Here is a 57,671-nt window from a genome sequence, read left to right on the forward strand (position 1 = left end):
GCCGCCCACTCCATCAACGCAAGATGTCGTCCCGAGTATTCGAGGATCAGCGCCTCGTGGATCATCGTCAACTCGAGGTGGGTGGTCGGATTATCGACGGGCAATCTCGCGTTTTCGGCGAGCGACACCATCGTAAACGCGATGCCGGCGAAGGCCAGGCTCGGGTAAATCACGAGCTCGCTACGACCCAGCGTCGCGACGATTCGCGTCAGCAGCGTCGACTGCGTAATCAGCGAGGCAGAGAGCAGAACCATCAGCAGCGCCGGCTCAGCGAGGAAGCCGATCAGCATTTCGCGACGTGCACCCAGCGTGCCGAACGCAGTGCCGACGTCCATCGCCGCGAGCGAGAGCGCAAAGCGCGCAAGTGCGAACAGGCCGACCAGCGCGATCGCGTCCGCGGCGGGCGCCAGCGGCAACTCGGTGGATAGTGTCGGCACGATCGCGCACGCGAGTGTCATCGCGGCCCAGACGACGTAGGGGGCACCGCGAAAGACCGGGCTCGCGCCATACGCGATGACCGATTCCTTGTTGAACAGCTTGTGGAGCATCCGGTACGGCTGCCAGATGGCTGGCGCGCGCCGGTTCTGCAGCCACGCGCGGCATTGGTTGACCCAACCGGTGAGCAGCGGCGCGGCCGCAAGCGCGACGACGATTTCGAGGGTCTGCGATATCACGCCGGATAGGGTTACCATCGTCTCACCACCATCAACAACAGAATCAGCACGACGAAACTGTAGGTCAGATAGACGGCGATCTTGCCGGTCTGCAAGCGGCTTGCCCAATCGGCGACACGTAGCGTGAGCACGGCAATACGCTCGTAGAGCGCGGACCAGGTGCGATCGGTGACCGACACCCGGTAGCTCGGCTGTGTGTCGAATGGGGACGGCAATTGCCGTTCGATGCGCAGTAGCGGCGCGAAGATCTCGCGGATCGGCTGCCCGAACCCTTCGGCCGTATCCTGCATTCGCGCGTTCGTGAACGGGAAGCCGCAACTCCATGGCGCAGAGCGCCGCAGGCGGCCGTGGTAAAGGCGCCGCACGAGCACCCACGCAAGCGTGCAGCACGCCATGAAGAACAGCATGAATACGGCAGGCATGTAGCTCGCGCGTGCCGTCGAAACCGGAACGAACAGCAACCATCCATGATTGGCGGCGCCGATGCCGTCGCCTACCAGGGTGCGCGTGACCCGGTCCAACAATTTGACGAACTGCGCGGGCATCAGTCCAAGCACGACGCTGGCGGTCGCGAACCAGCAGAACCCGAGCCGTTCCCACCCGTTCGCATCGCGCGCGCGGTTCAGTGCTGCCTCTCGCGGTTGCCCGAGGAACACGATGCCGAAGAATTTGACCATGGTGTAGCCGGCCAAGGCGGCGGTCATGGCAATCAACGCGGCCACTATAGGCACCGTCATGGCTAGCATCGAATCCGGCAAATCCGGTGCGAATAGAAAGCTCTGCAGCAGCAGCCATTCCGCGACGAAACCACTCAGCGGCGGTAAGCCCGCGCTCGCCGCTACGCCCACGAGCACCGCCCACGCCGTCCACGGCATGAAGCGAATCAGCCCGCCGAGCTTGCCGAGGTTGCGCTCGCCCGTTGCGTGGAGCACGGCGCCCGTGCCCAGGAACAGCAAACTCTTGAACGCCGCATGCACGACTATCTGATAAAGCATCGCGGTCAGTGCGAGCGCGCACAGGCTCGTCATCCCGTACGCGCGAAACAGCACGGCGAGTCCGAGCGCGACGATCATCAAGCCGACGTTGTCGATCGACGAATACGCGAGCAGGCGCTTCATGTCGGTCTGTATCGTGCTGAACACGACACCGAGCAGCGCAGTGCCGACGCCGAGCACGAGCAGCAGCACGCCCCACCACGCGATCTGCACGTGCAGCAGGTCGAACACGATGCGCAGCAGGCCGTACAGGCCGACTTTCAACACAAATCCGCTGAGAAGGGCCGACACGGGCGACGGAGCGGCGGGATGAGCTTCCGGCAGCCACACGTGCAATGGGAAGATACCCGCCTTCGCGCCAAATCCGACGAGTGCGAACAAGAACGCGAGCGATGCCCAGAATGTGTCGAGCGACTGCGCGCGCAAGTTCGCGAACGTGTAGTCGCCGGTGCGGGCCTGCAGGATGCCGAAACAGAGCAACAGCGCGAGCGCGCCGACGTGAGAAATCAGGAAATACAGGTAGGCTGCACGGCGGATTTCGCCGATCCGGTGGTTGGTCATCACGAGGAAGGTCGCCGACAGCGTCAGCGTTTCCCAGGCGACCATGAACACGTATGCATCGTCCGCGACGAGCACCAGTGCGATGCTCGAGATGCAAACGTGGTACTCGAAGCAGATGAGCCCGGGCGCCGCCCCTTCGCCCTTGCGGAAATAGCCGGCTGAGAACGCCCCGATCCCCGTGCTGACGATGCCAAGCACGAACAGGAAGTAGCCGGACAAGCGATCGACACGCAGATGAAATGGCAGACCGGGTAACCCGATCGGCAGCACCGCCGTGGAGGGCTCGGCAAAGATGCCCGCGAGTCCCGCCGCGCTCAGAAGCAATCCGCCCAGCGCGCCGAGCGGAAACAGCCCGTGCGCCACGAGCCGCGTGCGATGCAGAACCGCGAGGCCCAGCGTACCCGCCACGAGCCAGGCCGCTACGTCAAGCAGGACCAGATTGACGACAGATACAGATGCCATCCGGAATGTCTCCAGTACGCTCGACTTGGACGAGGTGAATGGATAGCTGCGGATTCAACGGCGAAATCCCGTTCGCATTATGACATCGAAAGATCAATCGAGATAACAATGCATGATAATGACGTTATCATACGAACCTCATGTCCCCCGAAAGCCGGCGCACACCGCAATGGCTCGCCTCGCCGCTGAGTTCGGCGCCGATCGCCACGTCCTTGCCCCTATCCGTGCGAATAGATGAAGCGCCTGCGCACGGAAAATCCATTCCGTCGTGCGATCGAGGGCTGACGCATTAGAATTGCATTAACATAGTTGCAGACTCTTCCTCGCGATGGAAACGAAAACCGCACGCCTGACCATCCTGATCGATCCCGCCAAGAAAGAGGCGTTCGAAATGCTCTGCGCGGCGCAAGATCTGACGTCGTCACAAGTGGTACGACAGCTGATCCGCGAGTATCTCGAGCGGCACGGTGTGAGCTACAAGACAAAAAGCCCGCTCGGCAAGCGCGTCAGGTGAAGCGTGGGCTGAGTCGACACTGTCCTCCGCGCGTTTGATCGCGAGCACACCCGCGTCGGTCGGGCGCTCACGGACTGACCAAGAGACGCACTTCGTCTTCGCGCCTGACGAAGAAGGAGTTGGTGTTTACCTATCGAACACAGGCACGTCAATCTTGATATCGAGCCCCGATGGTCGCCGCTGGTATATATCATATTGTGATATATACTTAACTTCTTGATCTACCGCAATGTTCTCCCATTCCGTCAAGGTAAGGTAAGTACGCCGATCGAGCGCGGTCGGTGCCGGCAATTGATCGACGCGCTTGCGCAGGCAAGCTTGTGCCGCCGATGCCGCGCATTACGGCGTCGTCGAAGGCAAGACAGTGCGGGTGTCGGGCCACTACGGCACGGCGATTCTGCCGGTCCACATCCGTCCATGCAGGCCGGCGAGCTATTGAGCACCCTTCACCGCCCCGACCTGTTTGTCAAGCGGTTGACCTCGTCAGTGCGCGACCGCCTGGTGCGCACGCCGGAATACAAGGTCGCCGTGCGGCACGGATGGAAAAGCTGGCCGGCTAGCCGATGAAGGAGGTTCAAATGCAGGCGGTGACTCAGGACTCTTGGAAGGAACGGGTAATCCGCATCAATGCCTTTCCCGTTCGCCGCATCACCACGCGCGACGCAGTGCCCGACGGTTACATTGCAATAATCAGGATCGAGAGAGGCAGTGAGGTACTGGCCGATTGGCATCTGCCATTCTTCGCTGAGCGTTGGTTGTCCGAGGGCGAGGCACGACGGGATGCATTGGAATATGCCGTGAAGCTGATCGATAGCGGCGTGCTGGACGAACCGCAAGCGTTGAGCGATCGCGCCCCTGATGGAGACATGAAGCAGCCGATCAACAGGTGAAACTTTCGCGGACCCTTCAACTTCGACATGGACACGCATGCAGTGGATGTTTCGGCCGCTGCGCCCGGCTGGCCTGGGATTGCCCCGACCTGGACCTCGAGCGCGAAGGACCTCGTAACGACCGCGCTTGGCCGTAGCCGCGTGTGGGCATCCATCGGCCATGGCATCATCAACGAGGTCTACTGGCCATCGGCCGGCGAGCCCCAAGTGCGAGACCTGGGCTTCATCGTTGCCGGTCCGGACGGCTGGCACGAACTCAAGCGAGTCGGTCGGTACCGGCTTTCACTCCCGAGCCCTTTCATTCCGCTGCCACGGATTGTGCATGAGGGTGACGGGTATCGACTCGAGCTCGATCTGTCGCCAGACCCGATTCGCGACGTGATGCTCGTCGCCTTCCGGCTCATTGGAAACGACGTCAAGCTCTACACCCTGCTCGCCCCCCATCTGGGCGGCAGTGGTCTACATAACAATGCGCGGGTAGCAGATAGCCTAGTGGCATGGAAGGACAGCGTCGCCCTTCAGCTTGCCGCCGATTGCGGCTTCTCACGTGCAAGTGCAGGATACGTCGGGTATTCGGACGGTTGGCAAGACTTCGCCCATCATGCGAGCATGGACTGGACGTTTGCGGAGGCATTGAACGGCAACGTTGCCCTGATGGGGGAACTCGCGGCCTCTACGGGCGTGCTTGCGCTCAGCTTTGCCGAGACGCCCGAGGGTGCCCATACGCTTGCGCGATCGAGCCTTTCCGAAGGCTTCGATACCGTGCGGCGTTCGTGCGCCGCAGGCTGGCAAGCTTGGGCCGCCAAAATCGCGATTCCGGAAACGTCGGAGCCGGTTCGACACGAGGCCTGCCTTTCCGCGATGGTGCTGAAAGCCCACGAGGGACGAACCTATCCCGGTGCGCTGATCGCCAGCCTGAGCATTCCATGGGGTAATACGAGCGACAGTACCGGCGGGTATCACCTCGTCTGGACGCGCGACGCCGTCGAAGCCGCCCTCGCGCTACTAGCGATCGGCTGCGTGGAAGATACCCTGCACACACTTCAGTACCTGATTGCAACGCAACGAGCGGACGGAACTTGGAGTCAGAACAGTTACCCCGACGGACGGCCGTTCTGGACCGGTGTCCAACTCGATGAAGTGAGTTTTCCGGTACTCCTTGCAGCCAGGCTCTCCGAGGGTAGCGCGATGGGCGCACCGACAGGCGCGACCGAAATGATTGCACGCGCCATTGGCTACGTCGCGCGCGATGGTCCTGGCAGCCAGCAGGACCGATGGGAAGAAAACGCCGGCATTTCGCCGTTCACGCTCGGCATCGAGATCGCGGCACTGGTCTGCGCCGCCGAACATTTGCCGGACGACGAGAACGCCTACGCCCTCTCGCTCGCCGACTATTGGAACGAACGGCTCGAAGACTGGACTTACGTCGAGAACGGAACGTTTTCCAAGACCTTTGGCATCGACGGCTATTACGTTCGAATTGCGGCGCCGCTATGCGAGGGCGGATTGCGAGGTCGAATCGACATTGCCAATCGGGCCGACAGCACCGCGCCCGCTGTCGCACTCATCGGTATGGAATGCCTCTATCTGGCTCGTCTCGGATTGAGGGATGCATGCGATCGACGCATCCTGAACACAGTAAAAATCATCGACGGCATACTGGGTGTCCGGACGCCGCGCGGCATCGCTTACCGACGTTATAACGGCGACGGCTACGGCGAACACGAAAACGGCGCACCTTTCGATGGTACGGGCGTCGGACGCTTGTGGCCTCTGCTGACGGGCGAGCGAGCACATCTCGATCTGATGCTGGGAATCGATCCGTTGCCCTCTCTCGAGATGATGACGCGGATGACCGGAGCAAGCGGCCTGATTCCGGAACAGGTCTGGGACACCGATCCGATACCCGAGCGCGGCCTCGAGCCTGGCGAACCAACTGGCAGCGCTATGCCGCTCGTGTGGGCACATGCCGAATTTCTCAAGTTGCTGATCGCGCGGCATCAAGGGCGCCCGATCGAACTGCTCTCGAGTGTTGAGCGACGCTACCACGCCCAGCGGCCTGAAGCGGCGACCTGGCATTGGCGTCAAGTGCAGCCGTTCGATGCGCTGCCCGCAGGCCGAGCGCTTCTCATCGAAAATCTGGAGCCCTTCTGGCTGCACTATGGGTTCGATGGCTGGCATGACGTGGTTGACAGATCTTCGCGGGTGCAAGCCTTTTCCATACACGGCGTCCGGCTCGACAGCGCCGACGTTGCTGGCCATTCAGTCCTCGATTTCACTTTCTATTTCCCGCAGTCGCAACGCTGGGCCGGCACCGACTTTCGCATTTTTTTGGGAGACGATCGAACATGAAGCACGCGGGCGATGGCGGACATGTGCATTTTCTCGTCGATCGCCTCTGGCCACGAGGCATCGAGAAGGAATCCGTGGAACTCGGCAGTTGGCTCCAACGTCGCCAGACGCAGTCAACCCTTCTCTTTTGCATCACCGATCATGAACTTCCGCAATTCAATTGAATTTAAACTATGTCACAACATGACCTATAGTGAAGCACACAGGAGCAACATGAAAATGTGCAGCTGAATGCACGGTAGTGCCCGCGCGTCCTCGCCTCAGTGCATTGCACGCCGTATCGAACGGAGGGCATCCATCATGACAATGAGATTTAAGGTTGGCGATCGCGTGACGTGGAATTCGGAGGCCGGCCACGTCAGCGGCAAGATCATCAAGGTGCATACGAGAGACACCGACTACAAGGGATATACCCATCACGCCAGCGTGGGCGATCCACAGTATGAGATCAGGAGTGACAAGACGGAGCATGTCGCCATGCACAAAGGTGGCGCGCTAAAAAAGATCGATTCCTGATCGATGTTGACTACCGGGTGGGGTCGAAGGACGGGAACAGCGACGCTGCCGCGGCTGTCCTGAGAAGTGGCAGGTTAGACCGTGATGCACATCGCCCACGTCAGGAGAATCGAATGAATGACCCTGCGAATAACCTCAGTGGACCCGACCTCGCCGGAGGCGTCTCGCTTTCCGAAATGACCGATGGCGCGATGCTGCTGGGGCACGCCCACGGCGAGCCGGTATTGCTCGTGCGGCGCGCGGACGAACTGTTCGCGATCGGCGCCGTCTGCACGCATTACGGCGCTCCGCTGGCCGACGGGCTGCTGGTCGACGACACGGTCCGCTGTCCCTGGCATCATGCCTGCTTCAGCCTACGCACTGGCGCAGCGCTGCGCGCACCGGCACTGGACGCGGTGGCCTGTTGGCGTGTCGAGCAGTTGGGCGGCAGCGCGTATGTTCGTGAAAGACTCATGCCTGTCGAACCGACGCCGTTGCCGGCAGCGGCCGGCACGCCGCGATCGATCGTTATCGTGGGCGGTGGCGCCGCGGGTCATGCCGCTGCCGAGACGCTCCGCATCGAAGGATATACGGGCAGCATCACCCTGCTGAGCGCCGATCCATCAAGACCCTGTGACCGGCCCAACCTGTCGAAAGGCTTCCTCGCGGGCACTGCGTCGGCTGCGTCAAATCCGCTGCGCCCACTCGCGTTCTACCAGACCCATCGCATCGACCTGAAGCTGGATGCGTCGGTCGCGATGCTCGACACGAGTAGCCGGCAGGTGCAGCTCGCGGACGGCACTCGCCTTGCCTACGATGCGCTGCTGCTCGCGACCGGCGCCGAGCCGGTTCGGCTCGACGTGCCAGGTGCGAATCTCCCGCATGTGCATTATCTGCGCACGCTCGCCGACAGCCGCACGATCGTCGCCAAGGCGCTCACGGCAAAGCGCGCGGTGGTGATCGGCGCGAGCTTCATCGGTCTCGAAGTGGCGGCATCGCTGCGAGCCCGCAATATCGAGGTGCATGTGGTTGCGCCAGATGCCGTTCCGATGGAGAAAATCCTTGGGCCCGAAGTCGGAAATTTCATTCGCGGGCTCCACGAACGCCACGGCGTCTCGTTCCACCTCGGCACCAGCTTGATGTCCATCGACCCGCAGAGCGTCCAACTCAAGAACGGCGTGAATCTGCCTGCCGATCTTGTCGTGATCGGTATCGGCGTACGGCCGGTGATCTCGTTCGCGGAGCAGGCGGGCCTGCTCATCGAGCGCGGCATCGTCGTCAACGCTTATCTCGAGACGAGTGTCCCGGGCATCTTCGCGGCCGGCGACATTGCGCGCTGGCCGGACCGGCTCACCGGCGAACGTATCCGCGTCGAGCACTGGGTGGTAGCCGAACGCCAGGGGCAGACCGCGGCGCGCAATCTACTTGGCCGACACGAGCCGTTCGACGCCGTACCGTTCTTCTGGACCGAACAGTACGATTTCGGTCTCGCTTATGTCGGCCATGCCGAGCACTGGGATGAGGCCACGATCGACGGCCAGCTCGGCGCCGAAACGCAAGACTGCACGATCACCTATCGACGCGCCGGCAGGAAGCTGGCCGTGGCTATCGTTCACCGCGATCTTGAAGGTCTGCGGGCGGAAGTCGAATTCGAGAGGGCGATTGCCGCCACGGACTGGCGACACCCGGATACAGCCGACTAAACGAAGCACGACACGTACGGGTAAAAGGCCGACGCCATACGCGCCTGATTTCTAACCCGTTGTCGTCGATGGGCACAGGCCCATCGACAAGATAGCGCGTGAGCGCTTCCCAGCGCTTGAGGCTGTAGTCGAGCGCCTTGGCGATCTCCGATCCCTCGGACACCAGTTTGCGCTGGGCGACGATCCGTTCGGGTCGCGACAAAGGCGTGGTTCTGGCAACCGCGGGGACGCTCGACAACGTCGTAATCCTGTCAGTCGTGCCTATCGCCGCGGCGGCTCTGGCGAGCAGGATGATCGCCAGGGCCACAGCGGTCTTTTCTTCGTGGGCTTGGGCATCGGGGCCGAGCCGACGCTATACGACGCGCTGGTTAGACGTCCCCTGAGCCGGCAAACACGCCCCAACCAGCTAAAAGCGATGCCGAATGCCGAGCACGATTTCGGCCTGACTCTCGGTGGTAGAAGCGGTCAGCCCGTTCAGGTTCGCAACCGCCTTTCCACCCGTCGAATCCGTGCCGGAAGCGTGCTGGTACACGGCATTGACATAAAGATCGGTGCGCTTCGATAGGATGTAATCCGCCCCCAGGGCGCCTTGATGGTAAGTGGCGCCATTGACGCCATATCCTTTCAAGTAGTTATAGCCGGCGCCGAGGAAGAGCGCGGGCGTGAGTTTATAGAGGACGTTGACTTCGATATCGTGGAATCGCGCATCGCCGCCCGCCCCTGTCGCCGGTAGGCCGGCCAACGTCCCGATATCATTGAACTGCGTATTGCTATAGTCCACCGCCACCGTCGCGGCGCCAATGACGTAAGCAGCACCCGCGGTGAATATCCGCTGTGTTTTGGCAGACGCGTAACCGGAATACACGCGGCTTCCCGCCATGTTCGATCCCGTCGTGCTCGATGCGGCGTTATTGCCGAAGTAGGAGAAGTTGGGATCCCGTGCGTCGGCGAATGCAGCCCCCAGCGTAAGCGGCCCTCGAACGTAGTTGGCGGCAACGGTCCAGATCTGATTTCGGTTGAAACTCCCAGCGATACCGCCGAAGCTGTAGGTACCCTCGAACGTGAATCCACGGTATGAGACGCTCGTGAATTTGATCGCGTTGTTGATATGGTTGCTGCCATCCGTGTTATCGACATCCCCAGGATGCGCGCTGGCGTATCCGGCCCATGTCTGAGCCGCCACGAACATATAGGTCAGGTCGGTAATCGCATCGTATTGACGACCGAACGTAACGGTACCGATGTTCGATGACGAAAGGCCAACATAGGCGTGGCGCCCGAACTCGTCGCCCCCTTGCCCTAGCCTTCCGTTCGCCACACTAAAACCGTTTTCCAAGACGAACAGCGCTTTCAGGCCGCCGCCGAGGTCTTCCGTACCTTTCAAGCCCCAGCGGTCGCCGGCTAGATTGCCTGCGCCCATCGAATACTGGCTGTGACCACCGATGTTGCTCGCATAGTTAATGCCGACGTCAATCAAGCCGTAAAGCGTCACGCTGCTCTGAGCATGCGCCGCGCAGGCGAATGAGGCCAATGAGACCGCTGCAATCAAAGACTTTTTCATAGGAATGTGGTGCGGGTAATAAAACATCTAAACGAGGTGCGTCCGGCGCATTCGGATAAGGCGAGAGCGCAGGCAAATACGGTTGGCCGCAACCAGCCGATCAAGGTCGATTACTCGGGCAGATGCGGCAGCACGAAAGACAGCGTGGCCTCATGCTCGTCGCTGCTCGACTTCGCGGGTTCCGAAGGCGGCGAGTCGAACTTCGCCACGACCACATTGAGGCCCTGGTTGCGAACCTTGATCGTCACCGCGCCGTCAGCCCCTGTCTTAAGCGGCTCCGAATCGGGATCATTGACAAGATCGAGCTGCACTTCGGCACCCGGTACTGGTTTACCGTTAAAGAGCACACGAACGGTGAGCGGTTGGCCCATGTGATCCGGCAATTGGTTGCCCACCGGCACGATTTGCAACCTCTGCTCCGGCAGGATGGGCATCGGCCCATGCAAAGGCTTGCGCAGATTTACCGCGTACTTGAACGTGTGCAAGCTGACCGTGGCGTTGGGCACCTCGTCCTTGCCCTTGTTGTACCAGTTGCCGTCCGGCGTCTTGCACCAAAGGCCGTTGTCCAATACCCCTGTGACGATTGCCGGCTGGCTGTCGGTATTCACCACGAGCAGCGGCCCGCTCGCCGTGAGTTGCGTGGGCACCTCCTTGCCATGCTCGTCGTAGGCCGTGACGCTCTTCACCTTTGGCTGGCGCTTGATCATGTCCAGATCGTCGGCGCCGAGGCCATAAATCAACGCTAGTTGGTTCGATCGCTGCGCGAACCAGATGCCATGCGCCTGCGCCAGGCTGGCGACGCCCATGCCCGCGACGAGGCTTGCCAAGACCGCGAGCTTTCCGGTGATCTTCATTTGTGTCTCCATTCAGTGCTTGTAAAGAAACGGTCGATTCCGGTCGCTACCGATGGCCGCGAAAGATGACGCATCGCGTAGTCGCCGTCGGGTGCGAGCCCTGCGCGTGCGCGCTGGACGAGCGGACGCACCCCGCCGGCGCTCATCTATCGCGCCGGCTGTTGCCTGGCTCATAGCTTCTATTTAGGGGATTGCCGACAGGGCCCGTCATCCGGTCTAAAGATCGAGGACCAAGGTCCGGCTATTTGCGCGCGAACAGCAAGGGGTGAAGCGATCGTTTCTTCTTCTCTCGTCATCCGAGAGACACAAGTCCCGATGTTGCGGCTCGCCCTCCAGTACGCGCGTCACACAAGTGCCGCAAACGCCTTGCTCACAAGAGGTCGCGATATGGATCCCGCTGTCAGCCAGCGCGGCCAAGACGGTCTTGTCTGCCGGTACGCGAATCGTCCTTCCTGTGCTTGCGATCGTGACGTCGAATTCGACATTGCCGCCGCGTTCGCGCGGCTCGGCGCTGAAGCACTCCCTGTGCATTTGGTCTTCGCGCCAACCCATCTCCAATGCAGTCTTGAGGACTGCATTCGTGAATGCCTCGCTGCCGCACACATATATGTGAGTTTCGGCGTCGGGCGTCCCCAGAAGCGCGGTCAGGCAAAGCCCTTGGTTTTGCTCGTCATGCGAGAAGTGGAAGCGAGCACGGTTGGCGAATGAAGAGCGCTTGATGCGATCGACAAAGGCTGCGCGCGCCGCCGAGCGCGCGAAGTAATGCAGATTGAAATCGGCTCCGGCGTCGGCCAAGCGTTCCGCCATGCAGATAATCGGCGTGATGCCGATACCGCCTGCGATAAGCAACGCTCGCTTCCCGGATTCTCCAAGCGGAAAGTGATTTTTCGGCGCGCTCACTTCAATCAAGTCGCCTTCGCAGACCTGCTCATGCATCGCCTTCGATCCGCCGCGCGTCGGTTCGGCCCGCATGACGGCGATCAGATATCGATTTCGCTCCGCTGCCGAATTGCACAACGAGTATTGCCGAACTTTCCCACCGGGTACGCGAACGTCGATGTGCGCGCCCGGCGTAAAACGCGGGAGCGGCCTTCCGGCAGGGTCGACAAGTTCGAAGGATTGAACGTTTTCTGCCTCGGCTGTTTTCCTCGCCACTTTCAACACGAATGTCGTTGGCGCAGACGCGGGCGCCGGCGCATGCCGTTTGCGTTTGCCGCGCAGAAAGCTGCCGATACCGAGGCAGGCCAACACCGGTACAGACAGCACGCCGAAGAGCTGCAGCACTTGCAAATACCCACCGCTCAGCCATCCGTAATGAAACGCGAGCGCGGTCAGGTAAATCCGGTGACCCAAGCTGTTCTGCGAATAGGGCGTAAAGCGCAACACTTTGCCGGTTCCGGTATCGATACTTGCATAGGAGAACGCATTGATGTGCGGCGCATCAGGCGCAACAAGATCGACCTTGAAAGGATCGCCAGGTTTGCCAGGGCAATGAATGCGTGCATATTTGGGCTGCGGCACCAATGCCTGTGCTCGTTGCCAAAGGGTCTCCATCGGCAAACTTGGCGTATTGGGCTGCACAATCGACTTCGGCGCGGGCGTCGGGGGCTTCGAGGCCGTCAGCGTGTACAGCGCGTCCCTCACGAATTGGAACGATTGCAGCGCGCCGGTCAACGCGCACGCTAGCACAACGACGCTCGCGTAACCGCCCAGCGTTTTATGCAGGTCGAGCCAGCGCGCGCGGCCCGTCAGCTTCGGCTTGCTAGTCCCGGCGCGCCGACGTTTGCGCAGCGTATCCGGAATCCACACAGCCAAGCCGCCACCGACCAGGACAATCGCGAACGTCAGCGCAAGCGTTCCTGCAACGGGGCTTCCGTTTTTCAAAAAATGGAAGCTGTGCAAAGAAGCCATCGCACCGAACAACCCGCCGTAACGATCCTCGCTTCCAAGCACCTCGCCCGTGCAAGGGTTGACGTAGTACCACCGGTTGTCGCTAAGAAGAATGCGCGTGCTCGCATCCGTCTCGGCGTAGAGGCGCAGTTGCGTTGGCCGGCCCGCGGCGGGATTGGATGCACGCGCATTGGCAATCAACGTATCGAGCGGCAGGCGCGCATCGCATGATTTAACGTTGAGCAGATGGCCGGAAACGATGGGCTCGAGCTGTGCGCGAAAGAGCATGCCTGCTCCCGTCAACGCGACCATGACGACGAAGAGACCAATGCTCAGACCTATCACGCGATGCAACTGAACAATAGGCTGACGTAGAGACACGCGCATAAGATCACCGATCAATGAAACGAGTTGACGTTGGTCTTGACAGTACGTGTTCCCGCAGGGAGTCTATAAGTCCAGTTCAAAAAGTTGGATAGGTCCAATGACTGATTCGTTGCTCGCCGATCTCCTGATCGGTCGCCTCTGTCGGAATGGGTCCGTCCCGCTGCAAGTGCAGATTGCGAACGGGATCCGCGATGCGATAGCCGACGGCACGTTGAAGGCTTCCACGCGCTTACCGTCTTCGCGAACGCTCGCTGCGGCATTAGAGGTTTCCCGAATCACTGTAGTCACCGCTTATGAGCGGCTGTCAGCGGACGGCTATCTCCGTTCGGATTCGACAAGCGGCACGCGTGTCTCCGACACACTGCCGCAATCGACGCAATCGTCGCCGCGGCAAGCAACGGCTCGAACACTGTCCGAGCGCGGGAAGGACCTGATCCGCGCGCCTGCCGGTATTCAGGAACGCAAGGGCGCGTTTGTGCCGGGCGTCTGCGATACCGCGTGCTTTCCTTATCAAACATGGAGGCGCATACAGAACCGCTATCTCGGGGAGCAACATGTCGACCTCATGGGCTACTCGAATCCTGGCGGATATCTGCCTTTACGCCGTGCGCTGTCCGAGTATTTGCGCGTATCGCGCGCCGTTCGAACTACGCCGGAACAGATCATCGTCACCATGGGCAGCAATCAGTCGCTCGACCTTTGCGCTCGTATTCTGGCCGATGCCGGTGAACTCGCTTACGTTGAAAACCCCTGCCACTGGGCGACGCCGATTTTGTTGCGCGCCAACGGGCTCGAAGTGGAGGCCATTGCTGTCGACAACAACGGTATGAAGCTCGAGCGATGCAAGCGCCATCCCCGCCTCATCGTGATGACCCCATCGCATCAGTTTCCGATGGGCGTCACGTTGTCGGATGACCGGCGAGCCCGGCTGCTAGAAGCTGCCGAGCGATGGGATGCGTTCGTTCTAGAAGACGATTACGACAGCGAGTTCCGATATGACCAGCGGCCGCTTCCGTCTCTTCAAGGCGTCGATGAAACCGGCCGCGTCATTCTGATGGGAACGTTCAGCAAGGTGATGTATCCCGGCATGAGGCTCAGCTACATCGTCGTACCGCCCGATCTGGTCGATTCGTTTGCAGCCGCATCATTGCGCTTGTACCGGCCAGGTCATCTGTCCTTGCAGGCGGCCATGGCGGACTTTATTGCGGATGGGCATTTCGCAAAGCACATCCGGCAGATGCGCGACATCTACGGCGCAAGGCAAGCGGAGATGCTCAGATGCCTCGATCAGTGCTTCGGCAATTCGCTCGAGACCTCGCGCAACGCAGCGGGCTTGCATATGACGGTCAGGATTCAGGATCTGCTCGACTTCGATACGACCATCTCGCGCTCGCTCGAACAGGGGATTTACCTTCGCCGGCTGCACACGTTCAACCAAGGCGATCCAAGATTTCGCGACGGTTTTTTGTTGGGGTTCGGTGCGCTCGATGTCGAGGCCATCCGCCCTTCCGTCGATACGTTCGCCCGCATCGTTGAGAGCGTCGTATCCCTGCAGGATTCGCGGCGTTAGGCCGGGCGGCAACGAAGGCAGTACGGATAAACCCGTTGGATGCCGAGTGCTGCCCCCGAGACGACCGTACGCTGTTCGGGGCCGCAACCACCGCGTTAACCAAACCTTAAGCTGGAAGTGCCATTCTGGTTTTAACGGCTGACCATCATTTCCTCTGCAGCCGTGACAGCAAGAGAGGTGCATATCATGAAAACCACACTCAAAGCTTGCGCAATTGCCGCTGTGCTTGCGGCGCCCGTCGTTTCGTTCGGTCAAGCGTCCAACGGCCCCCTCACCCGAGACCAGGTACGAACGCAATTGATTCAACTCGAACAAGCCGGCTACGACCCCGCCCGGGCCGAAGATCCCTACTACCCGAGCGACGTCCAAGCAGCCGAGGCGCGCATTCACGCGCAAGGCGCCGCCGCTGGTGCGCAAACGGACATTGGCGGAACGACGAGCCGCGCGCAGTCGGGTCGCATCATTGCCCCCACAGGCAGCCACGCCTGGCGCTCGATGTACGACCACCATTGACGGTTGGCGCGTCGCCGCTGCGCTTTTGCAGGCAAAACGAAGCAAAGGAGGAATCAGTCATGTCGAGTTGGCCGAACAAACTGCTGTTCATAACGGCGATTTCACTGGCTTCGTCGCTGGCGCTGGCGAGCGAGCCGACCCACGTCGTCGTCAAGCTCTCGGACGGAAACAATGGGCACATGTTGCTAACGCTCAGTCCGACGACCATTCCAGCCGGCCCCGTTGAATTTACCGTCAAGAACGAATCCAGCAGTACGGTGCATGAATTCTTATTCGCGAGATGGACGAGGCCCGCCGACGCGCTGCCGTATGATAAGAAAACACAACAGGTGCGAGAGGACGCCTTGAAGGGTTTGCAAGGTATCGAGGATCTTCGCCCACGCGACACCGTCACGGCTCAGTTCACCCTCGGCAAAGGCCGTTATGTCGTGTTTTGCAACGAACCGGGGCATTACCGGGACGGGATGGAAACTGATTTCGTCGTGGGTGCCGGGAAGGAGTAAATAGCGCGATTCGATCCGTTTGGGCAAGGTCTTGTCACGGCGGCCTCGCAGTGCGCCGGGTTTGCACCGCTTCGCTGACCGAGCGCTTTGGCCGCGTCAAGGCTACTTCGATTCGCCCTCGCACGCGACTGGCCGCCTCCGATCCACGAATCTACCCCAAGCGATGCTGCGATTATGGGTAGCTCCTGGAGGCGACAGGCAACATAAGACCGACAAAACGGCCGCCGGGTAAGGCTGAGAGGGACTTTATGGGAGCCGGCGAGGACCGCTGAGAAGCTTGACTGGCGGAGCGAGGATGAGATAAATGTTGGCCGGAAACCCGCGCCGGATATGGATTCGATCGAGGCGGGCGTGACCTACCCACAATCCCCGAATCGCCCAAGAGCGCATCATCGCGGCGCCTCGCCCTGTTCGCGACGCACCGATTAAAGTCGGCCAGGCAGCGTCGACAGGCAGAGACTTACCTTCTCCGCGCAATACGAGCGGTCACCATGTCGCTCCGTCCGCATCAGCCGTTCAGACCTCGTTCAATACACGCCCGAGATTGTTATACAGCATGGGCCGAGCATTCTTAAGCCAAACAGCGAAGATCGCCCCGGCAACACCGCTGCCGAGCGTCGCCCAGGGCACCACCGCCGACCAGATCGATTTGCTGCCGCTCAAGAGATCAACATGGACGATGATCTGCCACAGGCAAAGGAAGAGCCCGAGAGAAGCGAGCGCCGGTGCAATCGCTCGTTGCCAGAGCGAGACTCCGCGGGTGTCTTTTCTGAAGAAGCCGACAACCGATAAAGACGCAAACGCCTGCACAGCGACCATTCCGACTGCGGCGACAACGCTCGCCCAGGGCAGTAGGCCTTGCAAAGGATCCACGCCGTCGAGCCCCGACACGACAATGACAGTCAGACCCAGCAACGTTTGCACGATGCTCGCCACGAAGGGCGTCCCTTGCACCTTATGAATCTTCGCTAACCCAGGCCAGAGTATTCCCTCACGAGCCAAAGAGAAGAAATACCGGGAGATGGTGTTATGAAAACTGACCAACGCAGCCAAAAGACTAGTGATCATTAATACGCTCATGGCATCCGCGGCCCACTTCCCCACGAGCCTGGACGCCATGATGAACCACATGTTTCCCGGATCTTTGCTGGCGACAGTCAATGCCCCATTTTCCCCGTATGCGACGATGATCATCCAAACGGAAATGGCATACAGCACCATGATCGCGGTAATTGCGCAGTATGTCGCTCGCGGGATCGTCTTACGTGGATTTTTCGCCTCTTCGGAATAGATCGCCGTAGTTTCGAACCCCATATAGGAGCCCACCACAAAAACGAGCGAAGGTCCGAAGCCGCTCGTGAATACCGTGGAAGGCCTGAATGAGGCGAACGTGAAGCCAGACGGGCCGCCGCCGTGCAGCACTACAGCCGCATCGAAAACAACGATGATGGCGATTTCACACAGCATCAAGAACCCCAGGAACCGACCGCTGAATTCAACGTTGCGATAGCCAAAATAGTGGACCAACACGCCGATGCCAGCGGCGCTCACCCACCACGGCAACACGACCCCGATCTTGTCCATCAACTCCTGGCTGAGGAAGAAGCCCACCATGGCGTAGCATGCAAGTTGTATCGCGTTGTAGGCCAACAGCGCGAGGAAAGCTCCTCCAACGCCCGCTGGCCGGCCCAAGCCCGCCGCAATATAAGCGTAAAAAGCCCCCGCATTCCTGATATGTCGACTCATCGCCGCGTAGCCAACGCTGAACAACAGGTAGACGATCCCAGCGACGATGAACGAACCTGGGACCCCGATGCCGTTCCCCATCGAAATACTGACTGGGACCGCTCCGACGAGCGCGGTCAACGGCCCGTTAGTCGCAATCACCAGAAAAACGATCGAGAGCAACCCCAACGCGTTTTTGCGTAACGCTTGCTGCTCGTTTTGTATGCTCGTCATAGCCGCCGTCTCGCACCATAGGATTCGTCGCACACAACGCGCGATGAGTTATTTGACCTTGATTGTTGGCCGCTCAAAAAGACGCCTCAACCATCCTTTAGGCTGATTCTTCCTTTCAGCTGGCCTGCGTCTGAAGCCATTGATCATTTCATCAGACTATTAGAGGGCGCATCTGAAGCGAGTCAGGTCAGTCATCCACCGAAAGGTTGATGTGGCCGGAGACGATGCTATTTACGATGGGAGGCGAGAACCTACATGTGACATCCCCATGCTGTCAGATCAACAGACCTCCGATCTAATTTTCCTGCACGACGTCGAAGTCGAAGGCGAGGCGTTTTTCGACGAGATGCTTCGCCAAACTGCCAGGGCTACTGATCAGAGGTACAAACTCGCGCTGATGCTGCAAATCGAAACCGAAATGAAGGCACGTATCAGATCTTGCCTGATTAAACATCACGTCTTTCATGAGGTCGATCAGGGCGCACCCGATCGTGGACGCAAAAAGGCACAGTCCTTAGCCAGTATTCCGTGGGGGCACTTCATATGCGCGCTACGGCAGGAGGTATCTACTTACGAGCGCATCTGCATCGACATGCTCAGCCGCGGTGCGGCGAGCGTCAGGCCCACGCTGTCGACAGTCGTCGCGCACGAACACGCGTTCGCCATCTTTTGCACGCTCGAAGCGGCGGGTGACAGCGACAGCATGGCGCCGCTGATCCGCTGCTTACGATTTTCTCCGTACGACTGAGGTTTGGACCGCTTGACGATCAGAGTGTATTTTGTAAGTATACCGGCTAGCCGGTATACTTACAAAGGCACAAATGAAAGCATTGATCACGTCGATTCGACACATCGGTTCGGACCTGAAGCTCTTCACCATGGCTTCATGTGAACGCTCGCTGTTCCCCTCGTATGAACCGGGCGCTCACATCGACGTCCTGACGCCCGCAGGGGTGACCCGTCAATATTCGCTTTGCGGCGATCCACGCGATCGCAGTACACAGTCGATCCTCGTCAAGAGGCAAGCCGCCTCGCGCGGCGGGTCCACATCCATGCACTCGCTCACCAGCGGGCAAACACTGGAAATCGGGCGGGCACGAAATGCCTTTGCATTGCGTAACGATCCCGGGAAACACCTGCTTTTTTCGGCGGGCGTCGGCATCACACCGATCGTTTCGATGGCCCACGCGCTGACTGCCTCTGCCTGCGATTTCAGCTGGCATCACTTCGCGCGCTCCTCGGATTTCCCCGAACTCCACGAAGCGCTTTCACTCGATAAGTTCCACGCGGCGCTGACGGTGGGCATCGATCTGAGCCGCGGTCAGATCGCCAGGACAATTGCGTGCGCCTTATCGGCCAATATCGCATGCCGCTCTCTCTATGCTTGTGGTCCAGCAGGTTTCATGGCTGCCGTCGCCGAATACTCCGCGCAGATACTTCCCGACGCCACGGTCAGGGCCGAGGGATTCGCACCAGCGGCGGCCGATGCGGCCTCTCGTTCCTTCGCCGTTCACTTGGCGAGATCGAATAAGACGCTCAATGTCGGCCAACAGGAAACGTTGTTGGACGCCCTTCGTCGCAACGGTGTCGTGATCGCGAGCGGCTGCGAGCAAGGCGTATGTGGTGTATGCACGATCGAAGTGCTCGACGGTACGGTCTTGCACAACGACGAAGTGCTCTCCGACGAAGAACGCGATGGTCAACGTCTGATGTGCCCCTGCGTGTCCAGAGCACAAGGCCGCTTGATACTGGATCTCTGAACATCCCTTCCCCACGACCACTCCCCACGAGGAAATCATGTCGACCCCGGAACTTTCTTCCCCGAAGCCCGATTGGCGCAATGGCTTCTCCCTCCCCCAACATCTGTATTGCGATCCCGATGTGTTTGCGCGGGACATCGAGGCCCTAGCGAATAGCCAATGGTTACTCATTGACCATGAAAGTCGAATTGCGCCCCCCGGAGACTATTTCACGGCGGATGTAGGCGGCGAAAGTATTATCATCGTCCGCGATAAGAATCACGCCATCCACGCACACTACAATGTGTGCCGGCACCGAGGGTCGCGCATTTGCCTGGAAAAGCAAGGAAGCGTTCGCGCCCTGACCTGCCCTTATCACGCCTGGACCTACGAGCTCTCCGGCGAGCTCAAGTACGCACGCCACATGGCGCAAGACTTTGCCGCTGGGGACTACACCCTCAGGCCATGTCATGTGCGCACCTTTGCCGGGCTGATTTTCATCAATTTGGCGTCGAACGACGCCCCCTGCTTCGACACCTTCATCGCCAGGTTCCGACCGATGCTGGAGCGGTATGACCTTGTCAATGCAAAGGTCGCCGTTCGCCACGTTTTTCCAACCAATGCCAATTGGAAGCTCGTCGTCGAAAACTTCTTCGAGTGCTATCACTGCAAGCCGGCTCACCCAACGTATTGCTCCGTGCATGACGAAATGAAGATGCTCGCATTCGGCGCGGGTCCCGGATCCTCGGATGGACTTGCGTCTGCCTATTTGGAAACCTTCGCAGCCTGGGAACGCGCAGAGAAAGAGGCGGGACGGCAGACCGATATGTTCGCGGACGGCCCCGACTCGCCGCATTTCCAATCGGCCGGCAGGATGCCAATCGGTAAAGGCAATGTCACTGAGTCCCTGGATGGCAAAGCCGTTGCGCCGCTGATCGTCTCCGACGGCGAATACGATGGCGCTCAGACCGGTTGCGTATTCAATCCCGTGAGCGTTCTGCTTGCCAACAGTGATCATGCCATCGGCTTCCGCTTTAACCCTCGCGGCCCTCTCGCGACCGATGTCGAAGTGTTTTGGCTGGTGGCTCGCGACGCCGTCGAAGGCGTCGACTACGATACGGAGCAAGTTAAGGCCCTCTGGACCATCACTCTCCTCGAGGACAAGACCATCACCGAGAATAACCAGGCTGGCGTCGGTTCGATCGCTTATCGTCCAGGGCCCTATTCGGCACAGGAAAGCAAGATCGCGGAATTTGGCGCGTGGTACCAGCGCCTGGCCGGCCTGTCCTGTCAAGGATAAGACCTCTGGAGGCGTCTCCAGCACCAATCCACCTTAAGACTGATTGTTTCGCCACCGGCCGATCGCCAAAATTCGGCCATTAGAACCGTTCGTTTTGAAGGCAAGGTGGTTGATGACAACACATAACGGGAATGGTGGACCGCTTCAGGCGCGGGAGTCGATGGAATACGACGTCGTGATCGTGGGCGGCGGTCCCGCCGGTCTGTCGGCTGCGATCCGGCTCAAGCAGCTCGCTCAGGACAAGGGTGTCGAGCTGGGCGTGTGTGTGCTCGAGAAGGGTTCGGAGGTGGGCGCGCATATCTTGTCGGGCGCGGTCATGGATCCTCGGGCCATGAGTGAGCTGATCCCCGATTGGAAGGAGAAAGGCGCGCCGTTGAATGTCGCGGTGACGGAAGACCGCTTCCTTTTCCTGTCCGAGAAGGGCGCCGTCAAAACGCCGAACTGGGCGCTGCCCGACATTTTCCAGAATCACGGCAACTATGTGATCAGCCTGGCCAACGTCACGCGCTGGCTCGGCCAACAGGCCGAAGCGCTCGGCGTGGAGATTTTCCCCGGCTTTGCCGCGGCCGAAGTGCTGTACAACGAAGACGGGTCGGTCAAAGGCGTGGCGACCGGCAACATGGGCATCGGCAAGGACGGCGCGCCGCTTGATAACTTCCAGCTCGGCATGGAGCTGCACGCGAAGTACACGCTCTTTTGCGAAGGCGCGCGCGGGCACCTGGGCCGCCGGCTCAACGACACATTCAAGCTCGACCAGGACGCGGACCCGCAGGTCTACGGCATTGGCATCAAAGAGCTGTGGGAAATCGATCCAACCAAACATCAGCCGGGGCTCGTGATCCACACGGCGGGCTGGCCACTCGATACGCAGACCTACGGCGGCTCGTTCCTTTATCACATCGACAACAACCAGGTGATGGTCGGTTTCGTTGTCGGCCTGGGCTACTCGAACCCGTACCTGTCGCCGTTCGAAGAATTCCAGCGCTACAAGACGCACCCTGAGATTCGCAAGTTCCTCGAAGGCGGCAAGCGCATTTCGTACGGCGCGCGTGCGATTACGGCAGGCGGGCTGATGTCGCTGCCCAAGCTCGTGTTTCCGGGCGGCGCGCTCGTGGGCGACGATGCCGGCTTCTTGAACGCCGCGCGCATCAAAGGCAGCCACGCAGCGATCAAGAGCGGCATGCTGGCGGCGCAAGCTGCGTTCGACGCCGTGCAAGCGGGCCGTCAAAACGATGAACTGCTTGCGTACCCCGAATCGTTCAAGCAATCGTGGCTGCACACGGAACTGCACCGCTCGCGCAACTTCAAGCAGTGGATGAGCAAGGGCCTCTACCTGGGCACACTGATGGTCGGGATCGAACAGAAGCTGCTGGGCGGTAACGTGCCGTGGACGCTCCATCACCAGCATCGCGATCACGAGATGCTCAAGCCGGCTTCACAATGCACGCCGATCGCTTACCCGAAGCCCGACGGCAAGCTCACGTTCGATCGGCTCTCCTCCGTATTCCTGTCGAACACGAACCATGAGGAAAATCAGCCCGCACATCTGACGCTCAAGGATGGGTCGGTGCCCGTCAACGTCAACCTACACACGTACGCGGGCCCTGAGGGACGCTATTGCCCCGCGGCCGTGTACGAGTTCGTCAAGAACGACGACGGCAGCGATCGCCTCGTCATCAATGCGCAGAACTGCGTGCATTGCAAGACCTGCGACATCAAGGACCCGACGCAGAACATCGTCTGGGTCACGCCTGAAGGCGGCGGCGGGCCGAACTACTCAAGCATGTAAGAACCCGTGGGCGGATCAGACCGAGGACGCTCCGATATACTATCGGGGGCAATTTTAGGATCGGGTGATGCGCCCAAACAATCGCGAAAAAATTCTGAGAGCCGCCGAGAAGCTAATCCTTCAACACGGCGTCGGAGCGTTCACGCTTGAAGACGTGGCGTCCTCGGCCGGCATGAGCAAAGGCGGAGTTTTCTACCACTTCAAAACCAAGGACGAGCTAATTCACCATTTGCTCGTTTTTGCGTTCGACAATTTCGAAGCAGCCGTTGATCGCCTCGCGAACGACGATGGTGCGCCGGGCGCATGGCTTCGCTCATACGTCCATGCGACGTTCGATACCGACGCAGCGATTCAAACGGAAAGCATGGCGTCGGCCGCCCTCATCCTTGCGTATTTTGGAAAGGATAGCGCCGTGCGCGAAGTCTATGAACTTGCGCACCGCAGATGGTCGCAGCGCGCGAATCGTGACGGCGTAAAGTCTTCAACGGCAGACGTCGTCCGCATGGCGGCCGACGGGCTATGGCTCGCAGAAGCACTAGGCGTCTCGCGATTCGACAAGGCCCGCAAGCGCGCCTTCGTCGAACAATTAATCGCCTTGACTCATCAAGCGCCCGACTCATAGAAGGTTCGCCACCCTGGCACTACGGCGAAGTTCCGGCACCGTGTCGGTCAGCGGCCCATTCATGCCCAGGACACCGACCGATTCCTGCCAGCTACACAGTTATGTTCAGATGGAGCAGGCCGCCGATCATGCAGTCAATCGCCTTCTTTCGGGATCGTACGGCGCGCGATCGAGCACAGTCCCGGTCACCCCCGACTTGCCATCCGCGAGCTGGATCTGGACCTGCGTACCTTCGGTAGCCAGTTCGCGAGGCAAGTATGCAAAAGCGAACGTCTTGCCCAAATGGAATCCAGGATCTCCCGACGTCACTGTGGATACCACCTCTCCATTGTGCAGGACCTTTTCCCCATGCACGATCGGATGAATGGCGCCTGTATCGATCAGCTTCAGGTAACGGGCAATTCCTTTTCCCTTGACTTCTTCGAGTGCCCGACGCCCCACGAAGTGCCGATCGTCAAATCGCACGGTCCACCCGAGGCCCGCGGATAACGGATCCGTCTCTTCGCTGATATCCAACCCGTACAGCAGATACGATTTTTCGATTCGCAGCGAGCGCATCGTTTTCATCCCGCACGGCCGGATATCGAACTGCTTGCCCGCCTCGGCGACCAGATCCCAGACGTATTCCGCAAACTCGACCGGGAAAAACAGCTCATACCCGAGTTCGCCGGAGTATCCCGTGCGAGAAATGACCGCGTCCGGCACTTCGCCGACATTCCCATGCGTAAACGCGAAATACTTGAGGGCCTCGGACGAAATGTCGGCCCGCGTGAGCGCACCCAACAGCTCGCGCGATCGCGGGCCTTGGACCGACAAGTAGCCGTTGGAGTAGCCCAGGTTCGTCACGGTCACGTTCAGGTCGCCCGCCAATCTACCGAGCGCGGACATGACGGCCTGCACGCGGGACGGCGTCGGAGAGAGCCAAAGGCGGTCCCCGCTGAACCTGAAGCAGGTGAGATCGTCTATGATGCCTCCCTCCTCTGTGCAGAGGGAGCTGTAGATCACGCCGCCGTCGCGCATGCGGCGCACGTCGTTGACGAGGGCGCGTGCCAGCAGTGCTTCCGCGTCTTTGCCCTTGATTTCGACCCCAACCTGATAATAGACATCGAACATTCCCACTCGCTCGCGCACCGCCTGGTGCTCGTCGGCGATCGATGTAAAGAAGTTCGGCGTGGCGAAGCCTCCACGGTCCTGGAGCTTGGCGCCAGCGGCCACGAGCTTGTGATAGTAAGGAGTATGTTTGATCATTTTTACGCCGTGAGAATGTTATTCGAGCGCCGCCAGCAATGAGGGCACCACATCGAACAGATCGCCTTCGATACCGAAATCGGCGACGCCGAAAATCGGAGCCTCCGGGTCTTTGTTGATCGCGACGATCACCTTCGAATCCTTCATGCCGGCCAGATGCTGTATCGCCCCTGAAATTCCGACGGCGACGTAGAGCTCGGGCGCCACGATCCTGCCTGTTTGCCCTACCTGCGCGTTGTTGGGCGCAAAGCCGGCATCTACAGCCGCGCGCGATGCCCCAAGGGCGGCCCCGAGCTTGTCGGCAAGCGGCGTCAGCACCCTGTTGTAGCTTTCCGCGCTAGCCAGCCCGCGCCCGCCGGAGACGACGATCTGCGCCGTCGTGAGTTCCGGTCTGTCCGACACCGCCATTTCCTTCCCGACGTATCGCGAGGTGCGCGGATCCTCGCCCGGCGCAGCCGATTCGATCGGCGCGTCTGCACCTTGCTGTGCGGCGGGAAACGCCGTCGTGCGCACAGTCATGACTTTGATCGTATCCATCGATTGGATCGTCGCGACCGCATTTCCCGCATAGATCGGGCGCTCGAATGTGTCCGCGCTGATCACCGCCGTCACTTCACTGACCTGTGCCACGTCGAGCATGGCCGCGATACGCGGTGTCACGCTTTTACCGAAAGCCGTCGCCGCCGCTACTACGTGCGAATAGCGTCTTTCCGGGTCGTGAACAATCGCCAGCGTGGCGGCCGCGACGCCCTCGGGCAGCCCGTGTTCCAGGTGCACCGCTTCGGCGTGAAGAACTTTCGTGACGCCGGACACGCGGGCCGCCTGTCTCGCAACGCTGTCGGCATGATGTCCTGCGACGAGCACATCGACCCCGCCGTCTTCGAAGGCCGAAAGCACCGAAGCTGCGGATATCGCATTCAGCGTAGCCTGCGACAACGTAGCGTTGTCGTGCTCTGCAATTACCAAAACGCTCACTAGAGGTCTCCTTGACTCAAATCACTTTCGCGTCGCGCAGCCTTTGCACGAGCGTCGCTGCATCGGCGACTTTCTCGCCGGCGCTGCGGGTAGGAGGCTCGGCCACTTTGAGCGTCTTCAGCCTGGGCGAAATATCCACGTCCAACGAGTCGGCAGCAATGGTCTCGAGGGGCTTCTTTTTCGCCTTCATGATGTTCGGCAACGTGACGTAGCGAGGCTCGTTCAGGCGCAGGTCTGTCGTCACGACGGCGGGAAGCTGCAGCATCACGGTCTCGGTGCCGCCATCTACCTCACGGGCAACCGTCACGTCGTTTCCCGTCAACGCCACCTTCGATGCGAAGGTAGCCTGCGGCCATCCCGCCAAAGCGGCGAGCATCTGCCCCGTCTGGTTGGCATCGTCGTCGATGGCTTGCTTGCCGAGAATGACGAGCCGTGGCTGCTCTTTGTCTATCACCGCTTTCAGGAGCTTAGCGACGGCCAGGGGCTGCAGTTCCACATCCGTCTCGATCAGGATCGCACGATCGGCGCCGATCGCCAGCGCAGTGCGCAGCGTCTCCTGAGACTGCGCGGGACCCGCCGAGACAGCCACGATTTCGGTCGCCACGCCCGCTTCCTTCAATCGCACGGCCTCCTCGACGGCGATCTCGTCGAAGGGATTCATCGACATCTTCACATTGCTAATATCAACGGCCGTGCCGTCGGCCCGCACGCGGACTTTCACATTCGAATCCACGACGCGCTTGGCGCCCACAATGATCTTCATACGCTCATCCTCTCAGTCACCATTGGCTTTGCAAGCTCAAAAAATATCCATCGACGGCACTCCGACGGACCGGCACGTGGCCAGGTAGGTGTTGGCGAGCAGACACGCGATCGTCATCGGACCCACGCCGCCAGGGACAGGCGTAATACACCCGGCGACTTCCGATGCCTCACTGAATGCCACATCGCCTACCACCTTGTACCCCTCGCCGCTTTCTTTGGAGACACGATTGATGCCAACGTCGATGACGCACGCCCCCGGCTTGATCCAGTCACCCATCACCATTTCCGGACGGCCGACCGCCGCCACGAGGATGTCTGCGGTACGCACCACCGCGGCGATCTCACGCGTGCGCGAATGCGCGATCGTTACCGTGCAGTGATGAGCCAACAGCAACTGCGCCATCGGCTTTCCGACAATATTCGATCGTCCGATGACGACCGCATTCTTTCCCGCGATATCTCCCAGTGCTTGTTTGATCAATATCAAGGATCCCAGCGGCGTGCATGGCACCACCCCACCCTCCCCGGTTACAACGTGCCCCACGTTCTCAGGATGAAAGCCATCCACGTCCTTACCCGGCGCGATGGATTCGATGACTGCCTTTTCGTCGATATGGGCCGGCAGGGGCAATTGCACGAGAATGCCGTGCACACACGGATCCGCATTGAGCTTGGCGATCAATGTCAGCAGTTCGGACTCGGTGGTTGTTTCTGCAAGCCTGTGCTCGAACGAGGCCATCCCGGCCTCCAAAGTCTGTCGCGCTTTGTTTTTGACGTAGATCTGGCTGGCGGGGTCCTCCCCGACAAGGACAACCGCGAGGCCGGGCGTCACCGCATGCTCCAGCTTCAGACGGGCAACAGCCGTCGCAATCTTTTCTCTAAGTTTTTGGGAAGCGCCCTTCCCGTCGATTAAAATCGCTGCCATTGAATCACTCCATGCACCGTACGGACGGTTGACGCATTAAGAAAAGACGACCGTCTTGTTTCCGTCGATGAAAACGCGATCCTCGAGATGCATTCTGACCGCACGCGCAAGTACCTGGCATTCGACGTCCCGGCCCATCGCTTGCATTTCCGCTACCGAGTAGCGATGGTCGATGCGGCGAATGTCCTGCTCGATGATCGGTCCTTCGTCAAGATCGCCCGTTACGTAGTGCGAAGTCGCCCCAATCAGCTTCACGCCTCGCTTATGTGCCTGCGCATAGGGGGAGCCGCCTTTGAAGCTGGGCAAGAATGAGTGGTGAATGTTGATACAGTTTCCATGCAGATCTCGTGCGATGTCATCGCTGAGAATTTGCATGTAGCGCGCCAGCACCACGAGTTCTGCCTTTCTCTCGAAGACAAGGGCGCGCAATGCGGCCTCCTGCTTTGCCTTCGTTTCGGGCGTGACCGGTAAGTAGTAGAAAGGAATGCGGTAGCGGTCCGCGATGTGCCTGAGCGTCTCGTGGTTCGAGACGATTGCGGTGACCTCCATGTTGAGTTCGCCGGCTTCCCAGCGGTACAAGAGATCACGCAGACAATGATCGAACTTCGAAACCATCAAGATGGCGTTGCGCCGCCGATCCGCGCGACGCACCGACCATTCCATGTTGAATCGGTCCGCCAGCTTATCGAAGCCGATCAACATATCTTTATCGTCATCGGTGATTTCGCCGTTCGCCTGAAAGACGCAACGTAGAAAGAACCGCTCGGTCTCTTCATCGTCATACTGCGACATCTCGGCGATGTAGTAGCTGTGAGCAGCAAGGTAGCCGCTGATTGCGGCAACGATACCCACCGTCGCCGGGCAAGCAACGCGCAGCACATAGGTGTTCGGAAGTTTGGTGGTAAGAGTCATGTTTGCTTCTCGATTAGCAATAAAGCGAACGAAAGGGTCGCGAGATTCATTGGAGAACGGTGCGCTCACGCAAAAAGGATTCGGCGCGCTGCGGTTCGCCCAGCTCTCGCCCCGTGGCTGCGCCTGCATACACCGCGGCGGCCACCGTGCCGGGAGCGAGCGCGTCGCCTATCAAGGTGATCGATTCGATTCCGACGTCGCGCCAATCCTGTTTGCGCAGATCCAACGCATCTGCCAACTGTCGGTTTGGCTCACGAAGGGTCACGGGAACGAATGTTCCGCACGGCAGCGACGCGGAGCGGCGCCCGCTGGCGGTGATGGCCGTTCCGTCTCGTACTTCCTTGACCTTGCTCTTCGTGATGCAGGTGATACCGGCTTCATCGAGACGCTCTTCTAGCCGCCGGAGCTCCAGCGTGTAATACGACCATTGCGAGACGTCGGCTAGTGGGGTAACGAGCGTGACCTCGTATCCCCTGGCCCTCAGCCATTCGGCGACACCATGCCCCACGTAGTAGTGGTCATCGTCGTATACGACAATCGGCCCGGTAAGCGGCGCGCCTGCCAGCACAGCCTCGGGTGCATAGACGTTGACGCCGGCGCGAACTGCGATCCCGTTTGGGGTAGCCGGCCCCACGCCATCCACCCGCCAGGCCGAGCCGGTGGCGAGCACGACGCGCCGAGCGCCGAACTGCAGGATGTCGTCGACGTCGACCGGCGATCCGCGATAGATCTGGACGTTGCTCATCCGCTCGAGCTGATAGATGCGGTAGTCCCGCACACGCGCCAGCGTCTGCGATCCGGGCAGCTTGGATTCCCACTCGATTCGCCCTCCCAAGAAGGCCTCTCGCTCGACCAAAGACACTTCCACGCCTCGGCGAGCGAGCGTGAGCGCGGCCTCCAGCCCAGCCGGCCCCGAGCCGACCACCAACGCACTCTCGCGATTCGAAATCGGTTTGAGCTTCTCCGGATGCCATGCCTTACGCCACTCTTCGCCGATCGTGGCATTTTGCGTACACCGGATGGGCACGCCATACATCTCCGTCGATGCACAGACGTTGCAGCCGATACATTCGCGAATCTCATCGATTCGCCCCGTCCTGATCTTTTCGGGTATGAATGGGTCTGCGATCGAAGGCCGGGCAGCCCCAATGAAATCGACGAGACCGCGTTTGATCCGCGACACCATCGCATCGGGCGAGGTGAAGCGTCCCACCCCAACTACCGGTTTGCGCGTGAGTTTCTTGACGAACCCGATATAGTCGTCCTGGAATCCTTCTTCCGCGAACCGGGCGGTAGACGAATCGAACGACCACGGACTCACATTGACGTCCCACAGATCGGGCAGGTCGCCCAGCGCCTCGATCACGGCGCGTCCTTCTTGTTCAAGCGTGATACCGCCGGAAAAATCGTGGACTGCGAATCTCACCGCGACCGCGCATCGGGCGGCGGCTTCCTCGATCGTGTCCTCGATCAATTCCTTCAGCAGCCGCATGCGGTTCTCGAGCGAGCCGCCGTACTCGTCGGTGCGCTTGTTGTAGCGGCTCGACAGGAAGTGCAAAGGCAAAGCCCTATCGTGCGCCGCGTACACGTAGACGATGTCATAGCCGGCATCTATCGCACGGCGCACCGCGCGCCGGTGTGCCGCGCGGAAGGCCTGGATATCTGCGATCGTCATCGGCATCGATTGCGTCGGCACATACGCCGACGTGCATTTCAAACTAGCAGGACCGAGCGCCGGCACGCGACTGTACAGATTACGAGCGCCGAGTCCAAGATGCGCCAACTCGACCGCGGCGAGCGCACCGTGCTTGTGAATTTCGTCGGTTGTTAGCCGATGGCAGGCCACGTCATGATCGTCCCAAAGGCGATCGTTCTGATGCCCCATCATGTCCGAGGTCTCGTCGATCTCGCACACCCCTGTGCAAACCACCGCCCACCCTCCCTCGGCTTTCATTGCACGAAGGGCAGCGGTCGCATGCGGCTGAGCAAACCCCATCCCAGCACTGTGCGCGACAGCGAAAAACCTGTTCTTTGCGATAACCGGCCCGATCTTGACCGGCTCGAACAGTACGTTGTATCGATCGTCCATCTTCATTTCCTCGTCGTGTCATCCGCGCATGCGGTCGCTTTTCGCGTCGTAAAAGCCCGCGAACTGAAGATCGACCGCATGGCGCACACCCGCTACTTCGACCTCGAACCCACCCTCGCTCAGCCATTGAGCCGTCACACCGCCGACTCGTTTGACGGACGCCATGCCGAACGAGCCCGCGAGACGGAAACCCCACGCCCCCGACGTCACGTATCCGATGAGTTGATCGCCCTTCCACAACGGTTCGTTGCGATATAGATAGGGGCCATCGTCAAGGCTCGCTTCGCGGACTCTCAAATTCACCAGGCGCGCCTCGATCGGGCCGGCAGCCTGTTGACGCTCCAATGCGTCGCGCCCTATGAACTTCTCATCCTTATCGAACGAAACGGCGAACTTCAGACCCGCTTCCAACGGCGTATCGTCTTCGCCGATGTCGTGTCCGAAGTGCACAAAGCCCTTCTCGAGCCGACAGTGGTTCATCGCGAGGAATCCGCCCAAGCGCATTCCTAGCGGCCCGCCTACGCGCATCAGCTCATCGAAAACGTGCCGCGCGACATCCGTCGTCGGATAGAACTCATACCCAAGCTCCCCAACGAAGCTTCGGCGCAATACCCAGCAACGAGCCAGCCCGACATCTATCAACCTGGCTTGCCCAAAGGGGAACGCAGCGTTCGAAACATCGACGTCGGTCAGCTGTTGGAGAATCTCGCGAGAGCATGGCCCGCTCACCGAGAACATGGCGTGCGCCGTCGTGACATCGTGGATCTGAACGTTCCAGGAAGGGTCGACATGCGCTTCGAACCAGCAGCGGTCGCGAACCTGGCTCGGATGACCCGTGACGATCATGAACTCGCTATCCGCCAAACGTGTGATCGTGACGTCGGCTTCGATACCGCCACGCTCGTTCAGCCAGTGCGTGTAGACCGATTGACCCACCGGCACGTCGATACGATTGGCCGATACATGCTCGAGCGCTTTCAGTGCATCGCGTCCTTTGACCAACAGCTTGCCGTAGCAGCTTTGATCGATCAGTAACGCCGCATCCCTGGAGGCCAAGCATTCGCGCTCGACCATCGGGAACCACGCCTGCCGCTTGAGGCTTGGCTCATGCGGCAATTGCGCGCCCGCATCAGCGAAGTAGAGCGGAAACTCCCAGCCGATGCGCTCCCCCATTACGGCTCCTGCGGCAATCAGCCGGTCGTGCATCGGAAACTGCCGCACGCCTCGTGCCGTTGAGACATGGTGCCCCGGCCAGTGGAGCGTCATGTGCATCCCAATCGATTCCGATACGCGTTCGCGCACGTAGCGGGTGTTGGCCTGGAACGGCATTGCACGTTGCGCGTGCAGTGTCCCCATGCTCACCGGCGGCAGGCCGTCAATCAACCAATCCGCCATCACCTTTCCGGCGCCGCCTGAGGACAAGATGCCGTTTGAATTGAACCCGGCTGCCACATAGAGGCCCGCGATATCGGCCGTCGGCCCCATGTAAGCGCGGCCGTCGGGCGTGAAGCTCTCGGGTCCGCAGAAGAACAATTGGATGCCCGTGTTTTGAAGAACCGGCACGCGGTCAAATGCCGCTAACAACTGTGGCTCCATGTGCTCCATGTCCGGCGGCAACTCGGTGAACGAGAATCCCGACGGAATCTGGGCGCCCGGCTTCGGCCATGCATTGCCCTTCGCCTCGAAAAAACCCACAAGAAGTTTTCCCGCGTCTTCTTTGTAGTAGGCCCGCTCGTCGGCGACCGTGAGAACCGGCGTGGTGCGCGCGAGCCCCGGCAATGCCTCCGTCACGATGTAGTAGTGCTCCGCCGCGTGAAGGGGAACGGAAATCCCGAGCTTCTTTGCGAACGCATGCGTCCACATGCCGCCGGCCAGCAGTACCCGATCGCAAGCGATATCGCCATGAGCTGTTCTGACCGCCTGGACTTTGCCGTCCTTCACGACAACGTCGAGAACAGGCGTGTTCTCGTAGGCTTTTGCACCTTTCAGCTTTGCGCCCTTGATAAGCGCAGTGGTCACGTCGAGGGGATTGACTTGACCGTTCGATGGCACGAATTGTCCGCCGAGCACGTCGTCGACTCTCAGCAAAGGCCATCGCTCCTGGATTTCTGCCGGCGTCAGGTAATCGCAGGGTACGCCCATCCGCTTCGCCGATGAAACATTGCGGCGAATCAGTTCGAGGCGCTCGGGCGTCAGCGCGACCGTCATCGACCCGTTTTCCTTGTAACCCGTAGCTTGGCCGGTCTCTTGCTCGAGCGACTGGAACAATCGCGTCGTGTATTGGGCAAGTTCCGTTTGCGCTTTGGAGTCGCGCAATTGGCCTACGATGCCGGCGGCGTGCCAGGTAGTGCCGCTAGCAAACCGATCGCGCTCCAACAGAACGGCGTCGGCTATGCCCTTGTGAGCCAAGTGATAAAGCGTGGATGCGCCGATAATGCCGCCGCCGATCACGACGACGCGGGCACGCTCAGGCAGAGATTGAGTCATGGTATCGACACCTTCTGTATGGTGATAATCCGAGAACCTAGTGCGAGCGAGAGGTAGCGGCCGTACGCGCTCCGCCGTCGGCCACCAGAACGGCGCCCGTAACGAAGGAGGCGTCGTCGGAGGCGAGGAAGGCCGCACACCTGGCAATTTCCGCGGGTTCGGCCACTCGCCCCAGCGCGATACGCTGGGCCACACGTGAGAACTCTTGTTCGACACTCGTTCCGTTCGCCTGCGCGAAGTCGGCCATTTCGGCCTCGCTCATGGGCGTGCGCACCCACCCAGGACAAACGCAGTTGGCGCGAACCCCATCCGCGCCATAACGGTTCGCAAGCGCCCTTGTTAGCGCGACCAGCCCGGACTTGCTCGCCGCGTACGAAGCCATGCCCGCCGACGCGTTGAAAGCGGCTACCGACGAAACGTTGACGATCGCCCCGCGTGCGCGGCGACGCATGTCGGGCAGCACCGCGCGACACACGCGCATGGCGCCGGTGAGGTTGACCTCGATAATCGTGTTCCAGGTGTCGTCACGGATGTCGGCAACGTCATCCGCGATCATCACGCCAGCGGCATTGACCAGAATGTCGATCTGGCCCGAACGCGCGATCGCCTCCTCGATGGCGCGACTGACGTCTTCTTCCCTGCGAATGTCGACGCGAACTTCGGCGAAATTCGATCGCCCGCTCGGCGACGATTTCGGATCGAACCCGATGTCCGCGGCGACAACGTTGGCGCCTTCCGTCGACAATTGCAGCGCGATCTCGCGCCCGATGCCTGAGCCCGCACCCGTGACGAATGCTGTTCTGCCATGAAAACGCGACATGATGACCTCCTATTGTTCTGTCGCGCCCGGCGGAATCAGGCCCGCTTCGACCCAGTTATCGAAGATCCTGAGTGCCTCGTCTGTAAAGGCGCGATCGTTGATATGCATGTCGAGAACGCGCAGGTCGACCGGCGGTTCGATCAACTGCTTGTATTCGTCGATGAAGACCTGATGCCCTTGCGGATCGTGCAAGGGCTGGCCCGGCGCATCCCAAGCGTGAATGCCTTGCAGCGGAAGCAGGAATGCGGTCGGCCCCTTGGCCGCATTGACCTTCTTCGCGACGAAGCCCGCGAGCTCGCGTCGCTCTTCGCTCGTGGTCGTGACCGAGGCAATGAGGCGGTTGTGGGCGTGGTAAGGGCGGCCCTTATATCTCTCAGGCAACGGCGCCCATGTCTGGACGTCCACCATATCGCTCGCGCCCGGCGCGATGATCTGAGGAACGCCAAGGCGACCCGCAGTCTCGAGTCGTGAAGCGCCCGCGTTGACAACGGACCCCCGCAGGATGTTGCTCAACTCGCATAGCGCAAGATCGAAAACTGCCACAAACGTGCCCTGCTCGATCAACGACTCCATCGCCCGTCCGCCCATGCCCGTGCAGTGGAACACCACAGGCTCGTAGCCTCGCTTTTCCAATTGCGGAGTGAGCTCGACCATGTAGCTCAGACACGACTTCCCCAGCCCGCCGATAGCCACGCGTGGCCGCGCGGCCTTGGACAAGCTCACGGTGCTGCAGGCCCCGAGGACAGCGCCGGCCGCCTGGCTCAACGTCGCTCTGCAGATCGAATTCAACCCGTACAGGCCACCGGCCCATAAAATCATCATGACGTCGGCAGCGAGCCGGTCGGGCGGGATCAGGTGGGAGTACGCCACCGTCGTGACGATAAACTTCGGCATACCGAGCGGCAATGCGGCGGTGACATCGAGCGCGAGGTCGGTGCCCATCGTGCCTCCCAGCGCGAGGACGCCATGCACCTGCCCCTTGGCATAGAGGTCCAGCGTGAGCTTCACCGCGCCTTCCGCCATTTTGGTCATAGCCGCGTTCTCGTCGCCTAGCGCAGCAATCTGCTTCAACGTCATGCCGGCTGCGGCCGCAACCTTCGCGTTGGAAATCTCCGGATCGAAAACAGGCGTTCCGAGCACCCCGACATCCATGATGACGCCCGAGGCGCCCTCCCGCTCGATGCACTGCTTCATGAACAGCAGTTCGTCCGACTTGGTATCGGCGGTGCCAATAATTAAAATCTTCAATCCCGACTTCATTTCTGGCTCCCGTTAGCGACGCCGTCGCGCTCCGCGGCCCAAAGCTCTTCCATCGCGTAGCCTGATTCGGGCAACGTCGTCCCGCCGTCCACCACGATCGTTTGTCCCGTAATCCAACTCGCTTCGTGACTGGCGAGGAACAGCACCGCGGACGCTACATCTTCCGGCCGTCCGGGGCGCCCCAAGGGTATGTAACGGGTAAGCCGTTTCAACGTCTCGGCCTGACTCAAACGGCCCCGATCCTTTGCCACCATCCCAGGTTCCACTCCATTGACCGTAATGCCGCTGCTGGCCAACTCCAATGCAGCAGCCTTGATGAATCCGTTTACGCCGGCCTTCGCTGCGGCGTAGTGGGTGGCGCCCGCCATCGCAACACGCGGACCCGTAATCGATGAGGTGATAACGAACCGGCCGGCCGAACTGTGCCGAAGCGCCGGCAAGGCCGCTTGCAGAAGCCAGAATCCGCTTTTGAGATTGAGTGCAAACGTGCCCTCGACGACTTGCTCGTCAAGCGCTTCCAAGCCAAGCCACCGACACCCGCCGGCGTTATGGCAAACCACATCCAGGCGCCCGCCGGTAGCGCGCAGCGCTTGATCAACCATCGCCGATATCTCGGCGCGCTCGACCCCGAAGGGAACGATGTGAAAACGGATACCTTCGGCCTCGAGTTGGCTCGCCACCTCCTGCGCACTCGATAGCGTTCGATAGGCCAACACAAGATCCGCGCCCGCACGCCCGAGCGCAAGCGCGATCGCCCCGCCGATACCGGGACGGGCGCCGGTTATCAGCGCGACCCGGCCGCTAAATTGGAAGTGACTCATGCGCGCGCCCCGTGCTCGAGGCAATTCGCCATGAGGAACTCGCAGAATTGCTCAAAGACATCGATATACGTATCGGTGTCCGCCGCGGCGGAGGCCGGACACATCAGGAGCATGCAGTGGAACGGCGTAATGAGCACGCCACGGTTCAAAAAATAGACGTGCAGCAGCGCCTCGAGATCGCCGTCACGCCCGGCGGACACCTGCGCGGCGTTCCTCGGCGCAGCCGGCGCGAACATGATTTCGACGCGTGCCCCCAACTGCTCCACATACCAGGGCAGATCGAACTTGCTAACGATGCCTCTCAAACGCTCGGCGAGATCCTCTGCGAGTCGAACCATGCGATCGAACGCGGTAGGCGTCAGGACCTCGGCCAGCACGGCGCGAACGGACGCCACTTGAAGCGCGCTGCCCGCTAGCGTCCCGCCGAAACCGAGATGCGCGCTTTGTCGCACCTTGGTCGGGTCGACCTTGGGCACAATCTCCCACATTCTGCGAGCAACATCATCGCTCACGCCATACAAGCCAACCGGGATGCCTCCCCCGACCGCCTTGCCCAAAACGAGCATGTCAGGGTCCAGTCCGTGAAGGGCCGTGTACCCACCCGGTCCGGTCGAGAACGTGTGAGTCTCGTCGATCAAGAGCAGCGTGGCGTACTGGCGGGTCGCGTCGCGCAGTGCTTGATGAAACCCCGGCTCAGGCGCGACCATTCCATAGTTGGTCATGAACGGCTCGGTCAATACGCAGGCGATGTCCCGCGATGCGAGCTTCGCTTCGAGCGCCTCGATATCGTTGAATTCCACCACGGCAGAAACGCGCTCGTGGTCCACCGCGTTGGGGTGGATGCCATTTCGCATCACCATCTGCCCCGACGCATCGAGCGTCACGTGTGCCTCTTCGACCGAGCCGTGGTAGCAACCGCTAAACACGAGGACCTTCTCACGCCCCGTAATCATGCGAGCGATACGAATGGCCGCACGATTCGCGTCACTGGCTGACGTCGTGAAACCCCAGTACGGAAGACCGAATCGCCGGGTCAACTCCTCGCCGACCCACGATGCATGCTCCGTGGGCAACATCAGCGTCGCGCCGCACTCCATTTGCTCGGAGACCGCTTGCGTAACGGCCGCCGGTGCATGTCCGGACATCGCGCCCGTGTCGCCCAAACAAAAGTCGACATACCGTTGACCATCCACGCATCGAAGCTGCGTGCCGGAAGCTTGCTTCGCAAACACTGGAAACTTGCCGGCCCAGCGGCGAAACCAATGCGATGGCGCACCATACAGATAGTGGCGCTGGCCTTCTTCGAACAATTGCTTAGAGATCGGGTGCAGGTCAGCAAATTTGTCCTGCTCGCGTTCCAGGGCATAGCGAACCCCGGACTCACTGAGTCGATTCATGAATCGCTTCTCCGTTCATCACGATGCGGTGGAGTCACGTCAGAGAGTGCATTTCGCCCATCCCTCGTGACGCATTTGCACATCGTGGTATCGCCCATGTGGCTTGATGCGCTCGACTTACCGCTCGACCGCCATGAATGCGCCTTCGAGGGCGTCGCACAGAAAATCTACTTCATTGCGGCTAATCGTGAGCGCTGGCGATAGGATGATGTTCGGTCCCGACGTACGCACCATTGCGCCACGCGCATACGCTTCGCGCGCCACCATCGTGACTTCTTTGGCGCCTCGGCCGAACGGGGCCTTGGTCGTCTTGTCGGCCACTAGTTCGAGCCCCGCCATCAGCCCAACACCTCTGACATCGCCAATCAGACGTGATTTCCGGCCCAGAGCCGTGAGCCGTTCCATCAAGTACTGGCCCTGTTGCGCGGCGTTGGCAACCACGCCCTCGCGCTCGATGAGATCCAAGGTAGCGAGCGCCGCAGCGGCTGCCACGGGATGTCCGCTATAGGTATAGCCGTGCGAAATCGCAGCACCCGACGCATCGCCGGAGCGGAACACGTCCGACACTTTCTTCGATATCGCGGTAGCGCCGAGGGGGACGTAACCGGAGGAAATCCCTTTCGCCAAGCACCAGATGTCGGCTTTGACATTCCAAAGCCGGGTGCCGAACAACTGGCCGGCGCGCCCAAAGCCGGTCACGACTTCATCGGCGATCAACAGCACGCCATACTTGTCGCAGATCTCGCGCACGAGAGGCCAATAATTCGGGGGAGGCACGATGACGCCGCCCGCGCCTTGAACGGGCTCTGCGATGAACGCCGCAACAGTGTCCGGACCCTGAAACAGGATCTCGCGTTCGAGCAATTGCGCGCATATTTCGCCGAGCTTGATCGGGTCGTCCGTGTAAGGATTGCGATACACCCAAGGTGTGTCGATATGGAAGCACCCCGGCAACAGCGGCTCGTAGGGGCGGCGAAAGCCCGTGTTTCCATTCACGCTCATTCCGCCGAAATGCACACCGTGATACCCCTGCTTCAGCGAAATGAACTTCGTACGGTCTGCTTGGCCCTTGATCTTCCAATACTGGCGGGCCAGCTTCAACGCGCCTTCTACCGCATCCGAGCCACCGCTGCTGAAGAACACGGACGCAACGCCGTCCGCCTCCATCATGCGCACGATGCGTGCGGACAGCTCGATTGCGCGCGGGTGTGTCGTGCCTCTGAATGTGTTGTAAAAGGCCAGTTCATCAAGCTGCGCCGCAATGGCATCGCGAATTTCGGTCCGCCCGAAGCCGAGATTCACACTCCACAGCCCGCCGACACCATCGAGCAGTTTGTTGCCATCCGCATCCCATATCCAGCTCCCCTCGCCTCGTGTGATGATGTCCGGCGGCGTATCGATCATCGCCTGGGGGTGAGCCATCGGATGCCATAGGTACTGCGCATTAGCCGTCTTCAGTTCGTCGAGCGTCATCTTGTTCATGCCAATTCCTCTACCGGTAGATTGAGCCGCGTCGCGATTGCGGCGATATTTCCATTGATGTCGCGCAGGTCGAAGTACTGCACTTGAAGGCCCGCCTTCGCCGCACCGACGACATTTCGCATTTGGTCATCGACGAACAGGATTTCGTCGGGACGAGTCTTCAGTTCATCCACCGCGAGCTGATAGGCGCGTCGGTCGGGTTTTAGGATCCCGGTGTGCGTCGCGTCGACGATGACGGCCATGTCCTTGAGCACGGACATTTGCGCGAGGAACTCCGGCCCGTAGAACAGCTCAAGCTCATTCGAAAGAATTCCGACGAGGATCCCGTTGGCTCTCGCTCGACGGATGAGCTTCACCATGCCAGGCCGAACGACCGCATTGGGGTCGGTCTGACGTGTGCGTGACAGCATCGCGCGCACGGACCAATCTCGCTCGCCGATCGCCGCGCCCACCTCACGCGCACGGATTGCCCAGTAGTCGCGCTCGCTGATTTCGTCACGCTGCATGCTCTGCCATAGCATGTCTGTGGACGGGTCGATCGGGCCGAGCCAGGTCAATGTTTCAGGCGGAAGTCCCAGCGTCGACTCCGTCTCGCGATGCCGCTCAAACACCGACACGCTGATGACGCTGCCGAAATCCAGGAGCAATGCCTTGGGTGGTCTTTGAGGAATCGCCGTACGCGCTAATCCGAGCACGCCACGGCTCTTAGGGAGCGAAAAGGCGTTCATTGAGCCACCGAAATGAGTTTGAGGTCCGTGTATCCGAGCAACCCCTCGAGGCCGCTTTCGTGGCCGAGCCCGCTTTCTTTCACGCCCCCGAATGGCGTTTCAGGTTGGGAAACACCGAAATGGTTGATGCCGACCATGCCCGCTTCCAGCTCTTGAGTCAGTCGATGCGCCACGTCGAGGCGATTCGTGAATCCGTACGCGGCGAGCCCGACAGGAAGGCGGTTCGCGCGTGCAATCGCCTCATCGAGCTCGTCGAAGACATCGAGTACGGCAATCGGCCCGAACGGCTCCTCGTTTTGAACGCGCGAATCCAACGATGCATGTTCAATGACGGTCGGCTCGAAGAAATATCCCGACCGCGCCAGTTCCTTTCCACCGCAGGCGATCGTTGCGCCATGCTCCGCGGCATCATCGACGAACGACTGCATTTCGAGCACCCGGCGACGCTCGATCAGGGGGCCGAATTGCACACCCTCGTCCAGACCGGCCCCAATCTTGAGCGAAGAGGCGCCTTGCACAAACGCTTCACGGAACGCTTCGTATTGAGCGCGATGCACGATAAAGCGAATCGGCGAAGCGCAAACCTGGCCTGCATTTCGAAACTTTGCGGGGACCGCCAACTTGGCAGCTTTGGCGCCGTCGTAGTCTTGGCACACGATCACCGGCGCGTGGCCGCCGAGTTCCGCCGTATATCGTTTGACATGCCGTGCAGCTTGCTCGCCGAGCAGCTTGCCCACGCGGACGGAGCCGGTGAACGAGATTTTTGCGATCCCAGGGTGAGCGATCAGCGTCGATGAAATGAACGCAGGATCACCGGCAACGAGGTTCACGACCCCTTCCGGAATGCCGGCATCGACGAAGCATTGCACGACCGCCATACACGTGGCAGGCGTTTCCTCGGCAGGCTTGATAACGACACTGCATCCCGCGGCGAGCGCGCCGCCCAGTTTCCGCGAAGGCAGGTTTGCGGGGAAATTCCAGGGCGTAAATGCCGCCACAGGACCGACGGGAACGCGCATGACCGTCTGACTTGTCACATTGGACAACCGTGCAGGCACGCCGCGAATCGGCAGACGTTTGGCTTCTTCGGCCAGAAAATCGATGATGTCGGCGGAAAGCGTGACTTCGCGAACAGATTCAGCGAGCGGCTTGCCTTGCTCGAGGGTCAGGATGGTCGCGATTTCTTGCACGCGTTGACGCATGAGTGCAGTCGCGGCGGTGATGATTCGAAACCTTTCGATGGGCAACATGCGCGACCATCGGCTAAAGCTGCGCCGCGCGGCCGCAGTTGCGCTTTCGAGTTCGTTAGGGCCGGCGACGGGAAGACGGCCGAGCAATTGCCCATCGGCCGGATTGAGGACTGCCACAGAGCCTTCGTCAGTCTGCTCGATCCACTGGCCGTCGATGAGCAGTTTCAGTTTCGGGTATGTCATGGTGCGAGCCGCGAGAATTTGTTAAATACATTCTCTGTCTCGCCACACCCGCCAACAATCAGCCTTTGGGTGGAATTTGTCAGCTAGCCGCCATCACCTTGCGCACGTTCTTCACGTTCTCGGAAACCCGTTTGACGAGCTTGTCCGAATCATCCGCCAGCTTTTTGATTTCCGCGGCGACCACTGCAAAGCCACGCCCCTCTTGGCCAGCGCGTGCGGCTTCCACTCGTGCGTTGAACGACAGGATCGAGAGCGCACGGATGGTTTTCAGTATTTCTTCGACGTCTGAAAGAATCGCGTTGGTCGACGACGTCATCGCGGCAAAGCGCTGTTCGGCGGCAATTTGCGCGGCGCGCTCGCCCTGCACCTCGATTACGAGTCCTTCCAGAAAAAGCAACTTTCCCTGTTCGTCGAAAACGCCGCCACCCACCTCTCTGACCCAAACGAGCTGCTTATCGGCCCGCCGCACGCGATAGTCCACTGTCCACATATGCCGGGTTCGCAATGCCGCGGTGACCCGGTCGAGCACGTATTGCTCGTCGGCCGGCTCAGTGAGCGAGGGCAACGTTCGCACGACGTTTCCGATGAAGTCCGACGCGGGGTAGCCCGTGAGCGCATGAATGCCATCGGTGGTGAAAACCAGCGTGTAGTCGTCGTCGTTCAGACACCGATACAGAAATCCCTTCATCCTGCCGGTAATGCTTTGCATGATGGCAAGCTCATTGCCTGGATCACGCATCTGCGATGCCGTCACTTTGCTCATTCGCGACCTACGACGCCATCTTTCGAAAACAAAACCGGCACATGCGTCTGCGACAGGGCAACCGCGGTAAGCGCTTCGCGGCCCTGCCGGTGCGTTGCCGCGAATCGTTCCGCGCTGGCCAACCCCGTTATTTCAGTGCCATCGAGCCCGACGCCGAGCACGCCGGCTCCATTCGCGATGAGCGCAGTAATGGAACTTGTCGTGCCGGAATCCACCTTCGCCCAGGTTTCACCGTCGTCACGACTCGCGTAAAGATGGCCCAGCAACCCGCCGACGAACACGGTTCCATCCGACGCCACTGTCCCGGCCCACAAGCTTCCCTTGCCGCCCGTTTGCGTGTACTCCCAGGTCGAACCACCATCGCGCGAGCGCAACACCAGCCCCTGTTCAGCGGCGACGAACAATGTGCCGTGCGAGTCCGCGAATATCTTGAACAAATTACGGTCCGCCTTTTTCGCTCCGGGCGGCGGCGGCAGTTTAACCGCGCTCCAGTGCGCGCCTCCGTCGACGGTCTCGAGCATCAGCGACCATAATCCCACCGCCCAGCCGTGCCGTGCATTGGCGAAATGAACGGAAAACAGCGGCTGGTCCATCGAGGTGTCGGTGCGCTGCAGTTTCCACGTCTCCCCGCCATCGTCCGTGGCGATAATCGCCCCCCACTGACCGACCGCCCAACCATGCGAAGCGTCGGCGAAATAGACGTCCGAAAGCGTGGCGGAGACCGGGACCGAGCGCGCTTGCCGATACGACTTCCCGTCGTCGTCCGACAGCACGACGATTCCATGGGACCCAACCGCAACCAGCCGCGTACCCGCACGAGCCACACCGAGCAGCATGTGATGGGTGGCGTCTTGCCAGGCGTGCGCGGGTATGACCGGCAGCGTCGATCCGGTTGCTTCGCTAGCTTGCGCCAAGCCGGCGAAGCCGATACACAAAGACACCGCGATACAAATAGGCTTCGTTCTCATATTGAATGGCTCGTCAAGCTTGCTACGAATCAGTGGCTTAGGAGTCCCGGTGCGCGCACCGGTGTTCGTCGAGGAAAGAGCCGCTCCATAACGACAGCAAGGGCCGGCAATGCCGTCATCGCCATCACCAGGTTCACGATGAACATGAACGCGAGAAGCTTGCCCATATCCGCCTGAAATTTGAGCGCCGAGAAGCTCCATGTCGCGACGCCGATCGCCAGCGTGATTGCCGTGAAGATGGTGGCCACTCCCACTTCGAGCATCGCATGCTCGACTGCCTTTACGATGGACTGCCCATTCGCCATGTGCAGTTGCAGGCGGTTGTAAATATAGAACGCATAATCCACCCCGATGCCAACCGCCAGCACCATCACCGGCAACGTCGCAACAGTCAGGCCGATTTCGAGTTCCTTCATGAACCAGTAGCCAATGAATGTCGCCACGGTTAACGGGGCACAGCAGGCCACCATTGCACGAACATCGCGGTAGGCAAGAAAGACGAGGATCAGGATCGCGGCGTAGACGTACAGCATCATTGGCAGTTCGCTCTTTTGCACTTCCTCGTTGGTCGCGGCGATCACGCCCGCATTCCCCGCCGCCAGGCGAATGTTGACGCCATCCATTCGATGTAAGGCCCGATAGCGCTTGACGTCGTCGAGAATGCGATCAAGCGTCGTCGCCTTGTGGTCCGCCAAGAAAAGATGCACGGCGGTCATACTGCAATCCTTGTTCATGTAGCCTTTTATGCGCCCGATTTCGGCTGACAATCCTCCATAGTTACCCGGATCGATCGGCACGACGTTCATCTTCGGATTGCCCTCGTTGTATCCCTCGTTGTAGTCGCGCAGCATCGCGGGATACGACTGCACCGATACGACGCCCGGCTCGCTCTTCATCGACGATGCAAAGTCGTCCTCGAACAATCCGACCGCCGGGTTGTCGCACGCTGAGCCCGTGGACTCGAACACTACCGTGAGCCAGTCGAGGCCAACGTCGTAATTGCGGGCGATCGATACGGCATCCCGATTGAAGCGCGCATCCGCACGCAACTCGGGCGCACCCGGCTGGAGCGTACCGATGACACGATCCCGGCTCTGCCATACGGCGAGGGCAAAAATCGCAGCGGTCAGACCAACGACCCAATAAGCGTTTCTCGGCTCCGCGACCTTCGCAAGCTTACGCAACCATACCGAGCGTCGTTCTCGTTTTTCGAGCGCCCGGTCCGCATACGCCTTCGTGAAATCGAAGAAGGACGCCGCGACGGGGAGCATCACCAGATTGGTCAATATTTTGTAGCCCACCCCCAGCGAGGCCGTGATGGCAAGCTCGCGCACCATTGGGATAGGGATCAGCAGCAGCGTGACGAACGAAACGAATGCGGTAATGAGCGCCAGCGTCCCGGGCACCAACAATCCGCGGAAACTGCTGCGGGCCGCTTCCATCGTACTGTGGCCGTGAGATAGCTCGCGCACGATATAGTTGACCTGCTGAATTCCATGCGAGACCCCGATCGCGAAGACCAGGAATGGAACGAGCACGGCCAGCGGATCGAGGCCGAAGCCAAGCAGTTTGAGCGTGCCAAATTGCCAAACGAGCGAGGTCAGCGAACAAACGATCGGCAGCACCGTGAATCGCACCGAATGGCAGTACCAGTACACAGCGAGCGCGGTGAGCAGCAATGCAATGCCACAAAAGCCGAGCACCGCCTTGGCTCCATCGGCGATATCGCCGATCTGCTTCGCAAACCCGATGATTTGGATTTCGTAACCGGCGTCTTCGAATGGTTTGCGAATCTTCTCGTCGAGCAGATGATTGAACTGGACGTAGTCGAGCACCTTGCCGGCTGCATTGCGCTCGTTGATCTCGGCCGTGATCATGGCGCTGTCCCCGTTGTGCGAGACGAGCGTGCCGATGTATCCACCGTTGGCGGCCGATTGGCGAATCTGTGCAACGACTGTCGGGGTCAATTGGTTGGGCGTGATCGTTCCATCGATCACAGGGTTGGCGCGAAATCCATCCTCAGTGATTTCGTTGACAAAAGCGTTAGGTGTCCATAACGATTGGACGCCTTGCCGATCGACGTTGGGCAGGAATGTCACCGCCTGTGTGACCTGATACAAGCGAGTCAAGCCAGCGGGCGTCCAGATGCTGCCGTGACGCGCGCGTACAACGACGGTGACGCGATTGGCCCCGAACAGGTCCTTGCGATATTTTTGGAACGTCTGGATGTACTCATGGCCGATCGGCATCTGCTTGTCGAAGCCGGCCTCCATGCGCAACTGCACCGCAAAGACGGCCATCGCGGCGGTAAAAAGCGCAATCGCCGTCACGACAAGGACGCGATGTCCGAAAAAGAGACGCTCAAGGCGGAGGACGAAACGATTCAACACGAGGTTCTTCCCTTCAAAGGTTGCGGCACGCGCTCGCGTGCCGCGTTGCAGCCTCTATCGATCAGAAGTTGCGGGTCACGAACATCCCGACAAAGTTGCGGTCCGCGTACGGCTGACCCACAGTGTTATGCCCCCCGAAGAACGCCGTATAGTTGATGCCGGCCTGCCAGACAGCCGGATTCTGGTTGAACAACACATAGAAGTTCAGCGACTTCGCGCCTTGCATGTAGTTGGCGGTGAATGTCGGGGTATAGCCGTACAGTGCGTCGGAGAACGTCACTCCGGGCGTAACCTGCCAACCATGGATCAACGTACCGTCATAGGTCCAATTGAAATCGACCGTGGCGCCGACGGAGCTGGACGTTCCTTGCGCCTGAATAATCGGATAACCAAGGCTCGAGCCGTTGTTCAGCCACGCGAAATAACCGGCGGCAGGCGCCTGAGTGACCGCCCGGCCGTTGATCGTGCGCGTCACGCCTTGCGAATTGAGCCCAGGGTAGTAGATCCAAGTCAGTTCCGCAGTGAGCAAAGCCATATCGGCATGCAGCAGCTTCAGGAACGGATACTCGCTCTGCGTCAGACTCAACTGGCCGTTGATGTCGTATTGAAGCTTCTTCTTGTCGACCCATTGCTGACAATTGGCGCCAGCGATGCCATTCGTATTCGCGTCGAGCGGACCGCCAGCCCCAAAGCAGCCGGTCAATGCGACAGCATCATGCGGCCGATAGGACAATTCAGTGCCGATCGCCCAGTCGCCCAATGCGAAGTTGGCACTTGCGCCGAATAGTTGCCGATTGGCGAGGTACGACCATTGACTCGAGCCGTTAGCCAGGGTGGAAAGCACGGGCGATTTGTCCGTGTAGTTCTCGTAGTAGAACCCGAAATTGACATCGAGATTCTTCGGCTTGTAGTTGACTTTGACCCCGAACTGCGGTTTATATTGAGACGGCAGTACGGTGGAAACCGGCACACCGATCGAGTTGAAAGGCGGCCCGGCATATTGACCGTTCACGAGCCCCTGATTGATGCCGGCGATCGTCGCGGAATTTCCGCTGTTGGGCCCGGCAATCGTCCCTGCGTCGACGCCCCCGACGTTGAAGTTCCCCGAATTGACGGTAGCCGGCTCCGCCCCCCTTCCGAAGTTGTTGGCGACGGACCAATAGGTGCCGACCGGTGGATAGCGATTGCCGTTCCACTGAAACTGGTAATAGGCTTCCGTGCTCAAGCCGTGGCCGAGTCCGGCGGCGAAGCTCAGCATCGGGGCCGGCAACAGGGCCTGCTTCAATTGCGTTCCCGGAATCAGCAGCGACTGAACGTCGACTGAATTCGTTGCGTTGATCCCGCCCGTGGCGAAATAGCTTTCGCCCCAGTTGATCACCTGATTACCCAGCCGCACGTGGGCCGGCTCACCGCCAAGATTGAAGTCCTTCTCGCCCCACAGGTCGAGAAGGCGAACGGGGTATTTGACTTGCGCGAGCGCGGAGCTCGACAAAGGCGTGCGCGCGGTATCGTTCACGAGGAAGTCATACATGCCCGTGCCGCGAATCATGAACTTGTAGCCTTCGCTCGGCATCGTGAGAAGCAGTTCGCTCGTGGCACTGATGTAGGCGCTGAATGGCTGTCCCTTCCGGTAGTTCAGATTGCCGTTATCGCCAAATCCCCACTGATTCACGTTCGCGCCGGTACAGCCGTAGGCGTTCGGGTCGCCAGTCAGAGAGCAGCTTGGATTCTTCGTTCGAATCCCGGCTCCCGCCGTCAGGTTGGTCACCCAAGATCCCGAGAGATCGCCCAAACCCGTCGAGAAATCGTATCCATACGCATTGGCCGCGAAAGCACTCAACACTGCAACCGACATCGACGCACTCACCCCTGGTCTTTTCATCGCTCATCCTTCGTCCGTAATTCGCGGCGTGCGCCTCATCGGACGCACGCCCGTCGCCTGTAGATTGGCTGTCGTGCTTACCGCTCGCTGATCGAGCGCAGGTTCTCGGCGCTGTAGAAGCCCGAGGTGAAGTGCGGGTCGTTCGACTGTTCGAAGTAGTGAATGTCGGCCCCAGCGCCAATGACGCTTTGGTCGGAGACATAGCGCCCGGATGTCAGGTTGTACTGGGCGAACGGTTCGACATCACACGTTCCGCCCAACTCCCAAACGGGGATGGGGTAGCCTTCCTTGGCCTTCCAGAGCTTGCCTTGCGCGTCGTAGTCCTCCCCCGCCAGGGCGAGATAGGTATCCTCGTCGAGGTACAGGACCTTTTTCTGTGAAATGTGCCGCATGTTCGGCTTGAGTGTCGCTTCAAGCATATACACGCGATGGAGTTCGTAGCGCCGTGCCGATGGGTCGACCGAGTCCGGCTTGTAGACGTCGTTGACGCCCTTCTTGAAGTCGTACATCCCGAAGTCGTTGTACGGGACGTACATTTCCTTCTTCCCAATCAGCTTCCAGTCGAAGCGATCGATATCGCCGTTGAACAACAACCACGGTTCGTCCACTGTGTACTGGTTTTCGAAGCCAATTTGCGGCGCGTCATAGTCATATGAGGGCATGCGTCGCACGCGTCGCTGGCCGGAAAAGTAGTAATACGTCGGCGTGTCGTTATTGGCGAAATTGAACGTCTGCACCAACCCTTGTCCCGCGAGAGCGGCGGGCGACTCGTAGGAGAAGTAAATAGAGAACAGCGCTTCGTCCGATTGCAGCGCGTTCGCCCCTTTCTTTCCCCACGGGAAGAACAACGTTTGATGGCTGGTCACGTCGATCCAGTCGGAGCTGCCAGGCCGCGGGGAGACGAGCGTGTTGAGTTTGGCCCACTCAACACCAACGCCGCGATAGCGCGTAAGGTAATTCCAAATCGTTTCTTGCCCGGTCTTTGCTGCGGGAAATGGCAAGCCGGGCAGCACCGCAGTTTGCAAGTGGTTACCACTTGCGTCGAGCTTGGCAGTACCCGCGTTCTTTTTGATGTTGTCCTGGATCCAACCCGGGTAACCGCAATCTCGGTGCGTCGGATAGACATCCATGCGATAGCCCTTGATCTGCTTGAAAAGAGCCAGTTGCCCGGGCGACAGCTTGTCCGAATATTTACTCAGATTTTCCGCGGTGATGGAAAACAATGGCTTTTCGGCTTTATAGGGCGAATAGTCTCCGCGCACCTTTCCAACCGACCATCCGGCAGGCGCAGCCTGGACCCCCTCGAACGCGGGAATCTGTCCGTCCTTGCTACCAGCCCGGTCCGCTCCACTGATCGTCGTGTCCCCAGCAGACTGCGCCCAGCTTGCCGTCATGGCGCAGCAGCATGCGATTGCCAGCGCGGTTTTGACATAGAAGTGCATCGCGTATCCCTCTCTAAGAGCAACTTGACGCTGGGCATAGCATTCGGATGTTCCGATTGATGCATGACCAGGTGAAGCGATTCTCGATGTGCCAAATTTGGCCGTGGATCAACCGAAGGGATGATTTTCAGCAGGCCTATGGATAACCCCGAGCCGCATTTGATTTGTACGAACGAGGTTGATGGGAGGCTAGCGTCCGAGGAGTCGAAACGTGCGGAAACGCTCCGCGGCGGTCGCACACGAAGCGTGGAATTGAATGCGTTCCTGCCGGACGCGACCGCGGTGCTATCCGCTAACCGTCCGCGCTTGGTCGAGCAGTCGACCGCCTGCCATCGGGCATCGCCTTAACGGCGATGGAAATGATCGTCCGCAGCGACGGCGAACCGCGAAGATCAATGCGTCTCGTACTCGGACATCAGCGACACGAGACTCGCTCGGTTCGGCACCCCAACCTTCTCGTAAATTTTCAAGACATGCGACTTCACCGTCGCGATGCTAATGTGCAATGCTTGCGCAATCGAAGCGTTGGTCCGTCCCGACGCCAGCAATTCAACCACGTCCAGCTCTCTCGGCGACAACGAAAACTCGTTCATCAAATCCTCGCGGACTTCGGTCTTGCTTCTACCGGTGAAACCCCGGAGGTTGTATTCGATGTAGGGGCTCATCGCGTTCATGACGGCTGCCACTTGAGAAGCTTCATCGCCCTGCTCGAGCAGAAGGCTCATTCCACCGAGTACTCGTGTGCCCGCTTGAAAAACTGCTTCAACGGCGTCCTCATAGCCGTGCGCTTTGATAAAGCGCACATAGTGATGGTCTTCCGGGGTAGGAGTCGGACTGATCGCATGCGTGAGCAGCATGGGTCGCTCCCTCATACTATCGAGTCGATGGTATTCGAACGGATCGTACTTGCACATGCCGGCCTTGTACTCGCGGTGGAAATTCTCCGGCACACCCAGGCGGCGGAAATGGCAACTGTCCGCGTCCTGATCGATGACGTAAAACGCCATGGCTTTGACCCTTGTCATGCGCGCAGCGAACGCCATCGTCTCATCGATAAAACGCCCGTCGATAAGCGAACGGTCCGAACGAGAACAAGCCGACATCATGAAATGCGCCTCCACGCTATATTTCGTCATTAGCTGAATGCAAGAACGATCGTTAATCGATCGCGGAGCCTGGCAGCGGCCGGACCAAAACCTAACGCGCCCAGACATCCACGCCACGAGTTCAACTCAGTAAGCGCATAACGCGGGTCGCGGCGTTCTCGTCAGCCGATTCCGTGGCCAGGTGCGTAAATTTGTCACATGACCGAGTTATAGCGAAGGAAAATGCTCGTCGCAAGTAGGGTAAAGTCCTAAGCCTCGAGGTGCTGCGTTAGAGCCGTCGAGCCCCTTGCGCTTGGCATTCGACTGTTCCAGGACAGGCCTCGGCGCCGGCGGATGGGATGCGCTCGACATTGCTCGGAAAGGCTGCGCCTAGAAACTCAGGATGTGCATCCTGACGCGGCAATCTGCACACCGTTGGTCTAATGACCTATAATTGAGCATCTTCAGCTCAAGCTGTCAGGCAGACTCCGGAGCGGAACGCACGTTCGACGGTAGCCCTCGCGCTCGCGATGCGTTCCACCTTCTCAGACGGCAGCCAGACGACTGTATCGCTCTTCGTTTGGCCCGTGCCCAGATGCGCGATTTTTACTTCCGGCATGCCAAGCCCTAGCGTGATTTCTCTGCCAGGAATGAGCGTTTGCCCGAATATCTACGTTCCACGGCCGATGCAGGTTTTCACCTACTTCCTTCTCGATGATAACTTGTGTCACTCGACCTATTATGAAGCAACGGTTGCACCACAGGCTCTGGCAAGGCCCGCCAGTGGATCGCCGGGGCGGCGATATTCGCCGAAGGGCCGCAGGACAATGTAGTCGAGTCGCAGAATGATTGAAGGGGAACGTGATGGCTTGCATGGGAAGGTCGCTGCGCGCAATGGTGGACCACTGGTTCGCTCCCCGTCCCGGTGATCGTCTGCGGGTCACCCGTTTTAGCAGAGCTCCTGCGACTCACGAGCGGTTTGTTTGTATTGAAGCGATGGGGTCGGCAGGGCCGATCGCCATACACTTCTTTCGTCATGAGAATGGTTTCTGGTGTGTCTACCCGCAAAATCCTCGGCGCCCGACCATGCGGGCCGCGTAGCGCGAGTCGAACGATAACCACCACCACTCCGAACGACCGGCTTGCACTCTATGTGTCATATGACCGACAATAGGTTACCAAACTCTTGATCGGAACTCTTGTTGACTGTAGCGTCGAGCCCATGACCAGAAAAACTTTTCCCCGCGAGACCTTGCTGCAGAATCGCTCGCCCGAAAACGACGAGTTGAACCGCCCCCCCGATTCGTTCGGCGACGCACAGGCTGCCATGGGGAACAGTGGGAAACGAGCGCTGACGGACCGCGGGCGCAACGCGGTGGCCCGCATCTTGAAATGCGCGACCGACATGTTCATTACCGAGGGCTACGGTGGGTTGACGATGCGCAAGGTCGCATCGGCTGCCGGCATCGCCCTATCGAATCTTCAGCACTACTTTCCGTCTATCGAGCCATTGTTTGCGGCCCTCATGAGGCAGGTGATCGACGAGTACGCGAAAACTTACGACAATCTCCGGCACGATCTGTCACTCACAGCCGAAGAACGATTGGAAAAGGTGATCCGCCTTTTGATCGAAGACGATAAACAATCTCGGACACAGAGTCTGTTCATCAACATGTGGGCCTTGGCGCAGACTCACGATTTCGCGCGGGAAATCGTGGACGAAGCATACTTGCATCAACGCCGCTGGATTCGTGGCTTCCTCGAGGCCGTCAATCCCGAGCTATCCTCGCTGGAACTTTCGTGCAGAGCTGCCCTCATCACGTGCCAAATCGAAGGCCTGATGATTCTTATTCCCCAACGGAATCGTTTCCCCTCGGATATCAAGGGCATCGAAGAGGAAGCCGTTAGGTCGATGATGTCACTCGCTCTTGCGGAAAGCGCCAGACAACCTTCTCCGAAGCCCAGAGCCCGCGATCGACGCGCCGATATTTCCTGAGCAGTGGGGACGAAGCGGAAGGGCGAGGCAAGTAGTGATCGGCGGGTGCATTGCCGAGCGTTTAGCTCCCGCTCTCTACCCCCAATGCTACCCACATACGCGGGAGCGAATGTCCTGGAGCGCTGAGCGAATGCGACCGGATCGACAACCTCAAGTCGCCCGATGAGCAGGGCTGAGCGAGACTTCCTGAGAACCGGCGAGACCGCCTGAGAGACTAACTGGCTGAGAGAGGGTCCGACACCATCACTTACTGGATAAGGCTTTCAGGCCACATTTAGCAAAACGTACCCGAGAAAGTACCCGACGATGCGGCGCCCTGTCAGCGACGCCCATCTAATAGCCCTGCGATCCATCGACTGCGCAGTGCCGCACCCGCGGGCTTCACGCCGTGCCGTCGTCGGTACCCTACCCGGCCGCTGCTCGCCCTCTCCCATTGCAGTAGCGATATCGTTTGGCGTTGCCGTTCGTACACTCACGGAATGATGGCGGTTTTTGTAATAATCCGGGTTCGCGAATCAAATCCGTGCTCCCCTTCATCGCCCCGTCTATGACTCGGTCATCACGCATCCTCTATCGAAAATTGCTCACTCATGCACCCGCTCTCGATGTGCCCGTCAACGTCTACGAGCGCTTGCGACTTCGACTTTATGATTGGGCCGATTCACCTCACCTGCCGTTCGAGCTACGTTTGCTCGCAGGGCAGTGCACCTCACTTCTTCTTGCCTGGTATGGAAGGAATCTAGCGATCAAAGATGTTCGACGGCTTCTTCACGAAGCGGCAGAGTTCCGTGATCGCTTTCGGACCTTAGCGGATACCGCGCGTGGCAGAACCAGCGCCGCTGTATTTACAAGTACCGAACGTAGCGCGATTTCCGTTGTATATCCGTACATGGTTACTTGTGACGAAGATTTCGATGCTCATGTCAGGGCGCTACGGCATCTTTGGTTCGGGCCAACGGATGGTGTGCGGATAGAGGACGATTGGCATTTCGATGTCCCAGCGAATGACCGGCGACGGTTTCTCGCTAAACAGTTCGCTCTAGCCGCGTTGTGCTACGTAGACGCGGCACAAATGGCAGTCGTGCTGCATAGGAAGTGGGAAGACGCGACCAACTATTCATTGCGATGCGCAACCGCTCTACGCCGCGCGATTGAACTCAACACGCTAACCGCAGCGCAGCTACGGTCAGAAATGGCCCGCGACGCGGCAGCAAAGCGTCACTTGGCTAGCCCGAAAGCAGTAGCCAAAACCGCAGTCCGCGACAGGTGGCTAAACTGGAAAGCGAATCGCGAAAGGCATCGAAGCACTGCGCAATTCGCCATCGCCATGGTCAACGATTTCGACGTTCTCGAAAGCCCGCAAACTATCGAACGCTGGGTTCGAGAGTGGGAGAAACAAAAGAAGCGAACCTAGGAGTCCGCACTCTGCTGGCACAGTATGGGACGTGCGCGCATGCTCCGGACGGTGCCAGATGGCTCCGTGTCCTACCAGCAGCGGCGTAGCGGCTTCTTTTCGCGCCATCGATACTCCGGCTATCCCGTGCAGTCTCACGGGAATACCAACCGGAGGAATCATGCAGCACGCCAGTCTTGGTGCTACCCCGCAACGGCCGGAACGGCTGTTGCGATTCAACGAGGTGTCATCACGCACCCGCCTGTCGAAAAGCGAAATCTATCGTCGTATCAGCGCAGGCACATTCCCAGGCAGCGTCAAGCTGGGCGCGCGTGCCGTCGCCTGGCGCGAATCGGAGATTGACAGTTGGATTGACCAACTCGTTACGGCCACCCAATCAAGCGATGCCCGGAGCGTTCGTGGTTGAGCATCGCATCCGCCGTGGCGCGTCACTCGGGCGATGCATTGCGGCCACCGTCACGCGGGGCTATACTCGCCTCATCGCTGAAACAACAGCGATCCGGGGTGACAGCCGGAATGGTCAGAGGCGGACAACCGCCTTCGCGCGGTTTTTTTACGTCCGCACATCAAGCGCCTTCAATGGTCGGGCCTTGGTGGGGGTGCGTTCGCGCACGCCGGTATCCTCTGACGCCGGTCTGTCAACCCCGCCATGTGCCCGGCCACCCCATTTGACAGTGGGAGCCGGGTTACTCAACCCGTCAGAGGAGGCCGCACCATGCGCCAAGCCCTTGCTCGCCCTGAGCAAACGCGAAATCCCATCGATCGATTCTTCCTGTTCGCCGACGCCGGCCGTCATGCCGCGGACTTGTGGCTTCAGTTTGCGCCGCTTACCGCGGCAGAATTTCGTGACCTGCGTTTCCGTAATCTCGTCGCAGGCCTCGGGCATATCACTGACTTCGATGCGTGCCGCCGCGCCTTTCACGATGCATTTGCGGAAGCGATCGCAGGCAGTGTCGCAGCTGCCTCTCGTGCGGAGGTGGCACATGGCTGAAGCGACCGCGCGGGATCAGATTTTTGCGAATGCGCTCGATCTATTCGATGCGCTCGACACGAAACTTCTCAACACGCATAACCTCGCCCGAGTCTATGCGGATATGACGGGTACCCGACCCATAGGCACTGTCCAGGTGGACGCGGTTGCCATCGGCGGCACGATGGGATTTTTCGCTGACGAATTGGCGACGGCGCGAGAATCGCTCGCCTACGTGTACCGGCTTATCGCCGATCTGCACCGTACCGCGTGAGGGCACGGCGATGACAGCACACACAGAACGGGAACGCGCTGCGCTTGCCCTATCGTCCATTCCGGCGTCACTGCCTCGAGACACATGGTGGAAGATCGCGGCCGCACTCAAGAGCGAATTCGGCAGTGATGGCTTTGAGCTTTTCGATTCGTGGAGTCGCACGGCAGAAGGCTATTCGCCCACCGCTGCCCGCGATACATGGCGATCACTCAAGGCGTCAGGCGGTATCCGCATCGGCAGTCTGTATCAAATCGCGAGCGAATACGGCTTTGACCCGAAGCAGCACTTAGTTCGACCAGCTGCAAGCCATGCGAGGAAAGCACGCGAACGCGGGGTGCAAGAGCCCCAGGAAGAGGCTAACGAGGCCAAGCAGCATGTACTTGCTGCCCAGCGTGCGCAAGCGCTCTGGGAGGCCGCTAAGGGCGCGCCTGACGATCACCCGTATTTAGCGCGCAAAGGCGTGCATGCACACGGAGTCCGCGTGTATCGCGGCGCGCTCCGAATCGGCGGCATGCTGTGCGATGGCGCTCTGCTCGTTCCGCTCCGCGACGCCCGCGGCGAGCTCACATCACTGGCGTTTGTCGCCGCTGATGGTGGCAAACGGTTTCTGCCCGGCGGAGCAAAGGCGGGATCGTTCCACATGATCGGCGACGCCGCGGCGTGCATCGTGATTGCCGAAGGCTACGCAACAGGTGCATCAGCCGCAGCCGCGGGTTTTTCCGTCGCGATTGCGTTTGATGCCGGCAACCTGGCTCGCGTCGGCCGCGCTTTGCGCTCGAAGCATCCGAAAGCGGCGCTCGTTTTCGCTGCCGACAACGACGCGAAACCCGATGGCAGCAATCCGGGCCTGAAGGCGGCCAAAGATGCGGCGCACGCTGTCACGGGCACCCTCGCCGTGCCGCCGGATGGAATGGACCTGAACGACCTGCACCAGAGGGACGGACTGGCGGCCGTCAAAGCACTCATAAATGCCGCCCTGCCCGCTACGTGGCCGACAATGGAGCAGCGCCCTTGCTGGTGCGTTTACGGCGACTGGCAGGACGTCGACGGCGTGAAGCGTAAACCGGGCGTGTGGCATCACAACTTCAAACAGCGCGACGACCAGGAGCCCGTCATGGTCGACGAGTGGATCTGTTCGCCGCTGTACGTCGACGCCACTACGTCCGACCGCATCGACGAAAACTACGGCTTTCTGCTGCGCTACGTGTCGCGTCGCGGTCTGTGGAAAAAGTGGGCCATGCCGGCGGAAATGCTTGCCGGCGACGGCGCCGAAGCGCTCGGCATCATCCTGTCGGGTGGCGTCGAAATCTCGCAGCACAAAAAGCGCGAAGTGCTGCGCTACATCGCAAGTCAGCATCCGGCGCGGCATCTACGGGCCGCGACAATGACCGGTTGGCACGAAGGCGCATTCGTGCTTCCCGACGAAGTCATCGGCGCGGATGATGTGTGGTTTCAAGCCGCCGGCCGTACAGCGCCCTATGGCACGGCAGGCTCACACGCGGGCTGGAAAGCCGGGGTGGCAGCACTGGCCGAGGGAAATCCAATGTTGATGCTGGCAATTTCCGCCGCGTTCGCGGGCGTACTACTTGAGCCGTTGTGCGTCGACGGCGCCGGCCTACACATCTACGGCGATTCCAGTACTGGGAAAACGACGGCACTCGTGGCCGGCATTTCGGTATGGGGCGGGCCTTCATTCCGGCGTCAATGGCGTGCGACAGCAAACGGGCTGGAAGGCGCCGGCACCATGCACACCGATACGTTGCTCGCGCTCGATGAAATCGGCGAATGCGCGCCGCGCGATCTTTATGAAGCGGCATATGCACTCGCTAACGGTACGGGCAAGAGCCGCGCAAACAAGCACGGCGAGGCTCGTAGGGCTGCGCAATGGCGGGTATTCGTACTGTCCACAGGAGAGACGACCATTGCCGCGCGCATCGAGTCCGGCGGCATCGAAGCCAAAGCGGGACAGGGGCTGCGCATTCTCGACATTCCCGTTACGGGCCGCTATGGCCTGTTTGACCAATTGCACGGCAGCGATTCAGGCGCGCGCCTATCGGACGCACTGCGCGACGCAGCCACCAAGCACTACGGCCATGCCGGCCGCCTGTTCGCGCAACGACTGGTTGAGCAACGGAAGACCGGCCTTGATCTGTCCGAGCGGCTTGCGACCGTGCTCGCGCAGTTTGACGCACCCGATGGCCAGGAGCGGCGCGCGGCGCGTGTCCTCGCCGTTGCCGCGCTTTCGGGCGAACTCGCAATTGAGTTCGATATCGTCGGCTGGAAAACCGGCGGGCCGACGCAGGCGGCCGTCCACGCTTTCCGCTCTTGGCAAAGCCAACGCGGCACGCATGGCCGCAGCGCCGAACACGTCGGTATCGTGCGCGCCGTTTCCGACTTCATCGACCGGTGTGGCGACGCGCGGTTCTCCGACATTGATGCATCGGGCGCCCCGCTCACACCGATCCGCGACCGCGCCGGCTACTGGAAGATCGAGGGCGGGCGCCGCCTCTACCTCTTTACGTCGGCGGGCATGAAGGAAGCAGTCAAAGGCTATGACCTGAACCGGGCGCTCGCCGCGCTCGATGCAGCCGGAGCGTTGACCAGGAAGCAGGGTGGCAAGCGGTCCGTGCCGATCCGGGCACCCGATGGACGCCTCGCACGCGTATACGCGATCGACCCCGAAAAACTCGATCCAGAAGGATGAACCGGCCCGTGCAGCGCTCACAGTGAGCCGCAACGATAACCTCGGGGTCGCGCGCCTTAAATTCAGGTGTAACTGGGGTAACGCGGGTAACAGTAAAAAAATCATCGACTTGTGGCCGCTGTCGAGGGGTATCGGAGGTGTAACGAACGGGTAACGCAAAGGACGACCCTCGATGCGTTACCCCTGTTACCCCGCTCTGGATAGGCGAGGTAACAAACTAACTCACTGATTTTTAAAGCGGTTACCCCCGTTACCCCGGTTACACCGCGAAAGAGCGATAAAAGACGAGGCACTTGAGCGACCGCTCGTCCCTGGAGCCAAAACTCCAGAGTGAACCGTGTCGAGAAAGAGCCGCATGCCCGAGCGTTGCGCGCACGAATTTATTTCGCAGTACTAACTAAATGGAGAAGAACAGCCAATGAACAACCGAATCATTGAGCACCGCGCTGAGAGCGAGTTAGCCGCGGCGAACCAGGAAATTGCCATGCTCAAGCGGCGCGAACAGCGGTTGCGCGAAGCGCTGCGTGAAATGGCAAATCGACTGCCCCCTGTCGGGCAATCCATCTATGGGCAAGTGCTTAAACGCGCCGGCCTTCTCGATTGGATCAGCGTCCGTTGATCCGCATTTCCACCCTTCTACGGAAACCTGACGATGCAAACGAATTTCAAACACTCGCGCACTGAAGCCGCTCAAACCAACGTCATCAAAGCACTGCAAGAGCGGCTAGCGACGGCGACGAGCAAATACGAAGAGGCGCGCGCGCGGCTCGAAGAGAGACGAAGTGCCTACGCAAGTGGTCCTGGCAAGGCATACGCGGACATGAAGGAAAGCGCCGACGAACTAGACAGGCGAATTGCCGAACAAAACGAAGCGCACGAAAAGGCAAAGGCAGCGCTCGCCGACGCAATGCTCAGTGGTGGCGGCCGCGTCACGCAAGAAGTAAAGGCAGCGTTGACGCAACGTCGCAACGCGGAGGACCTAATCGAGCAGTTGGCGGTACTCGCTCGAGAGATGGAGCGAACCCGAAAGCCGGTTCATGTCGACGCCTCGTTCGCCGCGAAGGCCTATGTCCAGGCATACGAGGCCGCATCGCAATGTTGGGCCGAA

The 57,671-nt window shown here is 60.0% G+C and carries 48 protein-coding genes and 3 pseudogenes (2 of these 51 cut by a window edge); 22 read left to right on the forward strand and 29 right to left on the reverse strand.

The window, feature by feature from the left end; genetic code table 11:
* Both QQS38_RS19655 and hyfB read right to left on the reverse strand, forming a co-directional pair.
* A protein-coding gene (locus QQS38_RS19655; RefSeq protein ID WP_479647024.1) for a respiratory chain complex I subunit 1 family protein crosses the window boundary here: on the reverse strand, nt 1–692 show its 5' portion. Its footprint begins 259 nt before the window's first position; 692 of the gene's 951 nt are visible here — the first part of the coding sequence; it begins with the start codon at nt 690–692; its stop codon lies beyond the left edge, outside the window.
* Nucleotides 686–2,692 (reverse strand): hydrogenase 4 subunit B, encoded by a 2,007-nt coding sequence (hyfB, locus tag QQS38_RS19660; protein WP_479647025.1) that lies wholly within the window; start codon nt 2,690–2,692, stop codon nt 686–688. Before hyfB ends, QQS38_RS19655 begins: the two co-directional genes overlap by 7 nt.
* A 328-nt stretch (nt 2,693–3,020) precedes the next feature.
* On the opposite strand from hyfB, the gene QQS38_RS19665 reads away from it, so the two are divergent.
* From QQS38_RS19665 to QQS38_RS19690, 6 genes are all read left to right on the forward strand, one after another.
* The gene (locus tag QQS38_RS19665) at nt 3,021–3,206 is read left to right on the forward strand and encodes a ribbon-helix-helix protein, CopG family (protein ID WP_102610005.1); all 186 of its coding nucleotides are present in this window, start codon (nt 3,021–3,023) and stop codon (nt 3,204–3,206) included.
* A 578-nt stretch (nt 3,207–3,784) separates the two neighbouring features.
* A complete protein-coding gene (locus QQS38_RS19670; protein WP_479647026.1) occupies nt 3,785–4,096 on the forward strand; it encodes a hypothetical protein in 312 nt (103 codons plus the stop codon).
* Between the two features lie 27 nt (nt 4,097–4,123).
* Nucleotides 4,124–6,448 (forward strand): glycoside hydrolase family 15 protein, encoded by a 2,325-nt coding sequence (locus tag QQS38_RS19675; protein ID WP_479647027.1) that lies wholly within the window; start codon nt 4,124–4,126, stop codon nt 6,446–6,448.
* Entirely contained in the window at nt 6,445–6,612 is a 168-nt protein-coding gene (locus QQS38_RS19680) for a DUF488 family protein, N3 subclade (RefSeq protein ID WP_479647028.1), read from the forward strand. Before QQS38_RS19675 ends, QQS38_RS19680 begins: the two co-directional genes overlap by 4 nt.
* A gap of 136 nt (nt 6,613–6,748) precedes the next feature.
* Nucleotides 6,749–6,964 carry a hypervirulence associated TUDOR domain-containing protein gene (locus QQS38_RS19685; RefSeq protein WP_479647029.1) on the forward strand — a complete coding sequence of 72 codons (216 nt, stop codon included), beginning with the start codon at nt 6,749–6,751 and terminating at the stop codon, nt 6,962–6,964.
* Nucleotides 6,965–7,077: 113 nt separating this feature from the next.
* The gene (locus QQS38_RS19690; protein ID WP_479647030.1) at nt 7,078–8,646 is read left to right on the forward strand and encodes an FAD-dependent oxidoreductase; all 1,569 of its coding nucleotides are present in this window, start codon (nt 7,078–7,080) and stop codon (nt 8,644–8,646) included.
* A gap of 49 nt (nt 8,647–8,695) precedes the next feature.
* Here QQS38_RS19690 and QQS38_RS19695 read toward each other — a convergent pair.
* The 4 genes and pseudogenes from QQS38_RS19695 to QQS38_RS19710 all read right to left on the reverse strand — a co-directional run.
* Nucleotides 8,696–8,830, reverse strand: a pseudogene (locus QQS38_RS19695) (IS66 family transposase); the annotation flags it as partial.
* A gap of 222 nt (nt 8,831–9,052) precedes the next feature.
* Complete coding sequence (locus tag QQS38_RS19700; RefSeq protein WP_479647071.1) at nt 9,053–10,207, reverse strand: porin; 1,155 nt, start codon at nt 10,205–10,207, stop codon at nt 9,053–9,055.
* Between the two features lie 110 nt (nt 10,208–10,317).
* Nucleotides 10,318–11,061 carry a DUF4198 domain-containing protein gene (locus QQS38_RS19705; protein WP_479647031.1) on the reverse strand — a complete coding sequence of 248 codons (744 nt, stop codon included), beginning with the start codon at nt 11,059–11,061 and terminating at the stop codon, nt 10,318–10,320.
* Between the two features lie 216 nt (nt 11,062–11,277).
* Nucleotides 11,278–13,338, reverse strand: a complete 2,061-nt coding sequence (locus QQS38_RS19710) for a PepSY domain-containing protein (protein WP_479647032.1) — start codon at nt 13,336–13,338, stop codon at nt 11,278–11,280.
* Nucleotides 13,339–13,435: 97 nt separating this feature from the next.
* On the opposite strand from QQS38_RS19710, the gene pdxR reads away from it, so the two are divergent.
* The 3 genes from pdxR to QQS38_RS19725 all read left to right on the forward strand — a co-directional run bounded on the left by pdxR (nt 13,436) and on the right by QQS38_RS19725 (nt 15,924).
* Nucleotides 13,436–14,908 (forward strand): MocR-like pyridoxine biosynthesis transcription factor PdxR, encoded by a 1,473-nt coding sequence (gene pdxR, locus QQS38_RS19715; RefSeq protein WP_479647033.1) that lies wholly within the window; start codon nt 13,436–13,438, stop codon nt 14,906–14,908.
* A 186-nt stretch (nt 14,909–15,094) separates the two neighbouring features.
* A complete protein-coding gene (locus QQS38_RS19720; protein ID WP_479647034.1) occupies nt 15,095–15,421 on the forward strand; it encodes a DUF4148 domain-containing protein in 327 nt (108 codons plus the stop codon).
* Nucleotides 15,422–15,480: 59 nt separating this feature from the next.
* Nucleotides 15,481–15,924: a hypothetical protein gene (locus tag QQS38_RS19725; RefSeq protein WP_479647035.1), complete on the forward strand. Its 444-nt coding sequence runs from the start codon at nt 15,481–15,483 to the stop codon at nt 15,922–15,924.
* Nucleotides 15,925–16,440: 516 nt separating this feature from the next.
* Here the strand turns inward: QQS38_RS19725 and QQS38_RS19730 are convergent.
* A complete protein-coding gene (locus tag QQS38_RS19730) occupies nt 16,441–17,883 on the reverse strand; it encodes an APC family permease (protein ID WP_479647036.1) in 1,443 nt (480 codons plus the stop codon).
* Between the two features lie 268 nt (nt 17,884–18,151).
* On the opposite strand from QQS38_RS19730, the gene QQS38_RS19735 reads away from it, so the two are divergent.
* From QQS38_RS19735 to QQS38_RS19755, 5 genes are all read left to right on the forward strand, one after another.
* Nucleotides 18,152–18,631 carry a hypothetical protein gene (locus QQS38_RS19735; protein ID WP_479647037.1) on the forward strand — a complete coding sequence of 160 codons (480 nt, stop codon included), beginning with the start codon at nt 18,152–18,154 and terminating at the stop codon, nt 18,629–18,631.
* Nucleotides 18,632–18,704: 73 nt separating this feature from the next.
* Complete coding sequence (locus QQS38_RS19740; protein WP_479647038.1) at nt 18,705–19,643, forward strand: PDR/VanB family oxidoreductase; 939 nt, start codon at nt 18,705–18,707, stop codon at nt 19,641–19,643.
* A 37-nt stretch (nt 19,644–19,680) separates the two neighbouring features.
* On the forward strand, nt 19,681–20,922 hold the full coding sequence (locus tag QQS38_RS19745; RefSeq protein ID WP_479647039.1) for an aromatic ring-hydroxylating oxygenase subunit alpha: 1,242 nt from the start codon (nt 19,681–19,683) through the stop codon (nt 20,920–20,922).
* Between the two features lie 112 nt (nt 20,923–21,034).
* Entirely contained in the window at nt 21,035–22,711 is a 1,677-nt protein-coding gene (locus tag QQS38_RS19750) for an electron transfer flavoprotein-ubiquinone oxidoreductase (RefSeq protein ID WP_479647040.1), read from the forward strand.
* 67 nt (nt 22,712–22,778) lie between these two features.
* Nucleotides 22,779–23,333 (forward strand): TetR/AcrR family transcriptional regulator, encoded by a 555-nt coding sequence (locus tag QQS38_RS19755; protein ID WP_479647041.1) that lies wholly within the window; start codon nt 22,779–22,781, stop codon nt 23,331–23,333.
* A gap of 126 nt (nt 23,334–23,459) precedes the next feature.
* Here QQS38_RS19755 and QQS38_RS19760 read toward each other — a convergent pair whose 3' ends face one another.
* The 21 genes and pseudogenes from QQS38_RS19760 to QQS38_RS19860 all read right to left on the reverse strand — a co-directional run.
* The gene (locus tag QQS38_RS19760) at nt 23,460–24,581 is read right to left on the reverse strand and encodes an aminomethyl transferase family protein (protein ID WP_479647042.1); all 1,122 of its coding nucleotides are present in this window, start codon (nt 24,579–24,581) and stop codon (nt 23,460–23,462) included.
* 18 nt (nt 24,582–24,599) lie between these two features.
* Nucleotides 24,600–25,556, reverse strand: coding sequence for an electron transfer flavoprotein subunit alpha/FixB family protein (locus QQS38_RS19765; protein WP_479647043.1), 957 nt, complete (start codon nt 25,554–25,556; stop codon nt 24,600–24,602).
* A gap of 16 nt (nt 25,557–25,572) precedes the next feature.
* The gene (locus QQS38_RS19770; RefSeq protein WP_479647044.1) at nt 25,573–26,319 is read right to left on the reverse strand and encodes an electron transfer flavoprotein subunit beta/FixA family protein; all 747 of its coding nucleotides are present in this window, start codon (nt 26,317–26,319) and stop codon (nt 25,573–25,575) included.
* 36 nt (nt 26,320–26,355) lie between these two features.
* Nucleotides 26,356–27,246: a bifunctional methylenetetrahydrofolate dehydrogenase/methenyltetrahydrofolate cyclohydrolase FolD gene (gene folD, locus QQS38_RS19775; protein WP_479647045.1), complete on the reverse strand. Its 891-nt coding sequence runs from the start codon at nt 27,244–27,246 to the stop codon at nt 26,356–26,358.
* 36 nt (nt 27,247–27,282) lie between these two features.
* Nucleotides 27,283–28,158, reverse strand: coding sequence for a formyltetrahydrofolate deformylase (gene purU, locus QQS38_RS19780; RefSeq protein WP_479647072.1), 876 nt, complete (start codon nt 28,156–28,158; stop codon nt 27,283–27,285).
* Nucleotides 28,159–28,204: 46 nt separating this feature from the next.
* A complete protein-coding gene (locus QQS38_RS19785) occupies nt 28,205–30,247 on the reverse strand; it encodes an oxidoreductase (RefSeq protein ID WP_479647046.1) in 2,043 nt (680 codons plus the stop codon).
* Between the two features lie 18 nt (nt 30,248–30,265).
* A complete protein-coding gene (locus QQS38_RS19790; RefSeq protein ID WP_479647047.1) occupies nt 30,266–32,734 on the reverse strand; it encodes an FAD-dependent oxidoreductase in 2,469 nt (822 codons plus the stop codon).
* Between the two features lie 37 nt (nt 32,735–32,771).
* Nucleotides 32,772–33,554: an SDR family NAD(P)-dependent oxidoreductase gene (locus tag QQS38_RS19795; protein ID WP_479647048.1), complete on the reverse strand. Its 783-nt coding sequence runs from the start codon at nt 33,552–33,554 to the stop codon at nt 32,772–32,774.
* A 9-nt stretch (nt 33,555–33,563) separates the two neighbouring features.
* The gene (locus tag QQS38_RS19800; protein WP_479647049.1) at nt 33,564–34,814 is read right to left on the reverse strand and encodes a Tm-1-like ATP-binding domain-containing protein; all 1,251 of its coding nucleotides are present in this window, start codon (nt 34,812–34,814) and stop codon (nt 33,564–33,566) included.
* Complete coding sequence (locus QQS38_RS19805) at nt 34,811–35,635, reverse strand: SDR family oxidoreductase (RefSeq protein WP_479647050.1); 825 nt, start codon at nt 35,633–35,635, stop codon at nt 34,811–34,813. Before QQS38_RS19805 ends, QQS38_RS19800 begins: the two co-directional genes overlap by 4 nt.
* A complete protein-coding gene (locus QQS38_RS19810) occupies nt 35,632–37,032 on the reverse strand; it encodes a transaminase (protein WP_479647051.1) in 1,401 nt (466 codons plus the stop codon). Before QQS38_RS19810 ends, QQS38_RS19805 begins: the two co-directional genes overlap by 4 nt.
* A gap of 117 nt (nt 37,033–37,149) precedes the next feature.
* The gene (locus QQS38_RS19815; protein ID WP_479647073.1) at nt 37,150–38,505 is read right to left on the reverse strand and encodes an aminotransferase class III-fold pyridoxal phosphate-dependent enzyme; all 1,356 of its coding nucleotides are present in this window, start codon (nt 38,503–38,505) and stop codon (nt 37,150–37,152) included.
* Between the two features lie 5 nt (nt 38,506–38,510).
* The gene (locus QQS38_RS19820) at nt 38,511–39,242 is read right to left on the reverse strand and encodes an HAD-IA family hydrolase (RefSeq protein WP_479647052.1); all 732 of its coding nucleotides are present in this window, start codon (nt 39,240–39,242) and stop codon (nt 38,511–38,513) included.
* Nucleotides 39,239–40,675 (reverse strand): NAD-dependent succinate-semialdehyde dehydrogenase, encoded by a 1,437-nt coding sequence (locus QQS38_RS19825; protein ID WP_479647053.1) that lies wholly within the window; start codon nt 40,673–40,675, stop codon nt 39,239–39,241. The genes QQS38_RS19820 and QQS38_RS19825 overlap by 4 nt, the downstream gene beginning before the upstream one ends.
* Before the next feature lie 79 nt (nt 40,676–40,754).
* Entirely contained in the window at nt 40,755–41,384 is a 630-nt protein-coding gene (locus tag QQS38_RS19830) for a methyl-accepting chemotaxis protein (protein WP_479647054.1), read from the reverse strand.
* A gap of 50 nt (nt 41,385–41,434) precedes the next feature.
* On the reverse strand, nt 41,435–42,406 hold the full coding sequence (locus QQS38_RS19835) for a WD40/YVTN/BNR-like repeat-containing protein (protein WP_479647055.1): 972 nt from the start codon (nt 42,404–42,406) through the stop codon (nt 41,435–41,437).
* A 29-nt stretch (nt 42,407–42,435) separates the two neighbouring features.
* On the reverse strand, nt 42,436–44,796 hold the full coding sequence (locus QQS38_RS19840) for an efflux RND transporter permease subunit (protein ID WP_479647056.1): 2,361 nt from the start codon (nt 44,794–44,796) through the stop codon (nt 42,436–42,438).
* Between the two features lie 61 nt (nt 44,797–44,857).
* Entirely contained in the window at nt 44,858–46,678 is a 1,821-nt protein-coding gene (locus tag QQS38_RS19845) for a DUF1302 domain-containing protein (RefSeq protein WP_479647057.1), read from the reverse strand.
* Nucleotides 46,679–46,755: 77 nt separating this feature from the next.
* On the reverse strand, nt 46,756–48,120 hold the full coding sequence (locus tag QQS38_RS19850) for a DUF1329 domain-containing protein (protein WP_479647058.1): 1,365 nt from the start codon (nt 48,118–48,120) through the stop codon (nt 46,756–46,758).
* Between the two features lie 392 nt (nt 48,121–48,512).
* Nucleotides 48,513–49,256, reverse strand: coding sequence for a helix-turn-helix transcriptional regulator (locus tag QQS38_RS19855; protein WP_479647059.1), 744 nt, complete (start codon nt 49,254–49,256; stop codon nt 48,513–48,515).
* Nucleotides 49,257–49,743: 487 nt separating this feature from the next.
* Nucleotides 49,744–49,863, reverse strand: a pseudogene (locus tag QQS38_RS19860) (MBL fold metallo-hydrolase); the annotation flags it as partial.
* Nucleotides 49,864–50,391: 528 nt separating this feature from the next.
* Here QQS38_RS19860 and QQS38_RS19865 point away from each other — a divergent pair.
* From QQS38_RS19865 to QQS38_RS19875, 3 genes are all read left to right on the forward strand, one after another.
* On the forward strand, nt 50,392–51,201 hold the full coding sequence (locus QQS38_RS19865; RefSeq protein ID WP_479647060.1) for a TetR/AcrR family transcriptional regulator: 810 nt from the start codon (nt 50,392–50,394) through the stop codon (nt 51,199–51,201).
* A 523-nt stretch (nt 51,202–51,724) separates the two neighbouring features.
* The gene (locus QQS38_RS19870; protein ID WP_479647061.1) at nt 51,725–52,615 is read left to right on the forward strand and encodes a hypothetical protein; all 891 of its coding nucleotides are present in this window, start codon (nt 51,725–51,727) and stop codon (nt 52,613–52,615) included.
* Between the two features lie 160 nt (nt 52,616–52,775).
* Entirely contained in the window at nt 52,776–53,021 is a 246-nt protein-coding gene (locus tag QQS38_RS19875; protein WP_479647062.1) for a helix-turn-helix transcriptional regulator, read from the forward strand.
* Nucleotides 53,022–53,168: 147 nt separating this feature from the next.
* On the opposite strand, the gene QQS38_RS19880 is transcribed toward QQS38_RS19875, so the two are convergent.
* Nucleotides 53,169–53,537: a hypothetical protein gene (locus QQS38_RS19880; RefSeq protein ID WP_479647063.1), complete on the reverse strand. Its 369-nt coding sequence runs from the start codon at nt 53,535–53,537 to the stop codon at nt 53,169–53,171.
* Between the two features lie 61 nt (nt 53,538–53,598).
* Between QQS38_RS19880 and QQS38_RS19885 the strand changes: the two genes are divergently transcribed.
* The 5 genes and pseudogenes from QQS38_RS19885 to QQS38_RS19905 all read left to right on the forward strand — a co-directional run.
* The gene (locus QQS38_RS19885; RefSeq protein ID WP_479647064.1) at nt 53,599–53,859 is read left to right on the forward strand and encodes a hypothetical protein; all 261 of its coding nucleotides are present in this window, start codon (nt 53,599–53,601) and stop codon (nt 53,857–53,859) included.
* Nucleotides 53,860–53,869: 10 nt separating this feature from the next.
* A pseudogene (locus QQS38_RS19890) lies at nt 53,870–54,103 on the forward strand (PriCT-2 domain-containing protein); the annotation flags it as partial.
* Nucleotides 54,104–54,193: 90 nt separating this feature from the next.
* Nucleotides 54,194–56,563: a DUF927 domain-containing protein gene (locus QQS38_RS19895; RefSeq protein ID WP_479647074.1), complete on the forward strand. Its 2,370-nt coding sequence runs from the start codon at nt 54,194–54,196 to the stop codon at nt 56,561–56,563.
* Nucleotides 56,564–56,981: 418 nt separating this feature from the next.
* Complete coding sequence (locus QQS38_RS19900; protein WP_479647065.1) at nt 56,982–57,182, forward strand: hypothetical protein; 201 nt, start codon at nt 56,982–56,984, stop codon at nt 57,180–57,182.
* Between the two features lie 33 nt (nt 57,183–57,215).
* Nucleotides 57,216–57,671, forward strand: the 5' portion of a protein-coding gene (locus tag QQS38_RS19905; protein WP_479647066.1) for a hypothetical protein. 297 nt of this gene lie beyond the right edge of the window; 456 of the gene's 753 nt are visible here — the first part of the coding sequence; the start codon lies at nt 57,216–57,218; its stop codon lies off the right edge, out of view.

The sequence above is a fragment of the Trinickia sp. Z7 genome, from assembly GCF_056498045.1.

Excerpts from the sequence above, each read along its gene's own strand:
- QQS38_RS19725 (WP_479647035.1), top strand. The coding sequence starts at position 15,481 with ATGTCGAGTTGGCCGAACAAACTGCTGTTCATAACGGCGATTTCACTG.
- QQS38_RS19805 (WP_479647050.1), bottom strand. The coding sequence starts at position 35,635 with ATGAGTCACTTCCAATTTAGCGGCCGGGTCGCGCTGATAACCGGCGCC.
- QQS38_RS19800 (WP_479647049.1), bottom strand. The coding sequence starts at position 34,814 with ATGAAGTCGGGATTGAAGATTTTAATTATTGGCACCGCCGATACCAAG.
- QQS38_RS19700 (WP_479647071.1), bottom strand. The coding sequence starts at position 10,207 with ATGAAAAAGTCTTTGATTGCAGCGGTCTCATTGGCCTCATTCGCCTGC.
- QQS38_RS19845 (WP_479647057.1), bottom strand. The coding sequence starts at position 46,678 with ATGAAAAGACCAGGGGTGAGTGCGTCGATGTCGGTTGCAGTGTTGAGT.
- QQS38_RS19900 (WP_479647065.1), top strand. The coding sequence starts at position 56,982 with ATGAACAACCGAATCATTGAGCACCGCGCTGAGAGCGAGTTAGCCGCG.
- QQS38_RS19820 (WP_479647052.1), bottom strand. The coding sequence starts at position 39,242 with ATGAACGCCTTTTCGCTCCCTAAGAGCCGTGGCGTGCTCGGATTAGCG.
- QQS38_RS19790 (WP_479647047.1), bottom strand. The coding sequence starts at position 32,734 with ATGACTCAATCTCTGCCTGAGCGTGCCCGCGTCGTCGTGATCGGCGGC.
- QQS38_RS19685 (WP_479647029.1), top strand. The coding sequence starts at position 6,749 with ATGACAATGAGATTTAAGGTTGGCGATCGCGTGACGTGGAATTCGGAG.
- QQS38_RS19735 (WP_479647037.1), top strand. The coding sequence starts at position 18,152 with ATGCTGTCAGATCAACAGACCTCCGATCTAATTTTCCTGCACGACGTC.
- QQS38_RS19670 (WP_479647026.1), top strand. The coding sequence starts at position 3,785 with ATGCAGGCGGTGACTCAGGACTCTTGGAAGGAACGGGTAATCCGCATC.
- QQS38_RS19745 (WP_479647039.1), top strand. The coding sequence starts at position 19,681 with ATGTCGACCCCGGAACTTTCTTCCCCGAAGCCCGATTGGCGCAATGGC.
- QQS38_RS19750 (WP_479647040.1), top strand. The coding sequence starts at position 21,035 with ATGACAACACATAACGGGAATGGTGGACCGCTTCAGGCGCGGGAGTCG.
- purU (WP_479647072.1), bottom strand. The coding sequence starts at position 28,158 with ATGACTCTTACCACCAAACTTCCGAACACCTATGTGCTGCGCGTTGCT.
- QQS38_RS19675 (WP_479647027.1), top strand. The coding sequence starts at position 4,124 with ATGGACACGCATGCAGTGGATGTTTCGGCCGCTGCGCCCGGCTGGCCT.
- QQS38_RS19760 (WP_479647042.1), bottom strand. The coding sequence starts at position 24,581 with ATGATCAAACATACTCCTTACTATCACAAGCTCGTGGCCGCTGGCGCC.
- QQS38_RS19815 (WP_479647073.1), bottom strand. The coding sequence starts at position 38,505 with ATGACGCTCGACGAACTGAAGACGGCTAATGCGCAGTACCTATGGCAT.
- QQS38_RS19705 (WP_479647031.1), bottom strand. The coding sequence starts at position 11,061 with ATGAAGATCACCGGAAAGCTCGCGGTCTTGGCAAGCCTCGTCGCGGGC.
- pdxR (WP_479647033.1), top strand. The coding sequence starts at position 13,436 with ATGACTGATTCGTTGCTCGCCGATCTCCTGATCGGTCGCCTCTGTCGG.
- QQS38_RS19855 (WP_479647059.1), bottom strand. The coding sequence starts at position 49,256 with ATGACGAAATATAGCGTGGAGGCGCATTTCATGATGTCGGCTTGTTCT.
- QQS38_RS19720 (WP_479647034.1), top strand. The coding sequence starts at position 15,095 with ATGAAAACCACACTCAAAGCTTGCGCAATTGCCGCTGTGCTTGCGGCG.
- QQS38_RS19730 (WP_479647036.1), bottom strand. The coding sequence starts at position 17,883 with ATGACGAGCATACAAAACGAGCAGCAAGCGTTACGCAAAAACGCGTTG.
- QQS38_RS19665 (WP_102610005.1), top strand. The coding sequence starts at position 3,021 with ATGGAAACGAAAACCGCACGCCTGACCATCCTGATCGATCCCGCCAAG.
- QQS38_RS19825 (WP_479647053.1), bottom strand. The coding sequence starts at position 40,675 with ATGACATACCCGAAACTGAAACTGCTCATCGACGGCCAGTGGATCGAG.
- QQS38_RS19785 (WP_479647046.1), bottom strand. The coding sequence starts at position 30,247 with ATGGACGATCGATACAACGTACTGTTCGAGCCGGTCAAGATCGGGCCG.
- QQS38_RS19850 (WP_479647058.1), bottom strand. The coding sequence starts at position 48,120 with ATGCACTTCTATGTCAAAACCGCGCTGGCAATCGCATGCTGCTGCGCC.
- QQS38_RS19690 (WP_479647030.1), top strand. The coding sequence starts at position 7,078 with ATGAATGACCCTGCGAATAACCTCAGTGGACCCGACCTCGCCGGAGGC.
- QQS38_RS19835 (WP_479647055.1), bottom strand. The coding sequence starts at position 42,406 with ATGAGAACGAAGCCTATTTGTATCGCGGTGTCTTTGTGTATCGGCTTC.
- QQS38_RS19755 (WP_479647041.1), top strand. The coding sequence starts at position 22,779 with ATGCGCCCAAACAATCGCGAAAAAATTCTGAGAGCCGCCGAGAAGCTA.
- QQS38_RS19740 (WP_479647038.1), top strand. The coding sequence starts at position 18,705 with ATGAAAGCATTGATCACGTCGATTCGACACATCGGTTCGGACCTGAAG.
- QQS38_RS19830 (WP_479647054.1), bottom strand. The coding sequence starts at position 41,384 with ATGCAAAGCATTACCGGCAGGATGAAGGGATTTCTGTATCGGTGTCTG.
- hyfB (WP_479647025.1), bottom strand. The coding sequence starts at position 2,692 with ATGGCATCTGTATCTGTCGTCAATCTGGTCCTGCTTGACGTAGCGGCC.
- QQS38_RS19795 (WP_479647048.1), bottom strand. The coding sequence starts at position 33,554 with ATGTCGCGTTTTCATGGCAGAACAGCATTCGTCACGGGTGCGGGCTCA.
- QQS38_RS19810 (WP_479647051.1), bottom strand. The coding sequence starts at position 37,032 with ATGAATCGACTCAGTGAGTCCGGGGTTCGCTATGCCCTGGAACGCGAG.
- QQS38_RS19680 (WP_479647028.1), top strand. The coding sequence starts at position 6,445 with ATGAAGCACGCGGGCGATGGCGGACATGTGCATTTTCTCGTCGATCGC.
- folD (WP_479647045.1), bottom strand. The coding sequence starts at position 27,246 with ATGGCAGCGATTTTAATCGACGGGAAGGGCGCTTCCCAAAAACTTAGA.
- QQS38_RS19710 (WP_479647032.1), bottom strand. The coding sequence starts at position 13,338 with ATGCGCGTGTCTCTACGTCAGCCTATTGTTCAGTTGCATCGCGTGATA.
- QQS38_RS19875 (WP_479647062.1), top strand. The coding sequence starts at position 52,776 with ATGCAGCACGCCAGTCTTGGTGCTACCCCGCAACGGCCGGAACGGCTG.
- QQS38_RS19885 (WP_479647064.1), top strand. The coding sequence starts at position 53,599 with ATGGCTGAAGCGACCGCGCGGGATCAGATTTTTGCGAATGCGCTCGAT.
- QQS38_RS19770 (WP_479647044.1), bottom strand. The coding sequence starts at position 26,319 with ATGAAGATCATTGTGGGCGCCAAGCGCGTCGTGGATTCGAATGTGAAA.